Here is a 57,671-nt window from a genome sequence, read left to right as displayed (position 1 = left end):
CGTGATGAAAAAGAAAAAGAAAATTAAGCCTGGCTATAAGCACCAAATTAAGCAAGAAATTCACCGACGGAAAGACCAGGAGAAGCGGATTGCGGCACGTCAAAGCGCCCGCAACGAACGGAAGCGCCGCAAGCGCGAATCAGACCGTTACCAATAAACTTACCTTTTGCCGCCTACGGCAACCAGGGATTCCGCCGCTGTGGGGAACGCTTGCAGCCAAAGAGCGGGCTTCCAGCTCGATTTGAAACCTCGTCAAAGGCAGACGAGTTTCCAAATACGTCCCACGCTGTAAGGCCGAGGAAAAACATCCCGGCCTAACAGCGTTGTCACGGCAGGCTACATCCCTGGTTGCCTTCGGCTAAGTCAACTTTAGTGGTAGACGTTTGTTGCGTGAAACCACAGTTTGATACGAGAAAGCTTCCAATGGCGTGATCTGAAAAAATGTCAGCTAACGCCAGCTCCCGGCTAATGATCACTACGGGCTGTTGGGCTCCCTCGTGAGCACAATAAGCTCATGCTCGGATATGAATTTCTTGCGAGTGTGACGATTGAATGCTGTCTTAGCCGGAGGAGGCCAGGGATGGAGTCCGGCCGTGACAATGGCGTTAGGACGGGTGTTAGCTTTTCCCCGCTCTTACGCCATGGGATGTGGTTGGAAACTCGCCTGAACCTGGCGAGGTTTCAAGCCAAGGTGAAATACCGTTTCTTAGGATTTCACCGGTCCCCACAGCAGGCGGAATGCCTGGCAGCCGTAGGCGAACAGCTCTCGAACGTCCGCCCTCAGCGACCCGAACCATTTTCACTAACCCAGGGTAATGGTCACACAGCGTTAATAATCGTAAACCTTGATTGACAAGGCGACGGTTGCCACCTATAATTTCTAATGGACAATTAAATATCATTCGAGGACATACCGTAACTCACCGATTTTCAGAAACGTTTTGGTTGCTGTGAAAAACGATTCGGTTGGTTACTGGCGCTCCCTCAGCTACATCGCGACTCAGCGTTATGAGTTTAAGAGGTAAACGATTAAAACATCGTTGCAAGTAAAGTGGTACCGCGCTTCGGCGTCTTTACGGGCAACGGTGTTTTTTATACTTTTTTGGAGGTATTAAGAGATGAAAGACCTAACTAGTAGTCAGATTCGCCAGATGTACCTGGACTTTTTTAAGTCTAAGGGCCATACCATTGAACCCAGTGCATCATTAGTTCCCAAGGATGATCCATCGTTGCTATGGATCAACTCCGGGGTTGCCACGATGAAGAAGTATTTCTCCGGCCAAGTGGTTCCTGAAAATCCACGATTGACCAGTTCACAGAAGAGTATTCGGACCAACGATATCGAAAACGTTGGGAAGACTGCCCGGCACCACACGTTATTTGAAATGCTTGGGAACTTCTCCGTTGGGGATTACTTTAAGACGGAAGCCATCAATTGGGCGTGGGAATTGCTCACGTCTCCAGATTGGTTCGGTTGGGATCCAGACAAATTGTTTATGACAGTTTATCCAAAGGATACCGATGCCAAGGCCGCCTGGGAGGCTGCTGGGGTTGCTCCTGACCACATCATTGCCGTGGAAGATAACTTCTGGGACATTGGTGAAGGTCCTTCTGGTCCCGACTCCGAAATTTTCTATGACCGTGGCGAATCCTTTAACAATCTGGCTGATGACGATCCTGAGAACTATCCTGGTGGCGAAAATGAGCGTTACCTCGAAGTCTGGAACATCGTGTTCTCCCAGTTCAACCACGAACCGGATGGTACGTACAAGCCACTGCCTCGGAAAAACATTGATACAGGGATGGGTCTCGAACGAGTCGTTTCCATTTTCCAAAATGCCAAAACCAACTTCGAAACCGACTTGTTTCTGCCAATCATCGAAAAGACAGCAGAGCTCAGTGCTGGTAAGAAGTATGGTGCTAACCACGAAGATGATGTGTCCTTCAAGGTGATTGCTGACCATGCGCGGGCCATTACATTTGCAATTGGTGACGGCGCCTTGCCTGGAAATGAGGGTCGGGGCTACGTTATCCGTCGTCTGATTCGGCGGGCCATTGTCAACGGCCAAAAGCTGGGGATCGAAGGGGCCTTCTTGGACCAATTAGTCCCAGTGGTCGGTAAGATTATGGAATCTTACTACCCAGACGTGCTCAAGCAAAGTGACTACATCGCCAAAGTCGTGCGTTCTGAAGAAGACCGTTTCGGTGAAACCTTGGACGGTGGGTTAAACTTACTGAACAGTCTGATTGCTGACTTGAAGAAACAGGGTGGCAGCCAAATCGCTGGTGCCGATGCTTTCAAACTCTATGATACGTATGGTTTCCCTGTTGAATTGACGGAAGAATATGCTGACGATCAAAATATCACGGTCGATGAAGACGGCTTCAAGGCAGAAATGCAGAAGCAAAAAGACCGTGCTCGTAACGCTCGTGGCAAGCAAAAGGCCATGGGCTTACAACACGACCTCTTAATCAATGTCACGACACCTAGCCAATACGTGGGATACACGCAGCTTGAAACGAAGAGCAAATTGACTGAATTGGTCGTTGATGATGAATTAGCCGATGAAGTAACGTCGGGGACGGCCGAAGCCATGTTTGACACGACGCCGTTCTACGCCGAAATGGGTGGCCAAGTGGCCGACAAGGGGGATATCTATGACCTTGACGGTAACGTGGTGGCTCACGTGGCCGACGTGCAACACGCACCAAACGGGCAAAATCTGCATACGTTAACGGTAGTTGCTCCCTTGAAGAAGGGCACAACCTACGAGTTAAAGGTTGACGCTAAGTTCCACAGTAAGGTCGAAAAGAACCACACCGCGACCCACCTGCTGGATAAAGCTTTGCGTGAAGTCTTTGGTGAGCACACCCAACAAGCAGGTTCTTTGGTTGAAGGCGACTACTTACGGTTTGATTTCACCCACTTCGGACAGGTCGATCCTGCTGATTTGGCTAAGGCCGAAGCCATCGTCAACGAAAAGATCTTTGCAGAACTGCCAGTTACGACGGTGGAAACGGATATCGAATCCGCCAAGAAGATGGGTGCCATCGCACTCTTTAGTGAGAAATACGGTAAGGTTGTTCGAGTTGTCAGCGCTGGCGATTTTGTCACTGAATTCTGTGGGGGGAATCACGTCAAGAACACCAATGAAATTGGGCTGTTCAAGATTACCTCAGAATCCGGCGTTGGTGCCGGGGTACGACGGATTGAAGCCGTTACCTCAGCCGCAGCCTACAGCTACTTGCAGGGCCGCAGTGAGATTTTGGATGCCGTTGCTGGCGATTTAAAGGTCACTCAGGACGCTGAAGTGGAGCAAAAGGTTACGAGCCTGCAAGCGCAGGTGAAGAGCTTAGAGCAGAAGCAAGCAGCCTTAGAAGGCAAGTTAGCCAGTCAGGAAGCCAGTGCGGTCTTTGACCAAGTGACTGAAGCGGGTGACTACAAACTGATCAGTGGGACGGTTCAAGTCTCCAAGATGGATCAGTTGCGGGCCTTAGCGGATACGTGGCGTGAGAAGGCACTCTCCGATGTCCTGGTACTGGGTGCCGAAGTCAATGGTAAGGCTAACCTGATCGTTGCGGTTAGTGCTGACAAGCAAAAACAAGTCAAGGCTGGCGATCTGATCAAGGCTATTTCACCAAAAATCAATGGTGGTGGTGGCGGTCGGCCAAACCTAGCCCAAGCCGGCGGAAAGAACCCAGCGGGACTACCAGATGCCATGACTGCAGCCGTGGAATGGTTGGAGAAGCAATAGAGTATAGAATAGAGTGCGGAACAAGGCGGTTAGACTCTGAGCATTAACGTCAATAAGGATAAAATCCCGGGTTTGGATTTTGTCCTTATTGGGGTTAAGCGCAGGAGTCTGCCTTGTGGAGCACGTTTCGGCTATGTGAAATGAGAGACGGGCTCCAATCCAAATGAAAAATAAGGGTTTGGATTTTGTCCTTATTGGGGTTAATGCGCAGGAGTCTGCCTTGTGGAGCACGTTTCGGCTATGTGAAATGAGAGACGGGCTCCAATCCAAATGAAAAATAAGGGTTTGGATTTTGTCCTTATTGGGGTTAAGCGCAGGAGTCTGCCTTGTGGAGCACGTTTCGGCTATGTGAAATGAGAGACGGGTTTTAAGCCAGATGAAAAACAAAGATCTCGGCTTTTGCCCTAAATAGGATATGCGTGTAGAAGCCTATCTGTAAATCACGTTCCCGATTTCACTCAAATTACAGGCGAATGCAGAGCGTCATAGCGTTTCATCGAGGGAGCGGTCCGTTATGGGCGGCTCCCTTGATAACGGCAGTATTACGAATAGATTACATTGGGTGTCGGTCGTTGTAGTTTGCCGAATTATCGAGTAAAATTGAGGCTAAGTGAGGAAGTACGGGGGTGTTTTATAGTGAGTTCATTAGACAAAACGATGTATTTCGACTTTGGCGCTAACCAGCCAAAGGACGTCCATGATACACTGGTAACAGTTTATCAAGCACTAGAAGAAAAGGGTTATAACCCAATTAATCAGATTGTCGGGTACCTACTATCGGGCGATCCTGCGTACATTCCGCGTATCAATGATGCACGGAACCTGATTCGCAAGCATGAGCGCGACGAGATTATTGAAGAGCTGGTTCGTGTTTATCTTAACCAGAATGGACCGGTGAAGCCTTCATGAAGTTAATGGGGTTGGATGTTGGTTCGCGAACGGTTGGTATTGCCATTAGCGATGCCTTGGGTTGGACGGCTCAGGGTATCGAAATTATTCGAATTGACGAGGAGTCAGAGATCTTTGGACTGGATCGTGTGGCCGAATTGGTCGCCGAACACGACGTTGATGGTTTTGTCGTGGGCCTGCCCAAGAATATGAACAATTCGTTAGGCCCGCGGGCCGCGGCTTCTAAGCGGTACGGGGAGATGCTAACGGCGCGATTCCATTTGCCCGTTGACTTCGAAGACGAACGGTTGACAACCGTAGAGGCGGAGCGTATGTTAGTGGAACAGGCTGACACATCACGCCGTAAGCGAAAAAAAGTAATTGATAAATTAGCAGCCGGGTTAATTCTGCAGAACTATTTAGATCGGCAGGGTAAATTAACCCGAGAAAAGTGAGGTTTCCCATGAACGAAGACCAAGAACAAATCACATTAGTTGATGAAAACGGTGACGAAGAGTTATACGATGTCCTGTTTACCTTTGAATCTGACGATTTTGGTAAGTCATACATTTTGATTTACCCAGCCGGTAAGAGCGAAGACGAGGAAGTTGATATCCAAGCCTACGCTTTACCAGCTGACGATGATCCAGCTAACCCATCCGGTGGCGACCTGCAATTGATCGAATCCGATGATGAATGGGATATGGTTGAATCCGTATTAAACACCTTCTTAGCAGACGGGACGATTGATCCCAACGCTGGCAAACAAGGCTAGTCAAATTGATAAGATGAAAGGGCGGAGACTTCCGCTCTTTTTGTTTACCATGAATCCACCGACAGTTACTGGAAAGATTATAAAGAAGCGGGCCACAAAGCGTGCAACGGAGTGACTAGTAATGGTAAAATAAAGTATTGTGCATTGTGAGCGTTGATTCGCCATTGAATAGCCAGCTTACTAGGTGGCACCGATGGCGCATGAGTATGCAAAAATAGCAGGGGGAATGAGAAATGACGGAACAGACGCACCGCTTCAAAGCCGTCATCGCCGGAAAAACCTACACAATTGTGGGCCAGACCTCCGATGAACATATGCGAGCGGTTACTGAAGTTTTGAATCAACAATTTACGCAATTAAAGCAGTTATCACCTAATCTATCTAAGGAAGATGCCGCTATTCTGATGGCCTTCAATGCGGTCTCAGATCAGTTGAAGATGGCATCTACGGCGGACGTAGCGGCGAGTCAGGCGGCAGAGACGCCAGATGCAGCGGCTGGTTCAGCGAGCGCACCGGAAACGGAGGGCTAGTTTGGTCTTAAGTCTAATTATTTTGGTAGTTTTGATCTTCGGGTTTCGCCGTGGCTACCGTCGTGGGTTGGTCTTGCAGGTGCTCAATACGATTGGCTACATTATCGTCTGGCTAGCAGCACGGTTCTTAGCGAAGCCTTTAGCAACGGGCATTGGTCAGTTCATTGGCAATCTGTCGTTGGACAGTTCGGCGAGTGCGGTCACGGCCGCCCAGAGTAGCAGTTTCTTCTTAAATGGGATTGCCTTCTCTGCCATCCTGACGGTGGGTTTTTTCATCGTTCATCGCGTGGCGTACGGCCTCAATAAGGTCACCTGGTTACCAGTCGTTCATCAAGTAAACTCGCTGGCCGGGGGTCTGATCAATCTGGTCATTCGTTACGTGGTGATCTTTCTAATTTTAAATCTGATGATCCTGTTACCAGTTAAGGGATTTCAAAACAGTTATCAAGCGTCACCAGTTGCTCAGTGGATCGTGAAGCAAACGCCGGTCCTCTCGAAGCAAGTCTATAACTGGTGGCTGACAGAACATTAATTCTGACGACTCGTTAGAGAGGAGCGTCCTATGAATCAAAAAACATTAAAAATTATGGAGTATGACCGCATCAAGCAGGCGCTTCGCGGTTATTTAGTCTCCGCCGCTGGGCAACACGAACTCAATCAGCTCCAGCCCACGGCCGACGTGAAGCAACTCCAGATCTGGCTCGATGAGACTCGAGATGGCGCGGATATTTACCGCTTAGAGAATGGGATTCCACTGCCAAAATTAGACGACATTCGACCACATTTACACCGGTTAGCCATGGAAGCCGCCCTGAATGGTCTCGAGCTGGCTCAGATCAGCCGGGTCCTCTGGACGACCAGTTCCGTGGTAAAGTTCTTCCGTGATTTGGCAGACAAAGAAATCGATTTACGCCGGTTGAACCGAGTGGTTAAGGAACTCGTAACCTTACCCGACGTGACCCGTCGTTTACGGACCTCACTGGAAGGTGATGGCCATATTACGGACGAAGCCTCACCAGCATTACGTCAGATTCGCCAACACATCACCCAGACGGAGGCAGCCATCCGAACCACGATGGACCAATATACCCGGGGCAAGGACGCCAAGTACCTGAGTGAGACTATCGTGACCATTCGGGATGACCGCTATGTGATTCCAGTACGAGCCGAATACAAGCAACGCTTTGGCGGCATTGTTCACGACCAGAGTGCTAGTGGGCAGACCCTGTTCATTGAGCCGCAGGCGGTTGTGGGCTTAAATAACCGATTGCGGCAGAATCAAATGGATGAACGGCACGAGGAGCAACGAATTCTCGCTGAGTTGACGGCTTTGTTGGCACCTTATCAGGATGAAATTCTCCGCAACGCTGAGTTACTCGGTCACTTTGACTTTATCAATGCCAAGGCCCGCTATGCCCATCAATTGAAGGCGAGTGAACCGAAGCTTTCACTAGATAATCAGGTGAACTTGCGACAAGCACGGCACCCGTTGATCGACCAAAAGAAAGTTGTCGCCAATGATATTACAATTGGCCGTGACTACAAGGCCATTATCGTAACGGGACCTAACACCGGTGGGAAGACGATCACGCTGAAAACGCTAGCGCTGGTCCAGTTGATGGGACAGTCAGGATTATTTATTCCGGCTAATGAAAACAGTGTAATCGGCGTCTTCGATGACATCTTTGCCGATATCGGGGATGAACAATCCATTGAGCAGAGCCTGAGTACCTTCTCTGGACACATGGAAAACATCGTCGCTATTCTCCAGCAAGCCGATGAACGCAGCCTGATTGTTGTCGATGAATTGGGTGCTGGGACCGACCCTCAAGAGGGGGCTGCCTTGGCCATTGCCATTCTGGATGAGATTGGCACGCTGGGTAGCTACGTGATGGCGTCGACCCACTACCCTGAACTGAAAGCTTATGGGTACAACCGGCCAGATACCATTAACGCCAGTATGGAGTTTAACGGCGAAACTTTAAGGCCGACCTATCATTTGCTGATCGGGATTCCTGGTCGGAGTAACGCACTGGATATCGCTTCACGGTTAGGCATGCCAGCCCAAGTCATTGATGCGGCTCGCGGACTGACCGATCAAGATAGTCAAGATTTGAACGCAATGATCAGTGATTTAACTGAGCAGAAACGTCATGCGGATCGCGATGCGGCTGAATTACAGACGCAACTGGAGGAAGCTAAGACACTTCACGATCAGCTCCAGAAACAATTCGAACAGTACCAGCACCAGAAAGATCAGCTCATGTTGGATGCTAAACGCGATGCGAACCGCTTGGTTGATGAATCCCGAAAACGGGCTAATCAGATCATTGCGGACATTCGCAAGAAGCAATTGGCAGCGGGCCAGAGTGTCGTCAAAGAAGACGAATTAATTTCCGCACAAGGGGCTTTGAATGCCCTGCAACAGGATACCAAGCTCAAGAAGAATAAAGTCTTGCGGCGTGAGAAGGCCAAGCTCGACTTCCACAAGGGCGATAGCGTTCTCGTGAAGTCTTATGGTCAGATTGGAGTCTTAATGCAGCAGCTGGACGATAGTCACTGGGAAGTACAATTGGGTATTTTGAAGATGAAGATTGCCACTAACGACCTCGAAAAGGCTAAGGATTCCGCCAAGGGTAAGAAACAACCGCGGGCAACCGTTCGGCGGTCTGGTTCATCCGGTATGTCGCCAACCTTGGATCTGCGGGGTCACCGCTATGAAGAGGCCATGGCTGAAGTGGATCGTTACATCGACTCTGCGCTACTGGCAGGTTACCCATCCGTGACGATCATTCACGGGAAGGGAACCGGGGCTCTGCGTAAGGGTGTGACCGATTATCTAAAACGCAACAATCGAATCAAGAGCTTTGGCTTTTCACCCGCCAATGCTGGGGGCGATGGTTCCACGGTCGTGCGGTTTAAATAGTCCGGCAATTAAGTTGCAAGCAATTTAGTTGTGATTTTATCGGAGTCTGGTAGACTGATTATGAAGCAACGTGAACTGCTGCTGGTAGTTAAATTATGAATTTGATAGGGAGGCAATACAATGGTTACGGAAACAACGGACAAAACCTTTGAACAAGATACTGCTACAGGCGTTACTCTGACTGACTTTTGGGCAACGTGGTGTGGTCCTTGTCGGATGCAATCACCAGTAGTTGAACAATTGGCTGGGGAAATGGACAGCGTGACCTTTAACAAGATGGACGTTGATGCCAATCCCAACACGCCACAATCTTTTGGCATCATGAGTATCCCAACTTTGCTGGTCAAGAAGGATGGCGAAGTGGTCGATTCCATCGTGGGTTACCACTCTAAGGATCAATTAAAGAAGATTTTAGACCAGTACGTCGAAGCTTAAGACGTTGGTTAGAAAAGCGACTGCTATGGAGATGTCCGTAGCAGTCGTTTTGTCCAAATGGATAAGATATTGTGATATTAAAAAAGTGAAACCGCAAATGGGTTTCACTTTTGTCTATCGTTTTAGAAAATGGTAGCGTCTAGTCTTCGCTATCATTACCCTCGTCGGCTGGTTTAACCAAATCAATGGGTTGCGGCGCATCGTATTCTGGAATCACGTCATCCGGGTCCGTGTAGACATCAAAAGTGACGGCCTGATTCTTTAACTTATGACCAGTTTCTACCAGCTCCGCTTCGGTGATGATCCCCAACTGCTGTGCCATCATCTCAGCAAGAAAACCGGCTTCGAGGGTGAAGTCCGTATCGCCCACGACTTGGAGCCGAAGGCGGACGGGATCACCACTAAGCTGCCAGCGGGTCATGTGTGAGGTTTGTTTTTCTAGCGAGAGGGTCCCAAAACCAACTTGCTCGAAAAAAATGGCTGCGTCTTTAGGATTGCCGATTGGAAATTTCCGTGCGAGTGATTTGCCGGCCCAGTAACCAATGGCCCCTTTGTCCTCACCAAGCAACTCTGGAATGAGGGCGTCGCGAAGAATCATCTGAGGAAGATACTGAGCCCCCGCAGCATCATTCATGACGGTCTGGTATAAGTTTTTCAAAATAGTTGGCTCCTTTGTCCGAATTAATTTCTGAATTCATTATACCTTAAAGGTTGAGGGTTGTCGCCTGCGGTTGCCAGGGATTGCGCGTGTTGTGGGGACCGGTAAAAGTCCGTGAAGCATTCTTTCACGCTGATTTGAAATCGTAAAATTCTGCGGTTTCAAGCATATCTTGTGGTATAGAACTGGGAAAAATTAAGTGTCCGGTTTAACACCGTAGTCACGGCTAGACTACATCCTCGGGCATCTTGGGCTAGGTTAACTTTCAACCAATCAGTGGGCTGAATGACGAGAATTGACTCATCTTACTGTGATCGTCCGAGTAGTCGTAACAGAGCCAATAGCGCCTCGTTTAACACAATTAATCGTGATCATTAAGAAATGGGAAAAGTTTGGTGACTGAGAAATCAAGCGACTTTTTGAAAGGATGTTGATATTTTCACGGCAAGAAACTTGAATCCGCTTCATAAAAAGGCGATAATATAGGTTCAAGTAATTGAGAGGAGCGTTGATTCATGCAAAACAGTCCAATTGGGTTAATGGATTCTGGAGTCGGCGGCTTAACGGTATTAAAAGAAGTTCAACGGCTGTTGCCTACCGAAAAGACAGTCTTTTTAGGAGATCAGGCACGGTTGCCCTATGGTCCCCGCGATGCGGCGGAGGTCACGACCTTCACGCGTCAAATTGCCGGGTTCTTACAACGCCAGGCAGATATTAAAATGTTGATTATTGCCTGCAACACGGCGACGGCAGCAGCACTCACGACCATGCAAAAGGAATTGACCATCCCAGTCGTGGGCGTCATCGCACCGGGAGCCCGTTCAGCGGTGCAGGTCACGCAAAATCACCGAATTGGCGTGATTGCGACGACGGGAACGGTCAAGAGTGACCAGTATCGGGAAACAATTTTGGCAAAGGATCCTCACAACACGGTCTTTAGTTTAGCGGTTCAAAATTTTGTGGACTTGGTGGAGGCCAATGACTTAACGTCTGCCCACGCACAGTCGGTGGTTAGAGCCGGCTTGACACCATTGCTGGACAAGGATATTGATACCTTGGTCATGGGGTGTACCCATTTTCCCCTGTTACGGCCTTTAATTCAGGACGTCGTGGGACCAGAGGTGACCCTGGTCGATCCCGGCACTGCAACAGCTAACATGGCAACGGCCCTATTGGATTACTGGAACTTAGCCAATCCAAGCGGTGTCCAGCATCCAGCGGGCGATTATTTCACCACTGGTGACGTTGACCGATTTAACAAATTAGCCGATAATTGGTTAGAAGAGACGCCTGTCCGGGCGCACCATTTGCCTGTGGCGGCGTTGACCCAAACAACGGAGGTTGAATAACGAATGGAAAACACGATTGTCATTGCCACGAACAACGCCGGTAAGGCCCGCGAATTTCGCGCTATCTTTGAGCCTAAAGGGTTAACGGTGAAGACGCTGGCGGATTTTCCCAATCTCAAACAGGTTGTGGAGACCGGGACGACCTTTACCGAAAACGCCACGTTAAAGGCAACTGCGGTCGCGCACGAGACGCAATTGCCTGTGTTGGCCGATGATTCAGGTCTGATGGTCGATGCGTTAAATGGTGAGCCGGGCATCTATTCGGCGCGTTACGCCGGGGACCATGACGACGCTAAGAATAATGAGAAGCTATTGGCGAATTTGGAAGGCGTACCCGCCACGAACCGGGGGGCGGCCTTTCACACGGCACTGGTACTCATCAAGCCCGACGGTAAGAAGCTAGTGGCTACCGGCGAAGTCCGGGGCGAAATCCTAACAGCACCGCGCGGCCATGATGGCTTCGGGTACGACCCGTTATTCTATGTGCCAGAGGAACGGCTGACCTTCGCCGAGATGGGGCTGGCAACCAAGAATCAGCACAGTCACAGGGCCAAAGCTGTGGTGGCAATGCTACCACAGTTTGACGCCTGGTGGGAGGATTAGCGATGAGTCGATGGTTAGTGATTAGTGATAATCACGGTGATCGAGATATTCTGGTCACGCTAAAGCAACAATTACGGCCTGATGCCGTGTTTCACTGCGGCGACTCAGAAATGACGGCTAACGATCCGTGGTTTCAGGATGCCTACGTGGTTCAGGGAAACATGGATTTTGACACCAATCTGCCACTAGTCAGTACGCCTATGGTCGATGGTCGTCAAGTCTTACTGACACACGGGCATCACGATGGCGTGAACTGGGATCTGACCCAGCTGAAGCTTCGTGCGGATGCCGCCCAGGCCGAGGCAGTTTTCTACGGGCACACGCATCAGTTGGCAGCCGAAGTTGTCGGTGGTCATCTGTTCGTGAATCCTGGTAGCATCAGCCAACCACGTGGTGAACTCCGGTATTTGGGCGGCACCTGTGCGCTCATCACGGTAACGGCGATCCAGTGGATTGTCCAATACGTGACGCGGGACGGGCAGCCCGTGCCGGATTTGAAATTCACGTTTGCCCGTACGGAGACGCAGAAAGGATGAATTAAGGCATGATTGACCCAGCCGTTGAACAAATGCTTCTGAAAGATCCGAAGAGTTATGTCATCTCTGCGGATGTGGTTGCGAACGTCACGGCAACCAATACTTTAGAACACGCCTTTATGGTACTGTCGAAGGTCGGTTACAGCCGGATTCCAGTGCTGACGCCCGATGATCGGTTGCAGGGGATGATTTCACTGGCAGCTATTTCGGAATACCTCCTGCACGTGCCGGGAGCGGCGGTGGAACAGCTCAGCCGCTACACGGTGGCCGATGCCATGTTGCCGGTCAACCGATGGGTAAGTGATCCAACTAAACTCGAAACAATTTTAAACTACTTAGTGGATGAGCCATTTATTCCCCTTGTGGATGACGATAAGGTCTTCCAGGGAATTATCACGCGGCGTGAGCTGTTGAAACGAATTAATTTCATGGCGCATAACCTTCACAAATATTACGACGTGACCGCGAAAGAAAGAGTAGCAGACCAGGTTGAAAAATAACTGGGATGAAGGGGCGTTTATGGTTTGGCCGGTTTGCAACTAGCAAATTTTTCAAGTTCTAAAGGTCTGCAAAAAGTTTAGGCATAAAACAAAACGACCGATTCTTCTAACTTAAGAGAAGAATCGGTCGTTTTTACTTAATTGGATAAAAATCCGGCTGATATTGCAGAAATCTGATATAACGCGCTAATATGATGATTTACGCAAGCAAGGTAAAAGCTAGTTTAGCCGCTTACTTGCTAGTTGGCATTGACGCGTGAGTTGGCAATTGAATCCCAGCTTGGCGGATGGCCTTCAGGTAAGCTGTGAGAAAGCTGGCCTGCAGGGCAAATTGGCTGCCGCTCTTACAGGTCAGGGCAACCTGAAAGACCAGTTCATTTGGGGGTAATGTGACCACGCCAATGATAGCAGGATCACCAATCACGCTGGGATGTTGAGGCAACAGCTTTTCATTGACCGCTTTGATGATGGCCGGCAATTTTTCTACCGGCGTCGTTGGGGCAATGGGAATGTTGACTAACGCGTGCATGTTATTTCGCGATCGGTTGGAAACGATGGTAATATTGCGGTTAGGGATGAAGTTCAGCGTCCCATCGGCGCTGGTGACCTGTGTGGTGCGAAGGCCAATCGATGTGACTGTCCCCTCAATTGTTCCGATCTGAACGACATCACCGACATCGAGTTGCTGTTCCATAAGAATCGAGATCCCAGTCACGAGGTCGCTCACGAATCCTTGAGCACCTAGGCCTAATGCCAAGCTGAAGATTCCAGCACCGGCGATTAATGTACCCACGGGAACGCCCAGTGTGGAAAGTAATGCGTAGATCCAGAAGAAAAGAATCGTGTAGTGAAAGAGATTCATTGTCAGCATGCTGATAGTTTGCAGGCGATTGCTTGGGCCGGATTTAGGTACCAAGTAGCGCTTAAAGCTACGACGTAAAATGAATTTTCCAATAAAATTGATGACTAGAAAGAGCAACGTTAAAAAAAGCAGCGTCAGAAAGCGACTGGTAATGAGGTGCACGAATTTCTCCCAGTCAAAAGAAGTGATATAGTGTTGGAGCCACTTGGAAGAAGTGGTTGTGGTCGTTACGAGGTCCGTCAAGAAACGCGTCTCCTTTGAAACCCACACCCCGCTGCGAGTCGTGATTGCATGGTGTAGGGCGTTTATTTTCTAGTTTAGCAGATTTTACAGGTGGCGCCCAGAGTTGGGCGAGAAAAGGCGACCAGATTTGGGGTTTTAATTGCACCCGCCCCTTGAGAATGCTATTCTATTGGTAAGTAACTGAGTACAAGGAGGGGTTGTCATGACCGGTGGACAAGTAGCGGGCCTGATCGCAGCGATTGCGTTTTTGATTCTGGTCCTCTTCATTGGCATGTTCTTAGTCAAGATGAATAAAACGTTAGGTGAGGTAAATAAGTCGGTGAAAACGATGACGTCGGATATCGATGTCATCAGTCACCAGGCTGAAAATATCATGGCCAACGCGAATGAATTACTGGAAGACGTTAACCAGAAAGTTGCCACCATCGATCCAGTCTTCCAGGCCGCAGCAGATCTGGGTGAAAGTGTTTCTGACTTGAACACGGCGACTCGGAATCTGACCGACCGCGTGTCGGATACGGCCAAGCAGACGGCCAAGACGTCATTAGCTGCTAAAGTGGGCAAGACGGCGTTTGACCTCTACAGAAATCACAAAAATAAGGAATAATCACGGAAAGGGAGTCATTAGTATGGCAAAACACAAGTTATTAGCAGGATTATTAGTTGGTGGGGCAGCCTACGCAGCCTATCACGCCTTGGACTTAGAACAACGCGAAGCCTTAAAGGATGCCGCACGTGACCGCTACAATGCTTTCAAAGACCGCGCCGTGGATTACGCCTTTTATGCCGCAGACGCAGCAGATGATTTCAAAGAAGCCTTGAACGATAAGTTTGAAGCCAAGGACGATGCGCCAGCCTGGCAAACCGTGCCGGACGACGTTGCCGACGAACCAGCTGATGATATTGTTTTGAGTAGCGATGAAGTTGCTGATTTACCTGATGAAAAGCCAGCTGATAGCGACGACGATGCCAGCGATGTAGCTACCGACGATCAAGCAAAGAGCGATAACGCCGAATAAATGTCAAATTAAATAACGGACGTGTTGACGACTACCGATTTCGGTAGAGGCAACGCGTCCGTTTTGCTTTGTCTAGATAAAGTCGTTATCTTGCTGCATTTTAAATAAGTCGGATTGGATCTTGACCACGAGTTTCTTGGCTTCTGGCGCGTTGATCCGTTGCGGACGGCTTACGGCGATGAGGGGCAATATCGGTGGCTTTTCCATCAGATGGAGAATGCGAAGGGGGTGGCCGTGCTTGATGAAGAAGCGGGCCATGGATTCCGGAATCAATGCCCAATTGCGGTCGTTGACCAGGTATTGTGGGACTGTGAGACTGGTATCGAGCCGCACGAATGGCGGGATCTTATCCTCCCAACACAGCATGTGCCACTTACGATAGTTGTCACTATAGGGAATCATCAGCTCATCGTAACGTGAGAGCATGGTGGTGCCGACGAAGTCTGGATAATTACTGGTGGGACTGGTGACGAGAACCAGCCGTTCCTGTCCGATCTTTCGCGTCTCAATCTTATGGCGTGTGGATTCGATAAAGGAAAAACCGATGTCTACGAGATCGTTATCAATCAGGTTGTATATATTCAAGTCGTCAGTCGTTTGGATGTTGAACCGCAGGAGGAAATCATCCTGCAAAACCTGTGGTGCAATTTCGGAAAGGATGGCGGTGTTAATATCTAGCGAGGTCGCCACCGTTAAAACGTGGTAGTCACCCATTTCCTTGAGACTATCAACTTGGTCGCTAAGCTGAATCCATTGGCGGGCAATTGGTACAAGGCGTGTACCATAGGGGGTCAAAGAGATCGTATTGTTCCCCTTGACTCGGTTGATCAGCTTGACCCCCAGAAGGCTCTCCATTCGATGCAACCGGTTACTTACAGCGGCTTGCGTAATATACAGAGAATCTGCAGCCTGAGAGATCTGCCGGTATTCAACAATTTTTAAAAAGGTCTGCAAAAGCTCTGAGTTCATGAGTCTATCTCCAATTTTGTTCTAAAATACTATGATTATTAGGATTGCGGTATCTATGACGTCCAAAGTGTCAGGGTCAGTGGGCGATAGAGACAAGATTGTGCTAAAAGCAGCGCAATGAGATGTGTTGTCAGACATTGTTTGACGGCACTGCCAGCACTATTTAATAGCTGTAGTCTGATTATAGCTCACGAGTTTTATACTGTCATCGGTTTCTTTTACGATAGAGACACTCCCATTCAGTGGGAAATTCCCCAAAGTGTTGATACCATGATGATCTGCCAAGGTCCGAATGAAGGTTCCGTGGGTGATTAACAGGACAGTAGTCTTGTCTGGGCAGGCCTCGTGGAGCACATCGAAGCCGCGCTGCCAGCGGGCAATCACCTGATCGTAGGTCTCTGCTTGGTGGGCGGGATCTGTATCGTGCATGAGTTGGCGCGTCTTGGGAAAGCCAAAGTGGCTGATCAATTCTTCTTGACCAGCGTAGCCAGTGGCCTGGGAGACTTCCTGCCAGGCAGCCGGGGCATTAAGGCCTTCATAATAGCCAAAGAAAACTTCGCGGAAGGTCGCGTTAGGTGTAAGAATCTTGGGCTGGTGGGCGAGTTGTGAGAGAATCAGGTCGCGCGTGTCGATGGCACGGTTAAGATCCGACGAGCAAACATAATCAAATGGAATGTTTGCCAACTGTTTACCGGTTGTCAATGCCTGTTGACGGCCTTTAGTCGTGAGGTCAGAGTCCACCCAACCCTGCATCCGATCGAAGGAATTCAGTAAGGTTTCACCATGGCGGACAACGTAAATTGTGATTTCAGTCATGCTATTTTACCCCCATTATGGTTTGATTCCATTCTATTCGAAAAAAAGATTATATTCAAGGTTGTAATGAAACCGATTTCATTTATAATAGAGGCAGATGTTTTTACCGGACAGGTAAGAATGATTATCTCTTGTAGCCATTATATATTTTACTTTAGGGAGGCATTTATCATGCATGTGACGTTATCTATCTGGCAAGCGTTACTGATTGCACTTTGGGTCGCTTTGGTTGAATCACGAATTTTAGGTTTTTCAACTCTGACAATGCGGTTTAGTCCGCTGATGACGGGGATGATGGTTGGTTTTATCATGGGGGACATCAAACAAGCTATGATTGTAACCGCTGCTATTCAGTTAGTTTACATGGGGTTTGTTGCTCCAGGGGGAGCCTTACCTGCTGAACCATGTATCGCCACGGCCATTGCGGTGCCAGTTGCACTGCTAGGCCACATGAGTCCTCAGGGGGCTATCGCGATTGCGGTGCCAGTTGGGTTACTCGGAAGTTACCTCTATCAATTCAGATTCTTCCTCAACACCTTCGCGTTGAAGCCAATGGACAAGTACGCTAGGGAAGGGAACGCTCGGGGCTTAGGGTTTGCGATCATGGGGATTCCAACGTTGATTTCCTTCGCGCTGTTCATTCCACTGATGTTCATCGCCCTTTACTTCGGAGCACCCGTTATCTCTGGGTTAGTTGCGAACATCGAACACGGGACGTTGATTCACGTCTTGAACAGTGTCGGTGGTGGGTTGGCTGCCTTAGGGATCGCCGTTATCATGCAAGTTATCGGGAAGAAACAGCTCTTACCATTCTTCTTCCTGGCTTACTTCATGAGTGTGGCCTTTGCCAAGTTGGACATCAGCATGACGATCTACGCCATCTTCGGTGCCATCTTTGCCATCCTCTACGTGACGTTTACTTCAAAGAAATCGACGAATTAAGGAGGTAGAAATCAATGAGTGAAGAAGTAGCTGCAAACAACGCTGACGTTGCTGAAAACGAAGATGTTCAGACTGAAGAACACCGGATTCCGCAACCTGATAAAATTACGAATAAAGATTTAATGAAATCCTGGTTCGGTTGGTGGTGGGCTAACGAAGTCCCACATACCTTTGACCGGATGCTGGCACCAGCCTTCTGTTTTGGGCTGATCCCAACCTTAAAGAAGTTGTACAAAGATAAGACCGAATTGGCGAAAGCCTTTCAACGGCACCTGTTATTCTTCAACACCCAGGCGACATGGGGCGGGGGAACTTTAACCGGTGTGACGATCTCACTGGAAGAAGCACGGGCCAAGGCCTTAGCTAACGGTGAGGAACCAATCTCTGAAGACATGATCAACAACACCAAAGTTGGGTTAATGGGTCCGCTGGCTGGTATTGGGGACTCCATTGACTCCGGGACCGTACAATACATCTTTATCGCCATCTTCTTGCCTTTCGCTCAGAAGGGGAACTTCATGGGGGCTTTACTCCCATTCCTCTGTTTCGCCATCGCAACCTTCACTTATGGTTATTACTTTACTAAGATGGGTTACTCACTGGGTCGGGCTGCTGCTAAGGAAATTATGACGGGTGGCCGGATGGCCGGTATTATTGATGGATTAGGGGTTCTCGGGCTTTACATGATGGGAATCTTAGCCGGGCAATACATTAAGATCCAAAGTTACCTGAAGTTCAGTATTAGTAAAAAGGTCTTCGACGTTCAGGATATCTTGAACACGATCCTCCCAGGAATCCTGCCACTGTTCGCCGTACTGATGCTGTACTGGTACTTCCAGAAGAAGGGTCTCAAGATCACGCGTGGCCTGGTTTACTTAACCATTGCGTTAGTCGTATTGAGTATCTTCTACGTCATCTAACAGGAGGAATTAGCGATTATGAAACGTGCATTCTTAGTGATTACTCACGGTGATATGGGTGTTGAAACCGTCAAGAGTATGGAATTATTAATGGGGCCACAGGAAAATGTGACGGCATTGGGCCTGCATCCTGGCGAATCGGTTGATGATTTGCGGACAAAAGTTTATGATATTTTACAAGCCAATGAAGCCGATTATGACGAAACTGTTCTGTTAGTCGACTTATTAGGTGGGAGTCCATCTAACGTGTCTCTGTCAACTCTGGCCAAATATCACGACATGAAGATCGTGACCGGCCTGAGTTTACCGCTCCTCGTCAACATTCTAAACTTCTCAGAAGCTGAAGATGATACTGAAAAGTTGATCACGGATTCTATCGGTGTTGCCACCGAAGGGATGAAGCTGATCGATAAAAACTTCTTACACCAATCATAAAAAGTACGTTTAAAATTGGAGGATAATTATTATGGGACAAATTAATTTAGCACGGGTCGATGACCGGTTGATTCATGGTCAAGTTATGACAAAGTGGACCAAGGGATTTGGAACGAACTCTGTTTACGTGGTGGATAACGCGACGGCCGCTGACGACTTCATGAAGGACATCTACGTCAGCACCAACTCTACCGGTGGTCTGAGTATCAAGGTTTACAGTGCCACTGAAGTTGCTGAAGAATGGCAGAAGAATCAATTCGGCGATGACAAGGTTGTTGTGGTCTTCAAGTACATCAAGGAAGTTAAGGAAGCCATGGATGCTGGACTGGAGTTAAAAGAGCTCAACGTTGGTGGGGTTTCCAAGAAGCCTAACACCAAGTTCGTGATTCCAACGGTTGCCATTGGTGATGAAGAAAAGGCGCTCTTGAAGGATTTCCACGACAATGGGTTGGAAATCTACTTTCAAACTGTGCCAGACTCCAAGCGTGTAGAATACGACTCAGCTATTAAGTAACGGTTGATGGCGAGTTAGTTCACAAATGATTTGAGGAATTGATGATGAAAGAAGCGTACGAAGTTTATCCCAGCCGATTGCGAGTGTATATGACCACGATTGTCTTCATTTTGTTTGGCCTAGCCATTTGTGGTGTGGTCTTCACTTCGACCTGGCTGATCATGAAGATTTTAGCGGTAGCTTTTGGACTACTCTTCTTCTATGCGGCCTTTGAGACTGCAGTGAAGGGACACGCCAAACGGCCCGACTATATTTTCGACGATCAGGGCATTACGGATAATACGCAGGAACCAGCAGTTGTGGTGCCGTGGGCGGATATTTTAAAGATTGAAATGACTCCGAACAATGCCGTCATGCAGATCGGTATCTTGGCTCGGAAGACCGTGATCAGTCAAGACGAGAAGAACGTGGTCCTCACGCGCAACCTCGTTAGTAACGGGAACATGGCCTTTTATTCCATCATGATCGACGGGTTCAAGTTTCGGCAGAAGCAATTTCTCAACATCTTTGAGGAGCTACAACGTCAAGGAGTGAAGCACAATCCCAGCATTCTGGTCAATAAGGTGCTGGAGAAGAAGCGCTGATGACGGACTGAATTACTCGAGGAGAAATGACGTATGTCGACGAAAATTACAGGAATCGCGGCCAGCGATGGGATTGGCATCGCTAAGGCTTACACGTTAGTTGACCCAGATTTAAGTTTCGAAAAAACTACGGTTACTGATCCCCAAGCTGAAATCGATCGGTTAGCTGCAGCTCGGACGATTACCGTGACCGAGCTGGAAGAGATTAAAGCCAAAGCACTCGAAAACCTTGGTCCCAAGGAAGCAGAGGTCTTCGATGCGCACTTGGCCATGGTCAATGACCCGGACTTTATCAAGCAAGTAGAGGACGAAATCACCCAAAAGTCCTGCAACGCCGAGACGGCGCAACAGGATGTAGCTGATCAGTTCTCAGCGATGCTTGAGGCCATGACTGACAACGCTTACATGCAGGAACGGGCAGCCGATGTCCGTGATGTGACGAAGCGGATACTCAGCCACTTGTTGAATCGGCCACTACCTAACCTGGCACTGGTTGATTCACCGGTCGTGGTGGTTTCCCATGACCTGACGCCTTCCGACACGGCCCAACTGGACCGACAGTTTGTGAAGGGAATCCTGGTAGATTTGGGTGGTCGAACGAGTCACTCGGCTATCATGTCCCGGACGTTAGAAATCCCGGCAGTTGTCGGTACTGAGAACGCTACGACAAGTATTCAGGATGGGCAGACGGTCATCCTTGATGGTTTGCACGGCGTGGCCGTGGCGGGACCTGACGATGCCGAGCTGGCAGATTACCAGCAACAGGCTAGTGAGTTCGCCGAACAGAAGGCGCTGTGGGAAAAGCTGAAGGACGAACCGACTGTCTCCAAGGACGGACAATCCTTTATGCTGGCCGCCAACATTGGAACGCCGGCCGATTTGCCAGCCGTTCTGAAGTCTGGTGCCGAGGGGATTGGGCTGTTCCGGTCCGAATTCCTTTACATGGATAGCGATCAGTTACCTTCTGAAGATACCCAGTTTGCTGCTTACAAGGCAGCGATTGCGCAAATGGACGGCAAACCAGTAGTTATCCGGACAATGGATATCGGTGGGGATAAGGATCTGCCGTATATGCAATTGCCAAAGGAAATGAATCCGTTCTTGGGCTACCGGGCAATCCGGATCTCCCTGAAGCGGCAGGACATTTTCCGGACGCAACTGCGGGCGTTGATTCGGGCTTCAGCGTTTGGTGATCTGGGAATTATGTTCCCAATGATTGCCACGTTGGAAGAGCTTCGGCAGGCCAAAACCATCTTCAATGAAGAAAAGACAAAGTTGGTCGAAGCAGGTGTCAAGGTGGGTGAGAAGATCAAGCTGGGGATGATGATTGAAATTCCTAACGCTGCGATCTTTGCTGACCACTTTGCTAAGGAGGTTGACTTCTTTAGCATCGGCACTAACGACCTGATTCAGTATACCTTTGCGGCCGACCGGGGGAACGAACGTGTTTCTTACCTCTATCAGCCTTACCACCCAAGCCTCTTGGGTCTGATCAACCACGTCATCAAGGCTGCTCACCGTCACGGAACGAGCGTCGCGATGTGTGGTGAAATGGCTGGTGACCAGACAGCGGTACCTTTGCTGATGGGAATGGGCCTCGATGAGTTCTCGATGAGTGCGACATCGGTGCTGAAGACTCGGAACTTGATGAAACATCTGGATGCCTCGACTCTGAGTGATCTTGCGGAAGCGGCGATTAACGAGTGTGAAAGTAGTGAGCAGGTTAAGGCGTTGGTTGAGAAGTTGAAGACCAGTCAACGTTAATTGTTCAGATGACTTTGTTGGACTGAAATTTAAGTGATGAAAACACGCGCTAACCTGTGGTTGCAGGTTGGCGCGTGTTTTTTGATGCCTATTTTTTAGGTTTTGGGAGCGGGACTTCCGGTGTCTTCAATCCAGTCCGTAGAGCGGCGCCAATTGCGGGGATCTGTCCCAGGTCGGAAATGTGGTCAGTGGGAACCACGACCACATTGGCCGGTGAGTTGGCTAGGTCACTGAAAGCCGAGATTGATTGGTTTTCAAAGAACTCTGGCGTGGCAGTTTCCAGACTAGAGTTGACCGTGTCAATCCGGTACTTTTCGGCGTCCGCTCTGGTCTTGGTGGCCATGGCTTGTGCGGTGGCCGTTGCCATAAGGGCGTCGTTTTTTGCCTTCGTCGTCAATTCGATGGACTTGGCCTCACCTTCAGCCTTGGCGATGGCGGCAACCCGTTCTCGATCCGCCGTCAGTTGCTTGTCCATTGCGGATTGAATGGCGGTGGATGGGGTTAATTCATCGATGTTGGTGCGGTCGACGTTGATGCCATAGGTGTCGGTCAGGTCACCAATGGCGGTGGCCAATTCCTGATTGATCTTGGCCGTGGAACCCAACGCCTGGTTCAGGTCCATCCGACCGATAATGTCTCGCAAGTGGCCCCGTACCAGTTGTGCCATGGACTCCACGGAATCCGTGTTTTCATACTGGAATTTTACGGAGTTGGTGACGTGATAGTTCAGCGTCAGGCTGGCCGAGACGTCGGCATTATCCTTGGTGATGACTGAGTAGTTGGGTAGAGCGAGTGGCGTCATAGCTAGCCCAACCGTCCGAATCTTCTGAAAGCCTGGCAGGTAAAAATGCATGCCGGGTGCGACACTGCGCTTGTATTTACCCAAAGTTTCAACTAGTCCTTCATTATTCTGACGTACAATTCTAATCCCAAACATGGTAACTCCTCCTCAAATTTTCTTGAACGTCAAGATGTTCCCGTTACTTTCGATAATGGTATACGCCGCGGTGAAGTCTAGGGCCTCTCGTGGCTCTAATAGGTAACGATAGTAAATACCGGCGACTAACACTAGTCCAGTCTTAGCGTCCAGGGCAGTACCTGGTACAGTGCGGCCAATCAATTGCCGAGATTCCCAATTTCCCGGCGTGGCCGTCTTCGATAAAATATTGACGATGTAGGCGTTGATACTCCGGCCGTCAGCAGTGGCGGCCTGCGAAAGCTTTTCAAAGAGACTTTCGTCCATGCGAAGTAGGAAACGCTTTTGTTTTTCTTTTGCCATAGTGTGTGGCCTCCTCGTGCTCCTCCCCGAGATGATAGCTTAACAATATCACGATGATATCACTTTGACAACTCCCCGGCTTACCGTTCACCAAATTTAGGCAACATCGGCTAGTCATCGCCTTACCGGCCGGCAGATATGGGCTGGATCGGTGCGAACACAACTTGAAGCCTCGAAAGTACCGAGTCTCCAAGCTTGGTTTTCTACTAAGCCAGCGGGGGAATCACCCCCTGACTAAGTAGAACGACGCGCCTGAGCCCATATCTGCCGACCTCTCGGCTTTCTTGGGTGTCCTAAGGCAATATAGCCAGATGATGCCTATACAAAAACCCGCGAGCATTTGCCGGTTCTGGCAAATGCTCACGGGCTATTTAGAGGCAGCTTAAGTGATGTTAACCCACGTAAGTTAATTCTTTTGAGGTGTGGGTGAAGGGAAGACTGCCATCAGCCGTAACGTGGATACAGTCTTCGATCCGAACGCCAGCGACACCTGGGATGTAGATTCCGGGTTCGATGGAGAAGCACATGCCAGGTTCTAAGACTAAGTCGTTACCTGCCATGATGGATGGAAATTCGTGATCGCTCATCCCCATGCCATGACCGAGACGGTGAATGAAGTATTCGCCATAGCCAGCCTTAGTGATGATATCACGGGCAATCTTGTCGAGTTCGGCGGCAGTCAGGCCAGGTTTAACAGCGGCTTGGGCCGTCAGTTGGGCTTCCAGACAGACGTCGTAGATTTCCTTTTGCTTGGCAGTGGGGGTGCCTAAAGCCACCGTCCGAGAAGCGTCGGAGATATAGCCATCGTAGACGGTTCCGAGGTCAAAGAGAACCAGTTCGTTGTTGGCGAACTTGGTGGTGTTGGTCGCGCCATGTGGTTCTGCAGCGTGAGCGCCGGCTTGAACCAGGCTACCGAAGGACATTTCCATAATGCCTTCCTTCATTAAAGCGTATTGCAATTCAGCAACGGCGGATTGTTCCGTCTTGCCAGCTTTAACGGCTGCGAAACCATGCTCAAAGGCGAAATCGTCCCATTTACCGGCGATTTCCAACTTCTTGATCTCTTCTTCAGACTTGATTAGACGCATACGTTCGATGAACGTTGTGATGTCTAAATCAAAGTGGGGACTGGTGAATTGGGCAGCCAAGGCTTCCATTCGAGCAACCTGGAGTTGGCCCTTCTCTAAAGCGATGTGTTCTGGATTCACGTGGCGTTGCTTAACTTGATCGGCAATCATGGCCCATGGGTTTTCATGGTCCAAGTAGCCAACGACGGGGAACTTCCAACCAGTTTCTTTGATAACTTCCACTTCCAAGGCCGGAGCGAAGATGAATGGGTCTTGATCTGGGAAGATCACTAGAGCCAGGACCCGTTCAATTGGGTCACTGCCAAAGCCAGTCAGGTACTGAATGGTCTTGGGATTACTTAAATAGGTCATGCTGGCATGGTGTTCCGCTGTCCATTGCTGAATCTGTTCGAGTTTCGTCATGAAATCACCCCTTCAATTAATGTCATTAGTATACCATCAAAAGGGGGTTAATTTAAGAATATGAAGCGTTCTGCCTTGAAAATTCTGTGAAAATAAGGTATTCTTTGATGTGAAAGCGTTTTCACTCTTGCACCCATGAAAACAATTATGTATACTGGTCAAGTTGCTTGAAAACGAATGAAAACAAATCAAAACAAGAAAGAAAGGGCTCTCGCTATGGAAAAACAAACAGTTACGATTTATGATGTGGCGCGCGAGGCGGCGGTCTCAATGGCCACCGTTTCACGGGTCGTTAACGGCAATCCCAATGTTAAACCAGCTACGCGAAAAAAAGTTTTGGAGGTTATTGACCGACTCGACTACCGGCCAAATGCCGTTGCACGAGGCTTAGCAAGTAAGAAGACGACGACCATCGGGGTTATTATTCCCGACGTGACCAACGCCTACTTCTCCTCATTAGCACGGGGGATCGATGACATTGCCATGATGTACAAGTACAATATCATCCTGACCAACTCCGATGAAAACGGCGGCAAAGAAGTTCAGGTATTGAATACTTTGATGGCCAAGCAAGTTGATGGCATTATTTTCATGGGGAACCAAGTGACCGATGAACTCCGTGAAGAATTCCGCCGTTCTAAAGCGCCAATCGTCTTAGCCGGTTCAGTTGACGCTGAAAAGACGCAACCTAGTGTTAACATTGACTACGTGGCGGCCGTTGCGGAAGCTGTGAAGAATCTGATCGACCACGGCAACCAAAAGATTGCCTTCGTTTCAGGTTCCATGGATCAAGCGATCAACCATGATTACCGGTTGAAAGGTTACAAGAAAGCCTTGAAAGACGCTGGCATCGCTTACGATGACAAGTTAGTCTTTGAAACGGATTACACGTACAAGGCTGGCCAATCCTTGGAGCCAGCTCTGAGCGCTGCCGGTGCGACCGCTGCCTTTGTTGGTGACGACGAATTGGCTGCTGGTGTGATGAATGGCCTAACGGATGCCGGTGTCGATGTTCCGGGTGAATTCGAAGTCATTACCAGTAATGACACGAAGCTAACGGAACTGGTTCGGCCTAAGATGAGCTCCATCACGCAACCACTCTACGATATTGGTGCCGTAGCGATGCGGTTGTTAACTAAGTTAATGAACAACGAGAGTGTTGATGAAAACACGGTCATCTTGCCCTATGGTTTGATGAAACGTAGTTCAACGAAGTAGTTGATTGCGACAAAGGGTGCGAAAGGAGACTTTCGTGCCCTTTTATTTTGGGGGAAAGTGATTTTCTAAGCGTTACAGCCGGCGTGGCTGGCGCGCAGTTTTAGCAGAGCTTTGGGACGTGGATGGCCTTGTTACGGTGACTGTTACCAGCTAGTGGATGGCAAGGAATCGCATAAAATTAAGCCCAGCTTAACGTTTATCCCATATGGATGTGCTACAATAATAAACAACTATGCACGACGTCAATCGGTGTTCTATCAGCGATAGCTTTCACCAAGGCAACAGGTGAGGTGAGTCAAACTGTGTGTGACCGTCGTGTAAGATTGGACGAATTGGAGGTGGTGGTTGGTGAGTGAAAATAGTCGGATGGCACGTTATCATTCAGATGAGCCAGAAAATTCGCAGCAACAACCACAAGAACCACAACAAACGTATCAGCGCCGACCCGCTTTGGCGCGGTGGGTGGCTATCTTGGTCATGCTCTTTACCTTGTCGATTGGTCTGAAGGTCACCGTCTTTAACGCAAATTACACGGCTGGTGTAGTCTCCAGGTCCACTGTTGGGCAAAAGGTGATCAATCAGCTAAATAATGAGTTAGAGGGCCTCGGGGTCAGTGGAAGCCCCGTCACATCCGGGATTGTTCAGCCCTATTTGGCACAGGGAATCTCGCAACTTTACGGAGAGACGGCTACGACGACTATCGACAACTCGGAGCTGACGACGGCCATTAGCACGCAGGCACAGACGATGGGTGTCACGGCGACTGCCGGGATGACCACAGCGCTGGTGAAGGAAGCAAAGAAGGTTGTGAAGGCAGCGTTTAGTACCACGGCGATGACCCAAGCATCTCTTAAGATTCAGAAGGCCAGGACACTAGACTTCTGGTTAATGATTGCCACGGTATTACTAGCAATTGTGACCGTGATGTATGCGTTCAGCGTGCATCACGTCATGGCTAGTCTGGGGCCAGGCCTGGCGCTTGGTGGCTTGTTAACTGGGATCCTGGGTGACGTCGGGTATTATCTACTACCATCGCTGATTCCCACGTCGACGGCAACGGTCACGAGTATGATCACGACGGTGGGGCGCAGTGGCATCGGTGTGATCATCTTTGCTGGCGTGGCTGAGATTGTCCTAGGTTTGTTAGTTATGTTGGGGCATCGAACGTTTCGTAAAGACTCATGATAGTCACGAATAGACAAGCTCGAGATGAATAGTCTCGGGCTTTTTTAACGTCATTTATTAACTTATAAAATTCAACACCCCCTGTTGAATTAGTTGTGGGGTAATATCATTGAAATAATTAACCTTTTTTCAAGAAAATTGATTGACCGCAACCGGTATTCCGTTATAAAATAAAAGAAATTATTTTAAACTATAAATCAAAGACTGGATTTGACGATTGGCTATTTAATAAGGTTGAGGGACTAACTTGGTTGCACAAACAAGAATTAGTTGCACAAATTAAACCAGCCATTAGACTGTTGAGTTGAGAGTAAGGGTTCGTTGCCTGAAGTTGCGAGGCGACGGCCGGGTTGGCTAGCCTGGTCTTTTTGAGAGGAGCAATTACCATGACGGTAAAAGAACATTACAAGATGTACAAGGATGGGAAGCACTGGGTTTTCGCTGCGATTACAGTCGCTGCAATCGGTTTGGGGACGGCAGTTGGCCAGGATACATTGGCGCATGCGGATAACACCACGACGGGGGTTGAGACGGCACAGGCAAGCGGGGATAGCGCCGAGCCAAGCAGTGTCACAACACTCCAGAAGTCAACCACGGATACGACGACTTCTGATGAAAAGACCGATACGGGTGACACAACGTCTAATGTGACCGAAAATGTGAACACTGAGAGTGAAAATTCTGAGGCGACTAGTAGCTCAGATGTGACCCCAGACAAGTCAATTAGTGACAATCAGAGCACCCAGAATGCCAGCGATAGTAATGACAATACTTCAAATACGGCTAGCGGGGCAACCAGTGGAGCAGCAGGGACGCCTGCGAAGTCTGGTAGCCATACAGGAAGCAGTGAAGTCACAGGCGACGATGCCGGGACCACGGCAGTTGGAAGCAAGGACTCGGGTGAAGCTGTTGAAAATGGCAGCGGTACCACAGAAGCTTCGGACAACTCAGAAAATTCTGCGACCGATGATACACCAGTTGTGCCTGATACTAAGGCCGATGTCAACGCTGACAGCACATCTAACACGACGGATGTTAACGTGGACAAACTTGGAGATGGCATGGTAGCAACATTAGACGCATCCAAGTTTGCGGCAAATAACGCGCTGTTCAGTGCAGAGGCCTTCAGTCTCGATATGCCTGCTAGTGCCAACAGTCTCGTTCAAGGGCTGAGTGCGACAGATGCACCAGTTGCAGATCCCAGTAATCTGACGTACACCCAAAATACTGACGGGACTATTACCATTACCGGCGCGTATCATGATGTGGGAGACACTTTGGTTATCCCATCAACGATCACCGACTCTGCTGGGAATGTCCTAAACGTCACGGGTATCGGTCAGGGCTTCAGTTCCAATTATGGAAACACTAAAAATTTAAAAACCTTAATTATTGAAAATGGTATCACGTCCATTGCAGATAACGCCTTTTCATATCTCAAGACGTTATCAACGATTGACCTGAGTCAGAACCAGACGCTACAGACCATTGGTACCCAAGCTTTTGTTAGTGATGGATTGACCACGTTGATCTTGCCAGATAGTGTGACGACGATTGGCAGTCAAGCCTTTGAAAGTAACCCTTTGACAGACGTGACTTTTTCAAAAAAACTGCAAACAATTGGCAGTGAGGCCTTTGAATACGATCCACTGACGACGGTTGACCTGAGTAACACGGCATTAACCACTATTGGGGACAATGCCTTCTTTAGCACGCGAATTGCATCGCTTTCTTTGCCCAACAGTCTGCAAACGATTGGGACAAAGGCATTTGCCTCTATCTCTGAATTAACGAGCGTCGTGATTCCTACAGGCGTTATCACCATCGGAGACAGTGCTTTTATTCAGGACAATAACTTAGCTAACTTGACCTTCGCAACCGGCAGTCAACTTCAGACCATCGGTGAGAATGCGTTCACCTACGATGGGGTGACCAGCTTGGATCTACCAGAGAGCCTGATCACCATTAAGGAGGGGGCTTTTTCCGCCAATACGCAGCTGATGACGCTGAACTTTGCGGCTAACGGAAATTTGGCGACGATTGGGGCACATGCGTTTGAAAATGACAATGGGTTAACGACGGTGACGCTACCAGCCAGTCTGACCACACTGGGCGATTTTGCTTTCAGTACGAACCATAACTTAAGCGCGGTGACCTTTACCGATGGGGCACAACCAGTGACCATCGGGAATAGCGCCTTCATCTACGATACAAAATTAACCAGTGTCACATTACCAGCTAACCTGACATCGATTGGTGAGCAGGCGTTCTTATCTGCCACGAGTCTGTCAAACATCAACTTTCCAGCGGGTTTGGTCAGCATCGGTGACAATGCGTTCACCTATGATCAGGCGCTCCAGACCATCGACATGACGGGGGCTCTGAGCCTGACAACCATCGGTAACGGTGCCTTTGAATACGCGGGCTTAACCGGGGAAGTGACCTTGCCAACGCACTTGATGACGATTGGAAATTTAGCGTTTGCCGCTAATAATCTGACCGGCGTGGTTTTGAATAGCAATCTGCAAACTGTCGGGGATAGTGCCTTTATCTACAACAACCTGATGGGCTCTGTCCTTTTCCCAGCCACTTTGACATCGATCGGTCAGATGGCCTTCTTCGGCAATCAATTGACGGGCGTCAGCCTACCAGCAACTGTTAATCAAGTGGGCGCGAACGCTTTTAGTTACAATCAGATTTCCAATTTGAGTGCCGGTTCGGGGACTTCCAGTCTGGCGTTGAATCAGAGTGCTTATTATTTTGTTGATAAGCAACCAACAGTTTCACTGTCTGATCTCTTTACCGTAGGCCTCGGTGACCAGACCATCACGGGTGCCAACATTAGCAAGCTGACGGCGGGCGTTACCCTCAATAGTGATGGGACGTTCGATGTACCGGCGGGCGTAGAGCAATTTACGTTTAACTGGTCCATGACTGACAACGGGGCTACCTATACCGGGCAGTACCAAGTCGTGATGGACAATCCGGACATCAAGGTGCATAACGCCACCGTTTTCTATGGGGATAACTGGACGCCGGGTGATAACTTAGTGAGCGCCATTACACCGAATGGCGATAAGCTGACTATTGATGACCTGACCGTTAAGATCAATCAGTTAGATGCGAACGGCGAGGTTGTCGTCGGTGCTGATGGCAATCCGGTGGTCGTTGCGGCTGGTGATGTAACGAACAATGTCGGTACCTACCAAGTCACCTACAGCTACGGGAGTAATTCGGCCGTAGCGTTGGTGACCGTGGAGAAACGGACGGCGACCTACACAATTAGTGGCAATCAGACGACGACCTATAACGGAGAGACACCAACGTTGGATATAGCTAATTTTAGTGCGCAACTTAGTAATGATCTGCCTTATACGCTTAAAGATGGGGATCTCGTGCTGGCCTACACGGATGCCAACGGCAAGCAAGTCCTTCAGACGGCCGATAACGCAGCAGACTTTGTAAACGCCGGAACGTATGATGTGGTTGTCAACCCGGCGGCCTGGGATCGTTTGGTTGCTGAAACACCAGCCATCTCCAACTATGATTGGACCGGGTCCAAGTCGATTGCGACGCTGACAATTGCGCCAGCCGCATTGACGGTTACCGTGGGCAATCAGTCGAAGGTCTATGGTGAGACGGACCCGACGGTTACCCCGACGATTAAGGACGCAGCTAATAATGACATCACTGATTCTGGTGTGACAGTGACGCGGGCAGCTGGTGAAAATGCGGGGATCTACACCTACAAACTGGACACCTCGAAAATGAGTCAAAACTATACGATTGCCAATGATTCAAGTTTAGGCGTATTGACGATTGAGAAGGCACCGTTGACGGTGACAGTTGCCGACCAAACCATGGCTGCCGGGACGAAGGAACCCGCCGCTAACGTAACCATTGTCGACAGCAAGGGCAATCCAGTTACCGACTCTGGGCTGACGGTGACGCGGACTCCCGGGACGATTGCTGGCATTTATGCTTATCTCTTGAATACGGATACGCTCAATACTAACTATCAAGTGGTTAGTGCAACGCTAGGAACATTGACGATTGCGGCAGTTCTTGCTAACGTGACTGGAAGTAACTACACCATGACCGTGGGGGATGCAGCACCGACTGTCAGTGATTTCAAGGCGTCGGCTACGGATACCAACGGCCAAGCGGTCGACAGTAGTGAGATCACCTTGGATCTGGGAACGGCTGATTTGACCACACCGGGAACCTATAAGGTCACTTTACGTTATGGCGATGACGCAACGGCAACAGTTCTGCTGACGGTCGTGGCTAAGTCGACCGGCGGTGATGGTGATGGCGGTAATCCTGGTGGTGGCACAGATCCAGTCGATCCGACCGACCCGGTTGACCCAACCGATCCAGTTGACCCGACTGATCCGACTACGCCGAAGGATCCTGATGGGATCAAACACGAGGTTATTAGTGACAGTGGGGTTGGTGACAGTGTTAAACCGGGTATTGCAGTCAACATCAAGAACCCCATGTATGTGACGAGCGGTGCTGGTGCGCAGATCACGGACGCACAGTCAGAATCGCAACAATCGCATCGGGGGGCGTTGGATCAGTCTGATGCGGTGAACGTACAGGCAACTGCTGCCAAGCGGACGGACGCTGCACAGACGACGCTACCACAGACCAATGAGGCGACAACGTCCTGGTGGACCGCTCTGGGCCTCCTGGTGGGTAGCCTGAGTCTATTCGGGTATCGGAAGAAGCGTCATAACTAAGCACGATGAGAGGAAGCCTCAGCCGGTATATTTACGGTTGGGGCTTTTCGAATGGCGAATCTGCTAAGCCTTAAGGGAAACGGAAGGCGGTTAGCAGGCTTTTTAAAATAACGAAGCAGAAAAGGATTGACAATAACTAATTGATCATTTAATATAAGAACGTACAGAAATTTGATGAAGGTAAAAACGCGAATCGCGTAATTTTTTTTAAAATGACGTGAGATGAAGGCAGTTAAGTTGATTACACCATTCGTTAGGGTAATGCAACGGTGATTTGCGCACGAATAGTCAATCTTATTACATGAACGTCTAATCGTTGAGTAACGATTTCTGCGTGAGACTTTTTAAGAGTCGTTAAGTCGGCTTTTAATTTTTGTATTTTAATTAAATAAACGTTTAGCCAATTCAAAAGGAGAAGATTATGATGGATCAAAAAGTTATTTTAATTACAGGTGCCTCAAGCGGTATGGGTTATGCAGCTGCACAACTATTTGCGAAAAACGGTTGGCAAGTCTTCGCTGGGGCACGACGGGTGTCAAAGATTCCTCGTGCGGCGAATATTCATGCCTTATCATTAGATGTGACGGATAGCACCTCTAACCAGGCGTTTGTTGCCACGGCGGTTCGTGAAGCGGGACGGGTCGATGTGTTGCTGAACAACGCCGGTTATGGCGAATATGGTCCTCTGGAAGAAGTTAGCATGGCCAATGCGCGTAAGCAGCTGGAGACTAATCTGTTGGGGGCTGCTGAACTGGCCCAGCTTGTTTTACCGACGATGCGTGAACAAGGAACGGGTCGAATCGTGAATGTTTCTTCCGTTGGAGGCGACTTGTATTGGCCATTGGGTGGCTGGTACCACGTGGCTAAGCACAGTTTGAATGTCTGGTCGGACGTTTTAGATACTGAGATTCGTCAGTTTGGTCTACATTCCGTTGTGATTGAACCCGGTGGCACGGAATCGTCTTGGAGTGAAATTGCCATGAAAAATGTGACGAAAAATTTAAAGGAAAACTCACCGTATCAGCCGCTGGTTAACGGGACGATGAAGTTCATGCAACGACTATCGGGAACTGCCTCTGCCGCAACGGCTGCTGAGCTTGCTAAAGTCTTCTACCGTGCCGCCACTGATGCACGGCCAAAGCGGCGCTACTACTATTCGGTGACTGATCGGCTGATGGCCAGGAGTGCGCGGGTACATGCTGGAACTTTTCATCGGTTGGTCACGTTAGTAGTGAAGCGATCGCTGTAAGTTCAGGTTAAACGAAAATCAATCGTGATTGTGTCAGAATTAGGTATGAGAAAGCGTTGTGCTGTCCCACAGTGGGAACACAGTGCTTTTTTTTTGAAGGGACAGGTCTGATGATCGTAAATACTTTATTAAGATCGTCCAAAACATGCGACAGAATTCTCCGAAATGACATTAGTAAAGAGTAGGGGGACTAAAAGAGAGTGAGGGCAAAAGGTTATCAATTTTAAGCGGAGTCAGCTGTCTTCTGTCTCACGTTTCAGCAATATAGTTTTGAAGAACCAAAAAGAGTCTGGGGATTGTCCCAGACTCTTAGGTGGATAAACATGTTGAATTTTGAGGTGACCGAATTACATCAGAATTTTGGAGAGGAAGTCTTGTGCCCGTTCAGTCTGTGGGTTGCTGAAGAATTCTTCTGGCGTGTTATTTTCCTGAATGTAGCCGTCGGCCATGAACCAGACGCGGTCGGCCACGGACTTGGCGAAGCCCATTTCGTGGGTTACCACAACCATCGTCATCCCTTGGTGGGCAAGGTCCTGCATAACATTCAGAACTTCACCGACCATTTCGGGGTCTAAAGCAGACGTTGGTTCATCGAATAACATGACCTTGGGATCCATAGCAAGGGCCCGGGCAATGGCGACCCGTTGGGCTTGACCACCAGATAAGCTGGTGGGGAAGGCATCGGCGTGGTCATCTAAGTTGACTTGTTGAAGCAATTCGTGGGCGCGCTTTGTGGCATCTGCGTCACTCATATGCTTAACCTTCATGGGAGCCAATTTGATGTTTTCTAAGACGGTCATATTTGGGAAGAGATTGAAGTTTTGGAACACCATCCCCATTTGTTCCCGGAGGGTGTTGACCTTCTTAGTATCCAAGGTTGTCAGATTCTGACCATCGAAGTCGACTTCACCGCTCGTTGGGGTCTCCAACAAGTTAAGGCATCGCAGAAAGGTACTTTTCCCACCACCGGAAGGACCGATGACGACGATCACTTGACCAGGATTAACTTGTTCTGAAATGTTCTTTAAGACTTGGTTGTCACCGAAGTTTTTGGCGAGGTCCTTGACCTCAATAATTGGTTTAGTCATGTTGCATCTTCCTTTCGAAGTGGTTTAAGATCCGTGAGGCAGTAAAGGTCATGATGAAGTAGAGAACCATGATGACGGCGATTGGTGCTACCCCTCTGTAGGTGTCGGACCGTACGATGTTGCTTTGGAAGATCAGTTCGGAGACCCCGATGATGGATACGATGGAGCTATCCTTGATCAAGGTAATAAATTCGTTCCCTAATGAAGGCCAGATGTTCTTTAAGGCTTGTGGTAGGACAACGTACCGCAGGGTGTACCCCTTGGTCATCCCCAGGCTCCGAGCAGCTTCAGTTTGGCCCTTATCCACGGAGTTAATCCCCCCACGGATGTATTCGGCGATGTAAGCCCCAGAGTTCAGTGAAATGGCGATAATCCCGGAAGTTAATGCGGACAGGTTGACGATGAGCCCTAGACCAAAGTAGACGAACATGACTTGGACCATCATAGGCGTTCCCCGAATGAATTCGACGTAAGCCGTAGCTAACCACCGTAAGGCAGTCGCGAAGACGCCACCTTGAGCCATCCGTGCGAGAGATAAGAGTACCCCAAGAATGAACCCGAAGAAGACGGAACAAACCGTGATGATCAACGTGTATTCGATCCCTTTAAGGAAGGCCTTCCAGTAGTGGAGCATGCTGGTGTTGACGGTGTTGGTCTTTAAGTATTTCCCGGCAGCGGGGAGGTAATCCTTGTTGACGAGGTTCTGCTTTCTGATTTGATCAACAGACTTGTTGGCTGCGGCAACCAGGGAAGTGGAGCCCTTGGCAAACGCAACGGAAGCACTGGTATCAGAAGCACTTAAATTAAACTTACTTGGAATCATTGCTAATTCTTTGTTATTGGCCACGTAAGCTTTGGCAGATGGTTTTTCCATCGCAACCCCTTGTAACTTATGACTCTGTAATCCTAAGATCAAGTCGGAAACGGACGTCATCCCTTTAACGGTCGTCCCGCTGGTCTGCTTCTTGGATTCGGTGTACATGGTAGAACCGGTTTGGGCCCCAATGGTCTTGCCCACGAAGGAATCCTTATCTTTATAGATACCTTTGTCACTCTTGTTGATCACGATGCTGTACCCACCCTGGTAGTAGGTGTGGGTGAAATCAACATTCTTCCGCCGGGCAGGCGTTGGGTTCATCCCGGAGATAACCATGTCGACCTTACCTGTTTGTAAGGCAACCAGCAGGGAATCAAAGGACATCGACTTAACGACAAGCTTGACGCCTAAGTCTTTGGCGATCTTCTTCCCAACGGCGACGTCCATTCCGACAACTTGACTCTTGCCGTGAACGGTAGCTTGGAATTCATAAGGTGGATAGTCAGGCGAAGTCCCCATGACTAACTGTCCTTTTTTCTGAACCTGGGCCAGCGAATCATCGGTGGCGGCTTGTGCCGTTGTCGTGGTGGCGGTCCATCCGGCAACGAGCGCCATCACCAATGCGATGGCCATAATTAATTTATTTTTCATAATGGCTTACTCCTCTATATGTGATGATGTATTTGAGTATAGCGGGTTTCGTTTATTTATACAAGTTTTATTTTAATAAATTTAGTTTTATACACGGATTATCCATTTAAAATTCGCTTACATCCCCGATTTAAAGAGAAACGTCAATATTTTTATACATTTTCGGTGAATACACGCTTTTTATAAGCTTAGTAATTGAATGAATAGGAAGTAAGTGCTAACATGTATAGTGTCTGTTTTATACGGATATCTATAAAATTTTAGAAAAGAGGAGTTACGATGTCAGGACATTCTAAATGGCATAACATCCAGGGCCGGAAAAATGCTCAGGATGCAAAGCGTGGAAAAATCTTCCAAAAAATCTCACGTGATTTGTACCAAGCTGCAAAAGCAGGTGGTCCTGATCCCGACGGTAACCCTCAACTTCGTTTGGAAATGGACAAGGCGCGGGCAGCTAACATGCCTAAAGACAACATCAAGCGGGCTTTAGATAAAGCTTCTGGTCTTGGTGGCGCCAAGTTCGAAGAAATTACCTACGAAGGCTACGGTCCAGCTGGGACGGCGATCATGGTTGCTGCTTTGACGGACAATAAGAACCGGACGGCTGCGGCTGTTCGTTCTGCCTTCACGCACCATGGTGGCGCTCTTGGTGCAGCGGGTTCCGTTTCATACATGTTCGATCGGAAAGGTTACATTGTAATCTTGCGTGATGGTCTGGACACGGATGAAGATACGATGTTGATGGATGCACTTGATGCCGGGGCGGACGACATGGAAACCACGGATGAAGAATTCAAGATTTACACGGATTCTTCAAGTGAAATTGCAGCACGTAATGCTTTACAAGAAAAGGGCTACAAGTTGGACACCGCTGAAGTTCGGATGTTCCCTCAAAACACGACTGAAGTTCCAGAAGCCAAGGCTTCTCAATACCAAGGTTTGATTGAAGAACTGGAAGACAACGACGATGTCTCCGACATTTACGAAGCCGCAGTTTTACCTGAAAGCGTTGAATAAGCGTTTTTAACCAAATAATTTGAGTCGATGAACCCACTACCAGGCCTTGCTTGGTAGCGGGTTTTTGTGTGCGCTGATTTAAAATTGGTGAACGCGAGAAACGGTATCGTCGATGGCTACTAGATATAATAGAAAGCTTAACTGAAATCTACATCGTCTGTACGGAGACATATATTTTTTTTAAATAAAAAATATATACCATCTTTTTTTACGTAGTTAGTTAGAAAGGGCAGGAGATGGGTGATGTGATTCAAAAAATGATTACGGAATTATTGGGAGCAGCACGGACGCAGCATGTCAGTGATATTTACGTCTTACCACAGCAGACGGGGTATCAGATCAGGCTGCGGCAGTGGGGTGCGGTGACGACCTGGCGGCAGGTGACTACTCAGTTGGGCCGTCAGTTGATTGCTTACTTTAAATTTCAGGCAAACATGGCAGTCAGTGAAAATCGCCGGCCACAGGTGGGGGCCATGACCTGGCCGGGGCCGCCTGAGCCTTTAGAATTGCGATTTTCGACGGTCGGCGACTATGTGGGGCGCGAATCACTGGTCATTCGGGTGATTTATCCCTACCATACCGGGGAGATGGCCTATTTGGATGGGACTCAGCCGGGCCAGCTTCAGCAGTTGGCCCAGCGTCGGGGGCTATTGCTCTTCGCGGGACCAACCGGTTCTGGGAAGACCACGACGATGTATACGATTGCTCGGGAGCTCGCGGCCACGGTTCTCACGATTGAAGATCCTGTTGAAATTAAAGAAGCAGCGTTTATTCAGCTGCAGGTCAACGAGGCCGCGGGGATGGACTACGAGGCCTTGGTCAAGGTGGGGCTGCGTCATCGGCCAGACGTTTTTATTATTGGTGAGATCAGAGACGCGGTGACGGCTCAAGCGGCCGTACGGGCAGCGTTGAGCGGCCATTTAGTTCTGACCACCGTTCACGCGCAGAGTGCGGGTGGGGCCATCCCCCGATTGACGGAGCTGGGAGTGCCACTGGTGCAATTACGGCAGGTGCTGGCGGGGAGCTGTTATCAGCGCTTGATTCCCCGCCTTCAGGATGGACCGGCCGTATTACTCGATATTTTGACCGGTGACGCCCTTTGGCAGACAACAAAGACAACCACGGAAAGGTGGCGGCATACGCTTGAAACGGCAACTGTGGAACAAACAATTTCAATGGCAACGGCGCGGAAATTTCGGGAAGGGTAGGTGGTCCTTGACACAACAGCAGCAATTTTGTCAGCTCTTGGCGGATCAGTTAGCGAGTGGTTTCTCCCTCCGACAAGCGGTGAACTTTAGTCAGACGGCCAATAGTGGGTTACCGCGTGATGTATCGAAGATTGAGGCCCATTTGTTGGCGGGGGAAGACTTTGTGACGTGTTTAGCCCCATATCTGCAGACCAATGTGTATTTTCAATTGCAGTTGACGGCAACCTATGGGGAGCTCGCCACGGCGCTTCAACGAGTGGCGACGTTACTACGTCTGATGGCGACGCAACGTAAACGACTACACCAACTGCTACTCTATCCGGTGGGCCTGCTTGTGGGGATGGCGGGGCTCTTCGTCACTTTGAAGGTAGGAATCTTACCGCAACTACAGCAGGAGATTGCTGCTCAACCGGCACCGGTCCTTTCTTGGCGGCATTATGCGGAAGTAGGTGGTGGACTGATCATCATCGTGGGTGGCCTGGTGATGTGGCGCTGGTGGCGCCAGCAAACCTCACTGCATCTGGCCACGTGGTACTTGCGATTGCCAGTGGTTGGCCGTATTTTCCGGGCCTACTATGCCTACTACCTCACAGCCAATCTCAGTCAGCTTGTGGCAAGCGGATTGAGCGTTAAGCAAATGATGGTAGTCTTGCGACAATTACCACAAGCATCTTTACTGGCACAAATGGCCGTTATACTTGAACAGCAGCTCGATGCTGGTCGTTCACCAGTGGGCTGGTTGCGTCAGCAGACCTACATTCCACCGCAACTGGTTGTCTTATTACGGAAGGGTAGCACGCAACCACAACTGGCCCGCGAGTTGGAAGCATACAGTCACTTGCGGTATCAGGAGCTGGCTCGCCTGACAGAACGGGGACTAGCCATGGTTCAGCCGATGTTGTTGACCGTCGTGGCACTGCTGATTGTTGGCGCTTATTTGAGTTTGCTTCTACCCATGTATGCCAATCTGCAGGGGGTAACGCCATGACGAAACGTCACGGATTTACTTTGGTTGAAATGACGATTGTTCTCTTTATTATTTCACTACTGGTCCTGATCATTCTGCCAAATCTAAGCGGACAGCGGCATCATGCCCAGGGAATTCATCAACGTGCAATGGAAACCGTGGTTCAGGGACAGGTAACCGCGTACCTGGATGATCATCAGACGGCTACACACGTGACTTATGCCGCGTTGGAAGCGGGTCGATACCTTACAGCTCAACAGGTCAAGCAGGCCCAACGTGAGGGAATCAAGATTCATGATGAGCGGTCAGAAAATGAGACGTGATCGGCACGGGTTCACCCTCTATGAGACACTAGTGGTCTTACTGATTGCGATGGGTCTAACGGTGTTGGTGGGCTTTCAGGCGGTTGCCCAACGTCGAGCTGCTGCGGAGCAAGCCTTTTGGCCAGCCTGGCAACAACTATGGACGGTGGGTCGGCAGGTGGCGATTGCGCGGAATGAGACAATTGGCATCTTTATTGATCGCCAGACGGGAGAAGTGACCCTGACTCAGGGTCAGTCCCATCATGTTTTTCGTCGATTGAAGCCGCCACCAGGACTCCATTGGGTCGACGGTCGGACGGGCTGGGGAATCACGCCGCAGGGACATGCGGATGCTTTTACTATGGAGTGGTATAGTACGACACATCGCGTATGGTGGTATCAAACATTTCAGTTGGGAGGGGCATTGATCTATGTTGAAGCGACCAAGACGCGGCGACCACAGCGGGTGGTTACTTCCTGATGCTTTGTTGGCATTGGGCATTGTTGCCTTAACGATTGGTCTGGCACAACAGACGCTGACGGTGACTCAGTACGGCGAGCGTGTGCGAACGGCACAACTCCGACAGGCCCGTGAACGACACGACCAGGCCTTGCTCACTTGGGCGGCCGACCAGTGAAGCAGAGGGAAGGCTTTACCTTGATAGAAACGCTACTGGCCTTAGTGATTGCGGCGGGGATATTTACATTGGCCAGTGGGGTGGACCGCGTCCTCCTACGGCCGCTCCGCCAGGACCCGGTGGCGTGGTATCAGATGGTTCGGGTCCTCGAACAGCCCGGACGGTATCGAGTCACTGGCGTCGATGGGCAACAGTTGAATCTACAGGATCAGCAGAAGCAGGTGGCCCGGGCGGTCTGGGTCGATGGTAAACACGTCTTACGATTGACGAATACAAATCATCAAGGTTACTATCCTCTATTACGGCGAGTGGAGGCCGTGCACTGGCACCTTACAAAATATCCGGGTTTAGTGCGCCTGAATCTAAAGCAGGAGCGATTACCTTGGCAGACAACGATTCTCGATTTACGCGGCGAGGTTTCCTGACGCTGTGGGCACTGTTTTTCTTGGCAAGTGTGAGTCTGGTCTTGATTCTAGTCATGGCTGGCCAATCTGCACGCGAACAGTCGACTCATCAACTCATTCAAGACTATAATCGTTCGACTTCACAACTGAATCGGGCGCGTGAATCCTCACAACAACCGTCAAAATCGTATCTCCGAACAGTAAAACCCGCAGATTAGCCACAAAGATTGCTTGAATAACATCTGAAAAATCGGTAGTATAGGTAACGGATATATTGTGTCATGTAAATTTCACAAGGAGGCGAAGCGACCTGTCACAAGAACAGACTGAAGCGCTTTTCAAGGTCATGGATGAATCAACCACGATCCTGCAAGAAGCGCTAAGCACATCTTATTTGGATGCGTTCGTTGAGACTGGGGATAACCTACTCAATGGCCAAGTTCAGGTAGAAGACGGTCAGCCAGATACGGAGGCTGCGGCGAAGTTAACCAAGTTGTATGCTCAGGTCGACTGGCAAAGTGACGATGCTGAAACGGTTCGCCGGGCGATTCAATTAGCTATGCTTAAAGCGATTCGAGTAGATGAGATTCAAGCTAACCATCAACTAACGCCGGACACGATTGCTTATATTATGGGCTATCTTGTAACGCGGTTGGAGAAGGATAAATCAGAACTGATTGTGACCGATCTGGCAGTTGGGACGGCTAACTTGTTAACGGCGGTGCTTTCACAGCTCAAAGCCGTCGTTAAGGGTAATATCAAGGCGTATGGGGTGGACAATGACGATACGATGTTGGCTATTGCTCAGACGTCGAGTGATCTACAACGGTTACCTATCGAGCTGATTCATCAGGATGCGCTCGAACAGTTACTGGTGCCTGCAAGCGATCTGATCGTTACGGACTTGCCAATTGGGTATTACCCAATTGATGATAATGCAGCGACTTACCAGACCCGTGCGGCTACTGGCCATTCGTTCGTACATCATCTGCTATTGGAGCAAGCTCTGAATCAATTGAAGCCGGGTGGCGTTGGCGTATTCCTGGTACCTTCACAACTTTTCCAAACGGAAGAGGCGAAGGGCCTGTTAAAGTGGTTAGCGGGTAACGCCTATCTGCAAGGCTTATTGAACCTACCAAGTGAGCTATTTATGAATGTTAACGCTCAGAAGGCTATTCTGATTTTACAGAAGCCGGGCGCTGGCGCGAAACAGGTTGAACAAGTGATGTTGGGTGAGTTCCCATCATTTAAAGAACAATCAGCATTTCAAAAGTTTGTTGCGGAAATCGTCCAATGGGAAGAACAAAACCTGCTGACGGACCGCTCATAAAAGGAGAAAATTACCAAATGGGAAAATCATTAGCAATTAACGCCGGAAGTTCTACGTTAAAGTTCAAATTATTCCAAATGCCAGAAGAATCAGTGATCGCCGAAGGGGCCATTGACCGGATCGGTCTGGGCAAGTCTTTAGTTGAAATCAAGTATGGCGATGGGGAAAAGTACAAGACAACCCAAGATGTTAACGATCACAAAGAAGCTATCCGATTAATGCTGGATCAACTGACTAAGTTGGAAATCATCACCGACTTCAACGAAATCACGGGTATCGGTCACCGGGTCGTTGCTGGTGGTGAAGAGTTCAAGGACTCCGCCGTTATTGATGACGATGTTTTACAAAAGATCAAGAACTTGGCTGAATATGCGCCTTTGCATAATCCAGCCGCTGCCATGGGTATCGAAGCGTTCAAGAAGATTTTACCTAACGTGTTGAGCGTGGCCGTCTTCGATACGTCCTTCCACACATCCATGCCAGAAGTGAACTACATGTATGCCATCCCTTACGAATACTATGAAAAATATGGTGCACGTAAGTATGGTGCCCATGGGACGAGTCACCGTTATGTGGCCAGCCGTGCCGCAGCTATGTTGGGCAAGCCGCTCGAAGATCTGAAGTTGATCACGATGCACATTGGTGCTGGTGGGTCCATCACGGCTATCAAGGATGGCAAGTCATTCGACACTTCCATGGGCTTCACGCCATTGGCTGGTATCGAAATGGCAACCCGTTCTGGGGATATTGATGCTTCCTTAGTGGCTTACCTGATGGAAAAGCTGAATATCGACAAGCCTAGCGATATGATCAACATCTTAAACAAGAAGTCTGGTCTGGTTGGGGTTTCTGGTGTTTCCGCTGACATGCGTGAACTGGAAGCCGTTCAAGACAAGAACCACCGGGCAAAGTTAGCTCGGGACATGTTTATCAACCGTATCGTGCGGTACGTGGGGGCTTACCTCGCTGAATTGGGTGGCGCTGACGCCATCGTCTTCACTGCCGGTGTGGGTGAAAATGACATCACGATTCGTCAAGAAGTCGCTGACAAGTTGGGCTACTTCGGCATCGGTGTTGATCCAGAAAAGAACGACATCCGTGGGGTTGAACGTGACCTGAGTGCTGCTGGTTCTAAGATCAAGACGCTTTTGATTCCTACCGATGAAGAATTAATGATCGTTCGTGACATTGAACGGTTACGCAAATAGATTGACTAGACATCCTCTCGGCATTCCGGGGGGATGTTTTTTTTCACTTAAAGTTGAATAACTATCATGTAAACAAATTTAAGTTGAATGAGATTCGTTTATACCGGCCGTTAGCGCTGTTTAGTTAGTCGAACTAACCAGCATTGGAACTGGCATTGGCCGGTCAGATGTGTATAATATATTTCAACAAAGGGGAGATTAAGATGAAAAAAAATCAATCGAATACCAACCAGGAATTTTCCCGAGGACTTCAGAGTCGACACGTTCAATTGATTGCTCTTGGGGGAACAATCGGAACGGGGCTGTTCTTAGGTGCTGGTCAGTCCATTCATTTGGCTGGGCCATCAATTATTCTGGCCTATCTCGTTACGGGAATCATGTGTTTTTTACTGATGCGAGCGCTGGGGGAATTACTCCTCTCCGACTTGGAAGTTCACTCCTACATCGATTTTATCAAACGCTATCTCGGTGACAACATGAGCTTCGTTGCCGGGTGGACCTACTGGGTCTGTTGGATCACGATCGCCATGGCCGAGGTTACTGCTGCAGGTCAATACATGCAGTTTTGGTTCCCACACCTGCCTTCGTGGGTGACGGCGTTGACGTTGTTAGCTATTCTATTAGCCTTGAACTCCGTCACGGTCAGTGCGTTTGGTGAAACGGAATTCTGGTTTGCCATTATTAAGATTGTCGCCATCGTTGCGTTGATCCTAGCCGGGGCCTACATGGTTGCCGTCCACTTCCCAACGCCCGTTGGCCATGCCAGCGTGGCGAACTTGGCCAGTGGCGGGTTCTTTGCCAACGGCGCCAAGGGGTTCTTCCTGTCCTTCCAAATGGTTCTGTTTAGTTTCGTCGGGATCGAAATGGTGGGGATGACTGCTTCTGAAACGGCCAATCCTAAGAAGGTTTTGCCAAAAGCCATCAATGAGATTCCACTACGGATTATCCTCTTCTATCTTGGATCACTGCTAGCACTGATGGCCATCTACCCATGGCAATCCATCTCGCCAACTAGCAGTCCCTTCGTTCAGGTATTCAAGAACGTCGGGATTCAGTCGGCCGCTGCCGTTATTAACTTTGTTGTCTTGACGGCTGCCGCCTCGGCCTGCAACAGCTCACTGTTTACGACCGGACGGATGCTCTTCTCCTTGACGTACGGTGGGGAAGGCCACTTCTCCAAGCGAATGGGGACACTGTCCCGGGCACAGGTACCAACACACGCGTTACGTTTCTCTACGTTGGTCATTGCCGTTTCCGTCTTTCTGAACTTTATTATTCCGGGTCACGTCTTTGCCTTCGTTTCCAGTATCGCCACAACCTGTTTTCTCTTTATCTGGGGAGCCATCGTGGTTGCGCACATCAAGTACAAGAAGCAACAGACACCATTGGAACGCAGCAATAGTAGCTTCAAGATGCCATTCTTTCCAATGAGTGACTACTTCATCTTGGCCTTTCTGGGGATGGTCGCCGTGGTCTTGCTGTTCCGGGTCGACACATTAATCGCCCTGATTGGGTCCATCCTCTGGCTGGTAGGCCTGAGCTTAGGCAAGCGATTTCGCGACCAACGCGTAGCCGCCAGTGCCGTAGATTCTGATAAATAAATCGAGTGGAAGCACTGCCAGGACACTGGTGGGTGCTTCCTTTTTTCGTGGGGGACGAGGCCAGCGAAAATGATGGGGAAGTGCTAGGATGAAAGTGGTGTTTAGATGTCAAAACGTGGATAATGAAGATGTGCATGAGACAACTGGTAGTCGGGGCGCTAAGCAACTACCAGCCGCTAGATAACGGAATCTAAATGAGGTGTGAACATGAAAACTGTAAAAATTGCAGGGCAAACGGTGCCCGCCATTGGAATCGGAACCTGGCATATGGGGGATGACGCGACACAACGGGCAACGGAGATTGCGGCCATTCAAGCCGGTATTGCCACTGGCGCGCGGGTAATTGACACCGCTGAAATGTATGGTTCCGGTCGGGCTGAGAGTCTGGTTGGAGAGGCATTGCAGTCGCTGGATCGTAATCAGATTTTTCTGATTTCTAAGGTCTTACCGGAGAATGCATCGAAGCACCGGATGGAGGCAAGCTTGGATGCGAGTCTGCAACGGCTGCGGACAGATCATGTTGACCTGTATCTCTATCACTGGCGGGGGAGTGTGCCACTGGCTGAAACGGTGGCCGAATTACAGCGCCTCCAGCGGACCGGTAAGATTCGGGCGTGGGGTGTTTCTAATTTTGATGTTGCTGACTTGCAAGAACTTTGGGCGCTTCCCGGTGGCGATCAGGCTGCGGCCAACGAGGACCTGTACCATTTAGGTAGCCGTGGATTAGATTACGCGGTGCTGCCCTGGCAAGCCGATCATGACCTGCCACTGATTGCCTATTCACCGATCGCGCAGGGGGATTCGTGGGGCCAGAATTTGGCGACTAACGAGACGGTCATACAGATTGCAACGGCTCATCACGTGACGGTCTACCAGGTGCTCTTAGCCTGGGCCATTCGGAATCCCCAAATTCTGGCGATTCCGCAGACCAGCTCTGTGGCCCACATGACTCAAAACATTGCGGCAGGTAAGCTGACCCTGACCCCGGCTGAATTGGCGGCGCTAGACCAGCAGTTCCCACGGCCAACGAAGAAAGAAGCACTCGATACTATTTAAGACGAGGAGTTATGATATGCAATACTTTACTTCAGATACGCATTTTTTTCATAAAGATTTATTAGGCATGAATGACTTTGCACCACGGCCATTTGCTAACGTGGAGGACATGAATCAGACCATCATTGATAACTGGAATGCCCGCGTGGCGCCCACCGATACGGTCTATCATCTGGGCGACATTGCGTTGTATTTCACCCGACCAGCCAGCAAGTCTGATGAAGCCGTGGCAGATGTCCTGTCTCAATTGAACGGGCATCTGGAATTGATCAAGGGAAATCACGACAGTCGGGTGTTGTTTAAGTACTTGGCGGCACACAATCCCATCGATCACGGGCAGGAGAAGTACACCTTCCATGATGTGGGCGCGCTCATCAAGTATGACCACCGGCAATACTATATGACGCATTACCCTATGATGCTGGGTATTGTGAAGCAGATTGTCAATCTTCACGGCCATATTCACCACTACGCGGTCCCAGTCAAGGAAAACATTAATGTCGGCGTAGACACGCCGGAGACCCGCTACCTCAAGGAACAGGTTCCCTTCGGTACGCCATTCTCCACGAGTGAGATAGAAGAAATGGTGACGGGAAAGGCTAAGGAGTTTCAGGATAAGCAGTAGGCTAGCAAATATTGTGTAAGGAATATGAAAGAGGTTTTGGTTGTCTTCTCCTATGGGTGTGGTAAGTCTAGAGAAAATTAAGGTAGATGTCTGAGGCTGCATTCTGACAATTGTGATAATGTGGCTTGTAGCTGACGTTGGCTGTTTAAAACTAGCCTAGCCGAAGGAGGTCAGGGATGACGCCGGCTGTGACGGCGGTGTTAGACCGGGTGGTTGGTTTTTCCCGGCCTTACACCGCGGGACGCGTTTGGAGCCTCGACTGAATTTGGCGAGGCTTCAAACCGAGCCGGAAGCCCGTCCTTTGGCTGCAGGCGGTCCCCATAGCGGCAGAATTCCTGGCATCCGCAGGCGACAAGTTTTAATCAGCCCAAGGTAGCATTGCGCTTGACCGGGGCCCCTTGATGCCGTAGGATTAAACACAGTGTTAAGAGGAGCTAAGAGAGCATGGAACAGATTACCATCCTGCATACGAATGACTTGCATTCTCACTTTGAAAATTGGCCACGAATTCGGCGGTATTTGGCAGCGGCTAAGGCCAGTGCCCAGGCAGCCGGCCATACCGTGTATACCTTTGATCTCGGGGACAACTTGGACCGCGTCCATCCCGTGACCGAAGCAACCAATGGTCAGAAGAATGTGGAAATGATGAATCAGATTGGCTACGATGCCGTGACCATTGGGAACAATGAGGGCTTAAGCTACATGCGTCCACAATTGGACCACCTCTACGACTATGCTAATTTTCCAGTGGTGCTGGGTAATCTGTTGACGAAGGATACCCACGAACAACCAAAGTGGGCGGTCGATCATCGGGTACTGACCACACCCGCTGGCACACGAGTTTTAGTGTTAGGTTTGACGGCTCCGTACCAGTTGACCTATCCACTGGCCGGCTGGTTACCCATCGAGGTCGACGATGCCCTGACCCGTCTGCTGACGATCTATGCTGATGATTTCGATGTCTGTGTGTTGCTATCCCATCTTGGCGTTGATGTTGATCGACAGATTGCTAAGCGTTATCCACGGGTCAATGTGATTATTGGCAGTCACACCCACCATTTATTTGTGAATGGGGAGCAGGATCACCACAGTTTACTGGCTGCGGCCGGCAAATTTGGCCGGTACGTGGGTAAAATTGAGCTGACGGTGGATGGAAAACACGAGGTTAAGGCTGCAACGGCAAGCGTGGTGGAAACGGCTACTTTACCGGAAGACCCGGCCGACGCTGCGGAAATCCAGGGCTTGCATGACCTGGGGACGGATATTTTATCCGAGCAGCGGGTCGCAGATCTTCCCGTCACGATGGAGGCTGATCTGACCGGTCAACCGCGGCTCGTCCGCGAGGGACTACACGCCATTGCGGAGTATGCCGGGACACAGACAGCTATCTTAAATGCTGGCCTATTCTTGGAAGACTTACCCCGGGGCGTGGTCAATCAGAATCAGTTGCACCAGATTCTGCCGCATAACATGCACGTCATGACGGTGACACTGAGCGGGTATGACCTGTGGCGCTTGATTCAAGAATTCGAGATGGCCCGGCTATTCCTGCGGCACTTCCACCAGAAGGGCATGGGCTTTCGAGGTAAAATTTTCGGCGAAATCAACTACCTGGGAATTGCCTATGATCAGCAGACCCATCAGGTGACGTGGCGCGGAGAACCGCTGTCGCCAAATCGACAGTATAAAATTGCCGTACTGGATCACTATTTATTTATTCCATTCTTCCCGACTATTTCGATCGTGGGGAAGAATCACATACTATATCAAGACTTGTTACGGGAAGTGTTTGCCAAGTACTTGAGCACGCACTATCCCTTAGATAAAGACGAGAGAGGATGACGACGGTGGATCGCAAAGATTTAGAGGCATTAGTTGCCGAGCAACGAGAAAGCCGGGAACCAGCGGCGGAGGTCGTACACGAAGATGATACGCACCTGACGATCAATGGTCACCCCTATGAAGTCGTGGCGAATGTCAGAGACGGTTTTGATTTCGCCGAATTTGCCCGTCGTTTTAGTACGATTTTAAGCAAATTTGACTATATCGTCGGCGACTGGGGTTTCGAACAGCTGCGGTTGAAGGGATTTTATGCCGAAGACCGCGCTGGTGCGAAGCAGAATCAGATCGATGCTGTGCAGGATTATCTCTATGAATCCTGCAACTTTGGCTGTGCTTACTTTATTCTGCATAACCTAGATGTTAAGGCGGCACCAAAGCCACGGCGGAGTCGTTCGCGACGCCGGAGCGGGAGTAAACCTGCCCAGCAGAATCAGGAACAAAGTCGGCCACAGAACAAACAGAATCAACCACAGCACCAGTCCGGCGATAAGCCCACGGCTAAGGCGACTAGCAGTAATCGTGGTGGTAATGGGCATAATCGTAATGCGGCCAATACGGCTAACAATAAGGCGACAACTAACAACAATAGTAATGGCAATAACACGGGCAATAGTACGACGCCTAACGGGAGTCATCGGCGGCGTTCACGGCATTCACGCCACCGTAACAATGCTAATCACCCGTACACTGAGGAACGGCGCACGACGACACAGCCTAAGCCTGATGCCGGCAAGACGGTAACGGTTGCAACAGGCGGTCAAGGACGCCGACACTTCACCATTCGGCAGAAAAAAGAGAATTAGGGAGAATTTGCAATGAAAAATTATCAAGCCTATCTAATCGACTTGGATGGCACCGTTTATGCGGGCAGTAAACGTTATCCTAAGGCCAAGGCCTTTGTGGAAAGGTTACAGGCGGCCAAAGTGCCCTTTAAGTTTGTCACAAATAACACGACAAAATTACCCATAGACGTTGTGGCAAACCTGGCGGATAACCACGATATTCACGTCAACACGGATAACGTCTATACGGCGGGCCTCGCGACCGCAGACTTTTTGGACGAACGGGCTGGCGAGACCGGCAAGCGAACCGTTTACGTGGTTGGTGAGATCGGGTTGAACCAGGCGCTCGCAGCCAAGGGGTTTACGGTGGACGAAGAGCATCCTGAGTACGTGGTCGTGGGGCTTGATAGTGATGTGACCTATGAAAAGTTTGCCAAGGCTATTCTGGCGATTCGTAGTGGGTCAACGTTTATCGGGACCAACTCGGATTCCAATATTCCAAAGGCGCGGGGACTAATGCCCGGCGCTGGTGCGTTAGTTGATCTCGTGCGTTACGCGACTCAGACGACACCTATTTTTGTTGGGAAGCCGGAACCGATTATCCTACAGAACTCACTAGAATTAATGTGTGTCGCCCCTGAGGATGCCTTGATGGTGGGAGACAACTACCAGACGGATATTCTCGCGGGCATTCACGCTGGGGTGGATACGCTCCTAGTCTACACGGGGGTCTCCACGCCGGATCAGGTGGCTCAGCAGGCGATTCAACCGACTTATACCATCCCGAACCTGGATCATTGGGACATCGAGGTGGGGCCAATTGACTAGGTGGCAACGCGGCGTTGGGTTAACGGCGCTGATTCTGCTATTGCTGACGTTGAGTATCTTTTTGACGATCAATGCGGTCTGGCTTTACCGGTTGGACATTCATTGGCTTAATATCTCCAAAACGGTTCAAATGACACCGCAAAAGATTATGCATAACTATTATCAGATGTTGGGCTATCTGGAATTACCGTGGATAACCGACCTCAATATGAGTGATTTTCCCACGTCGTTTACGGGGATGGTTCACTTTCATGACGTGAAACAGCTATTCTTAGTGAATAACGTTGTGTTACTGGTGAGTATTTATCCAGCCGGCTGGTATTTCCGTCGGCTGAAACGCTATGGGGAACGGTGGCGGCTGATTCGGCCCATGCAGGTGGCAACAGTGATTCCAGTCGTGCTGGCAGCAGTGATGGCTGTGGACTTCAACGACTTCTTTATTGATTTTCATAAGATTCTCTTTCGCAATAATGACTGGCTGTTCGATCCGAACCTGGACCCGATTATCACGGCGCTACCAGATACATTCTTTCTTCACTGCTTTATCATGGCGTTCGCCTTGTTTGAGGCGGGACTGATCTGGCTATATTGGCTGGGGCGGCAGTCGTTTAAGCATGCGGGGGAATAGAAAATTCAAGTTAAGATAAAAAGTGCAACTGACAGTTTTTGCCGGTTGCACTTTTTGCTATATTTGATGGTTGCGTCGGAAGTCACTAGGGCTGGTGTGCATGCATGCTGAAAATTTTCGGCTAAGATAATAACCATCGGAATAACCGGCCTTGATGGCGACGGTGTCTATCGGTAGGTCGGTGGTGATTAGAAGTTGCTGAACCGCTCGCATCTTAAGTCTTTCAAGATGTTGGACGGGTGTAATCCCCGCTTCTGATTTAAATCGACGTGAGAAGTATGCCGAACTCCAGCCAATTTCTCTAGCAACCTCATTAATTGTAATTTGATCTTGATAATGAGCGGCCATGAAGGCGACAGCTTCTCGGATGGCTACGGAATGAATGGTAGGGTGATGCTTTTCAAATAGTTTGCGATACAATTCGGCATTGAAAATATCGGCAATGAAATGATTTTGTAAAGCTGTCATTTCAGCAGAGGGACAGTACTCGAGTTGCCGTAAGTAAGCGCAATCTTCTAGAATGCGGGCATTGACCTGAGTGAAGTGGCCGCTTAAATCTTGATCCTTGAAGAAATGCGAAGTGAAGGTGAATCGGACAAAATGAAAGGTCAGGGGATGGACAACCTGCCGCTTGAATTCAACTTGTGGCGGGCACAAAAGAACTGAGCCACGATGAGCTTTTCCGGATTGACTGCCGATTTGATAGTTGCAATCACCATCTTCAATCACGTACATGACCCAGAAGTTTTCAGTGTCAGAGTGTAGGAGAAAATGGGGCTTTTCTTGCCAAAAAGTGTATTGATTTGTTTCAATTGTGAGCATTTGAACACCACCTTTCCGGAAATCAACCAATGTCAAAAAAAGATAAATAAGTGTCAAAAAAGGAAATTGTAAGCGTTCTCACATATATTCATAATAATAGACGTAAGCTAAATAAACAAGGGGATGTGAAATTTATGGAAAGTCGCTCACAAACTTTTGACATTGTTGTTGTTGGCGGTGGCCTAGCTGGGGTGTGTGCCGCAATCAGTAGTGCTCGGGTGGGGTGCCACGTAGCGCTCGTTCAAAATCGTAGTGTATTAGGAGGAAACTCCAGTAGTGAAATTCGAGTGTGGGTTGGAGGGGCCTCGAAACATGGGATTAACCGTTATGGTCGAGAGACAGGGATCATGGGGGAACTGTTTGTTGAAAACCAGTATCGAAACCCAGATGGCAATCCGTACCTCTGGGACTTATTGCTCCTGGAAAAGGTCCGTGCGGAAGCAAATGTTGCGTTATTCCTAAATACTGAGATCTTACAGGTCAGCATGCGCGATGAGCACACGATAGCGGCAGTTACGGGTTTTGTTCAGGGATCCGAAACGCAGCTAACTTTTAGGAGTGATTACTTCATCGACTGTACCGGTGATGGCTTAGTGGCCTTCAATGCTGGGGCCGAGTTTCATCTTGGCAGGGAAGCACGAAGCACGTTTGGTGAATCTCTAGCACCAGAAGTAGCTGATCAGAAATTATTGGGAAGTTCGATGTTCTTCTACACGAAGGATGTGGGGCACACGGTGAAATTTACCAAGCCCTTCTTCGCCAGAGATATTACGAAGACGGAGATTGTTAAAAGTCGGGTTATTAAAAAAGACGATAACGGATGCGCCTATTGGTGGATTGAGTGGGGAGGTGACCATGATACAGTTCATGATAACGAAAGTATTCGTGATGAATTGCAGGCCGCAGTCTATGGCATCTGGGACTACATTAAAAATTCTGGAAAGTATGATTCAGATAATCTGACACTAGAGTGGGTTGGCTCCGTTGTGGGCAAGCGGGAATATCGTCGCTTCCTTGGTGATTATATGCTGTGCCAGCAAGATATTGAAGAACAGACAGACTTTAAAGATAAAGTTGCCTTCGGTGGGTGGTCAATTGATATTCATCCTTCTTCTGGAATGTATACCAAAGAAGCAGGCACGGAAGATTCTGTACCAGATGGTCTTTACCATATTCCCTTACGATCACTATATTCTCGTAATATTCATAATTTATTCTTAGCAGGAAGAGATATTAGTGTGAGTCACGTTGCCTTTGGGTCGACAAGAGTTATGGCAACCTGTGCAATTGGTGGGCAAGCGGCTGGACTAGCTGCCGCGTTTGCCTTTAGTCAGAAAATTCAGGCTGGAGATATCTATCGAGAACATTTAGCGACGTTTCAAAGCCTAATGCTACGCGAGGACAGTTCTATCCTTGGATTAAGCGTGCCAGACCCTGATGACTTAGCGCAACAGGCTGTGGTGGCGGCTAGTCATACGCTGACTCAAATAAACACCTATAGCGAGGATAGTGTGCCGTATTCATTAGAGAAACGGGTGGCATTTACGTTTCCGGTGAATCCTAGCATACATGGCTTGGATTTGATGGTGAATACTGAGCTTGGCGGCAACCTGACAGTTAGTTTTTATCAGACCGGTAAAAGCCAGAATTATATTCCGGAGACGTTGCTGAAGACAGTTACGATACCGGTTATCGCTGATACCCATGGTTGGGTAACAATTCCCTTTGATTGGGAACCGGATCATCCGCAGAATGTTTTTGTGATTGTCACCGGGGATACGGGGCTATCACTGATGGTTAGCGCGCGAGAATATCAAGGCGTGCTGAGCTTTATCAATGAGCCGGTTGGAGAACTGAAACAACCGAAGCTTCACCACTTTGTGCGAACGAGTCCCATTCTCGAATGGACTAACCAAAAATTCAATCGACATAACGTTGTCTTTAGGGTAGCTAAGACAGGCGCCTTTGCAGGAGAGAATTTAACGAATGGCTACTTGCGACCGTTTGGTGGCCCGAATATGTGGGTAGCACCATTTCAAGGAAAGCCGGAAGATATTATCTTAACTTGGACGACATTGCAGCGAATCCAGGAAATTCGGCTAACACTCAATGACGACGTGAATGAAGATCTCATCAATCTTCATCATCATCGAACAGACTTCCCAATTATTCCAGAACTGTTGAAGGATTTTACGGTGGATTATCTAACAGACACTGGTTGGCAGACACTTGAGACTATTCAGGACAATCGACAACGCCATTTTGTCTTTCGGTTACCCGAGGCGATTACAACGCAGAAGCTTCGTGTGCGGGCACTAACGACTAATGGTAGTGAACAATTTTCCCTGATAGAGATTAGGGCCTATGCAACGATTCAGAATTTGACTAAAGGAGTTGAGGGTCATGAAGGAGACTAAGGAAGCAACGGCGGGGAAAACTAAGCCAAAGCTCTCGACACATATTCGATACGTGGTGTTGGCGTTGATCTTTGTTAACATTATTATTAACTATATGGATCGAACTAACGTTTCAATTGCGATGCCCGAGATGGCCAAGGATATTGGTCTGTCGACGGTGCAACAGGGGCTAATTTTCTCAGCGTTCGGTTGGATTTACGCGGCAATGCAGATTCCCGGGGGCATCTTACTTGATAAACTAGGGTCGCGAATTACATATACGATCAGTTTGTTCTTTTGGTCAGTGATCACGGTCTTCCAGTCGATGGTTGGAAACTTTGGTCAGTTGTTGGGGTTGCGGCTAGGAATAGGGTTCTTCGAAGCACCTGTTATGCCGGCGAATAATCGGGCAGTCTCTTATTGGTTCCCAGACGATGAACGTGGAACAGCCATCGGCATATATTCTTCGGCACAATTCTTAGGGCTCGCCTTTTCTACACCAATCCTGTTTGCTATTCACAAGAGTATTGGTTGGCAGGGACTTTTTATTGTTACCGGGATTATCGGGATTATTTGGTCCATCGTGTGGTTTGTTATTTACCATGATCCTCAAAAGAGTCGATGGATTGGTGCAGATGAGCTTGAATACATTCAAGCGGGTGGTGCCATTACGGAAGAAGAATTTATTAAGGAAAAGAATCAACAGCCTAAAGCTAAGTTAACTTGGGGTAACGTTAAGCAGCTCTTTAATCGTCGCCTGATGGGGATCTACATTGGTCAATTCGCCATTTCAGGAACGTTCTGGTTCTTCTTGACATGGTTCCCAACCTACTTGACGGAGGCGAAGCATATCAATTTTCTCCAATCGGGGATGCTTTCGAGCATTCCCTATCTATCAGCGTTTGCTGGGGTGATTTTGGCCGGATATGTCTCTGACCGATTGTTAAAAGGCAAGCATTCAGAGAGTTTTGCCCGTAAACTGCCCGTGATTACTGGGTTACTCTTAACTTTACTGATCATGGGGGCCAATTTTACGACTAATCCCGTACTTATTATTATGTTCATGTCGATTGCTTTCTTTGGAAATGGGCTTGCAACGATTACCTGGGTATTTGTGACTGCCCTTGCTCCCAAAGAATTGATTGGGTTAGCTGGGGGGATGTTTAACTTCTGTGGGGCATTATCTTCCATTGTCGTGCCCATCGTTATTGGTTTCTTAGTTGCCAATGGGAACTTCTCCTCTGCACTCGTCTTTATTGCGTTCATTGCACTATTGGGTGCCCTGTCTTACATCTTCATTGTCGGTAAGATTGATTTACCAAAGACGAACGAACACTAACGATAAAAAAGGTTGGTACCAACATCACTGTCAGTGCCAACCTTTTTAAATGTCATCATTTCAGTTTAATCGTCTTCTGGAATCCGTTGCGGATTGGGACGAGAGGTATGACGGCCCTTGAGCCAACCCACGATGGCTGGAATCAAGGAAATCACGATGATACCAAGTACAACTGCTGAGAAGTGTTCTTTGACAAACGGAATGTTTCCAAAGAAGTATCCCCCACCACAGCAGATGAATACCCAGGTCAGGGCAGCACTCACGTTGTATTTCAGGAAACGACGGTAGGGGAACTGTGAGCCAGCAGCGGTGAATGGCACGAACGTCCGGATAATCGGCATAAACCGACCTAGAAAGATAGCCAATGGTCCGTGCTTTCTAAAGAATTGTTCAGATTGCGCTAGTTTATCCTTGTTAATCAGTCGACCGAACCACGAATGGTTGGACAATGCCGCACCGGCACGGCCACCGAGATAGAAGTTCAGTGAGTCCCCAGCAATTGCAGCCACCAGGAAGATGGCGACGAACAACCAGATGTTTAAGCCGTATGCTGGATTAGCGGCCAGGGCCGCCGCTGCGAAGAGAAGTGAATCCCCTGGTAAGAAGGGCAGAATCACAGCACCAGTTTCCACAAAGACGATGGCAAACAAGATGAGGTAAGTCGAGCCACCAAAGGTATTGACGATGTTGACCAGATGGTCGTCAATGTGGAGAACGAAATCAATTAAATAGGCCATTAAGTGCTCCTTAGTTGTTATTTGATAATACCCATATTGTAGGGGTTTTTAATCTCGATGTCAGCAGGTCCGGCGAAGCTTAACCAAATTGTGATAATTATTTGAACGGCGTATCTTGTTCACCAGCATCGTCGTGAGCCAAACGGGCCGCCCCCGCCGCAGCAATCGCACCAACCAGGTCATCCAAGAAGGTGTGGATGATGCCGGGTTCATGAGCATTGAGTTTAGCGAGAATTCCTGGCTTGGTTCGGTCAATGTAGCCGTAATTAGTGAAACCAATGGAACCGTACAGGTCGACGATGGAGAGCGCCATGGTCTCGTCGACGCCGTAGAGCCCTTCGTCACGTTCCACGATAGTCTGCAAAGGTTCCATGAGGCTGTGATGCTCGGCGGCAAGGTCGAGTTGAATCCCGGTGATCACGGCATTTTGAACCTCACGCTTGTTTAAGACGGTCTGGACGCTATGCAGGGCCATCTCAGGGGAGAGATCCTTAATGTAATCTTTTTGCAGATAAATCACGAGGTCAGCAATATCTTTCAGATCGACGCCCCGTTCGTGAAGGAGGTCAATTGTACGTTGGCCGTAAGCGGTGGTTGGTTTAATCATCATGTAACTCCCTTTCTTCTTACTATAGAGATATATCTAGTATTATAGCACCAGTGACATCAGTTGCATTTTTCCTGTTAGGCGGTGATAATAGATGACTAGGTAATGTTTGAAAAGATATGGAGGATAATTATGACAAAGTTTCCACAAATTGATTTGGCTAACGCCAGGGGTCCACAAGTAACGATTGAAACGTCCATGGGGACCATTCAGCTGCAACTCTTCCCCGAACAAGCACCAAAGACGGTTGAAAACTTTGTAACACACGCCAAGGCTGGTTACTACGATGGCATGACTTTCCACCGTGTGATTCCTAACTTTATGATTCAAGGTGGGGATCCAACCGGTACTGGTATGGGTGGCGAAAGTATCTGGGGTCAACCATTCGAAGATGAATTCTCACCAGAGTTGTATAACTTACGTGGGGCATTATCCATGGCAAATGCGGGCCCGAATACGAATGGCAGTCAGTTCTTTATCGTTCAGGACAAGGATATGACTGATCAAATTCAAAGTCAGATGACGGATGCCGGTTTCCCTGAAGAAATCGTTAAAGCTTACGAAAAGGGTGGAACACCATGGCTAGATTTTCGGCACACGGTGTTTGGTCAAGTGATTACGGGGATGGACGTGGTTGACGCGATTGCTGCTGTCAAGACGGATGCCAGCGACCAACCCGCAACACCGGTCACGATGGACAAGGTCACGGTCAGTGAGGATTAACTGACTGGATATAGAGACAGGAGGCGTGACGATGACGTTTAAAATTGGCCAGAGAGTAACGGGACGGATTACAGGAATCCAACCGTATGGGGCCTTTGTTAGTCTCGGCGGTCACCGTCAGGGCTTGATTCACATTTCAGAGTGTCATTGCGGCTACGTCAAAGACATTCACGACTATTTAAAAGTTAATCAAGAAGTAAATGCGGTTGTTCTTGATATTGATGAATTCACTGGAAAAATCAGCCTATCGTTGCGGTGCCTTGAGCACGTTGACTTTGGACCGGAACCGGATGAACATCAGCATCGTCACTATTGGACAAATCACCGGATTAATATTGGCTTTAAGCCAATTGACGACCGCTTATCGGGCTGGAAGGCCGAAGCGTTGCGTCATTTGAATCAGGAGAAAGCATCCTCATAAGGAGGGTGCTTTTATTTTTTAAAAAAGGGCTTGACCAATCGGTGGATGATTGATAAGATATTACCTGTTGCTGTTTGAGACGGCTAATGCATAAATAACAAATTGTTGAATAGTCATACAAATTTGAAATTAGTACTTGACGAGTTAAACAGCAACTGATAGAATGATTTATGTTGTCAAAACGTGTTTTATCCGATATTCATTGCGTCCTCAATGTTGAATAAATATTCAGGATGTTGAAAAAAGATGTTGACACGAAATTCACAACATGATATACTTTAAAAGTTGTCACGGAGCAATTACTTCTCTGATAACTTGGTAGACCTTTGAAAACTGAACATTGTTTCGACAAATCAAATATGTGTAGGGCGGTTTGATACTTGGTATCAAACCCAAACAATATTTGCGAAGTCAATTCGCTTTTATAACAAAAAGTAACAACAAT

58 protein-coding genes (1 of these 58 running past the window's edge) are annotated in these 57,671 nt (G+C 49.0%); 46 read left to right on the top strand and 12 right to left on the bottom strand.

Annotated elements, in window-relative coordinates:
- The 9 genes from ACKTSF_RS05410 to trxA form a co-directional block, all read left to right on the top strand.
- Nucleotides 1-157, top strand: the end of a protein-coding gene (locus ACKTSF_RS05410; protein ID WP_407887346.1) for a DEAD/DEAH box helicase. It extends 1,202 nt beyond the left edge of the window; 157 of the gene's 1,359 nt are visible here — the last part of the coding sequence; its start codon lies off the left edge, out of view; its stop codon occupies nt 155-157.
- Between the two features lie 961 nt (nt 158-1,118).
- Nucleotides 1,119-3,755, top strand: a complete 2,637-nt coding sequence (alaS, locus tag ACKTSF_RS05405) for an alanine--tRNA ligase (RefSeq protein ID WP_407887344.1) — start codon at nt 1,119-1,121, stop codon at nt 3,753-3,755.
- A 636-nt stretch (nt 3,756-4,391) separates the two neighbouring features.
- Entirely contained in the window at nt 4,392-4,664 is a 273-nt protein-coding gene (locus ACKTSF_RS05400; protein ID WP_020088343.1) for an IreB family regulatory phosphoprotein, read from the top strand.
- Entirely contained in the window at nt 4,661-5,098 is a 438-nt protein-coding gene (gene ruvX / locus ACKTSF_RS05395) for a Holliday junction resolvase RuvX (protein WP_407887341.1), read from the top strand. Before ACKTSF_RS05400 ends, ruvX begins: the two co-directional genes overlap by 4 nt.
- Before the next feature lie 8 nt (nt 5,099-5,106).
- The gene (locus tag ACKTSF_RS05390; RefSeq protein ID WP_020088341.1) at nt 5,107-5,418 is read left to right on the top strand and encodes a DUF1292 domain-containing protein; all 312 of its coding nucleotides are present in this window, start codon (nt 5,107-5,109) and stop codon (nt 5,416-5,418) included.
- 233 nt (nt 5,419-5,651) lie between these two features.
- Entirely contained in the window at nt 5,652-5,948 is a 297-nt protein-coding gene (locus ACKTSF_RS05385) for a cell division protein ZapA (RefSeq protein WP_407887339.1), read from the top strand.
- A gap of 1 nt (nt 5,949) precedes the next feature.
- On the top strand, nt 5,950-6,480 hold the full coding sequence (locus tag ACKTSF_RS05380) for a CvpA family protein (protein ID WP_407887337.1): 531 nt from the start codon (nt 5,950-5,952) through the stop codon (nt 6,478-6,480).
- Between the two features lie 30 nt (nt 6,481-6,510).
- Nucleotides 6,511-8,874, top strand: a complete 2,364-nt coding sequence (locus ACKTSF_RS05375) for an endonuclease MutS2 (RefSeq protein WP_407887335.1) — start codon at nt 6,511-6,513, stop codon at nt 8,872-8,874.
- 120 nt (nt 8,875-8,994) lie between these two features.
- The gene (gene trxA / locus ACKTSF_RS05370; protein ID WP_407887333.1) at nt 8,995-9,309 is read left to right on the top strand and encodes a thioredoxin; all 315 of its coding nucleotides are present in this window, start codon (nt 8,995-8,997) and stop codon (nt 9,307-9,309) included.
- A 139-nt stretch (nt 9,310-9,448) separates the two neighbouring features.
- On the opposite strand, the gene ACKTSF_RS05365 is transcribed toward trxA, so the two are convergent.
- Nucleotides 9,449-9,967, bottom strand: coding sequence for a YslB family protein (locus tag ACKTSF_RS05365; RefSeq protein WP_407887331.1), 519 nt, complete (start codon nt 9,965-9,967; stop codon nt 9,449-9,451).
- Nucleotides 9,968-10,482: 515 nt separating this feature from the next.
- On the opposite strand from ACKTSF_RS05365, the gene murI reads away from it, so the two are divergent.
- Genes murI through cbpB form a run of 4 tightly spaced genes read left to right on the top strand, consistent with a single transcriptional unit; the run spans nt 10,483 to nt 12,955 of the window.
- Nucleotides 10,483-11,316, top strand: coding sequence for a glutamate racemase (gene murI / locus ACKTSF_RS05360; RefSeq protein ID WP_407887329.1), 834 nt, complete (start codon nt 10,483-10,485; stop codon nt 11,314-11,316).
- Between the two features lie 3 nt (nt 11,317-11,319).
- On the top strand, nt 11,320-11,919 hold the full coding sequence (locus ACKTSF_RS05355) for an XTP/dITP diphosphatase (RefSeq protein WP_407887327.1): 600 nt from the start codon (nt 11,320-11,322) through the stop codon (nt 11,917-11,919).
- A 2-nt stretch (nt 11,920-11,921) separates the two neighbouring features.
- Nucleotides 11,922-12,455, top strand: a complete 534-nt coding sequence (locus ACKTSF_RS05350) for a YfcE family phosphodiesterase (RefSeq protein WP_407887325.1) — start codon at nt 11,922-11,924, stop codon at nt 12,453-12,455.
- An 8-nt stretch (nt 12,456-12,463) separates the two neighbouring features.
- A complete protein-coding gene (cbpB, locus tag ACKTSF_RS05345) occupies nt 12,464-12,955 on the top strand; it encodes a cyclic-di-AMP-binding protein CbpB (RefSeq protein WP_407887323.1) in 492 nt (163 codons plus the stop codon).
- A gap of 232 nt (nt 12,956-13,187) precedes the next feature.
- Here the strand turns inward: cbpB and ACKTSF_RS05340 are convergent, their stop codons facing one another.
- Nucleotides 13,188-14,060, bottom strand: coding sequence for a mechanosensitive ion channel family protein (locus ACKTSF_RS05340; RefSeq protein ID WP_407887321.1), 873 nt, complete (start codon nt 14,058-14,060; stop codon nt 13,188-13,190).
- A 202-nt stretch (nt 14,061-14,262) separates the two neighbouring features.
- Here ACKTSF_RS05340 and ACKTSF_RS05335 point away from each other — a divergent pair, with 202 nt between their 5' ends.
- Nucleotides 14,263-14,667, top strand: coding sequence for a DUF948 domain-containing protein (locus tag ACKTSF_RS05335; RefSeq protein WP_020088330.1), 405 nt, complete (start codon nt 14,263-14,265; stop codon nt 14,665-14,667).
- A 22-nt stretch (nt 14,668-14,689) separates the two neighbouring features.
- Entirely contained in the window at nt 14,690-15,079 is a 390-nt protein-coding gene (locus tag ACKTSF_RS05330) for a hypothetical protein (RefSeq protein WP_407887319.1), read from the top strand.
- A gap of 72 nt (nt 15,080-15,151) precedes the next feature.
- Here the strand turns inward: ACKTSF_RS05330 and ACKTSF_RS05325 are convergent, their stop codons facing one another.
- Nucleotides 15,152-16,048, bottom strand: a complete 897-nt coding sequence (locus ACKTSF_RS05325; protein ID WP_407887317.1) for a LysR family transcriptional regulator — start codon at nt 16,046-16,048, stop codon at nt 15,152-15,154.
- A gap of 159 nt (nt 16,049-16,207) precedes the next feature.
- Entirely contained in the window at nt 16,208-16,864 is a 657-nt protein-coding gene (locus ACKTSF_RS05320; protein WP_407887315.1) for a histidine phosphatase family protein, read from the bottom strand.
- Nucleotides 16,865-17,035: 171 nt separating this feature from the next.
- Here ACKTSF_RS05320 and ACKTSF_RS05315 point away from each other — a divergent pair, with 171 nt between their 5' ends.
- The 6 genes from ACKTSF_RS05315 to ptsP are packed head-to-tail and all read left to right on the top strand — an operon-like array spanning nt 17,036 to nt 22,023.
- Entirely contained in the window at nt 17,036-17,806 is a 771-nt protein-coding gene (locus ACKTSF_RS05315; RefSeq protein ID WP_168849811.1) for a PTS mannose/fructose/sorbose/N-acetylgalactosamine transporter subunit IIC, read from the top strand.
- A 14-nt stretch (nt 17,807-17,820) separates the two neighbouring features.
- A complete protein-coding gene (locus ACKTSF_RS05310; RefSeq protein ID WP_407887313.1) occupies nt 17,821-18,726 on the top strand; it encodes a PTS system mannose/fructose/sorbose family transporter subunit IID in 906 nt (301 codons plus the stop codon).
- Between the two features lie 18 nt (nt 18,727-18,744).
- Nucleotides 18,745-19,161 carry a PTS sugar transporter subunit IIA gene (locus ACKTSF_RS05305; protein ID WP_407887311.1) on the top strand — a complete coding sequence of 139 codons (417 nt, stop codon included), beginning with the start codon at nt 18,745-18,747 and terminating at the stop codon, nt 19,159-19,161.
- A gap of 31 nt (nt 19,162-19,192) precedes the next feature.
- Nucleotides 19,193-19,675 (top strand): PTS sugar transporter subunit IIB, encoded by a 483-nt coding sequence (locus tag ACKTSF_RS05300; RefSeq protein WP_407887309.1) that lies wholly within the window; start codon nt 19,193-19,195, stop codon nt 19,673-19,675.
- Between the two features lie 44 nt (nt 19,676-19,719).
- On the top strand, nt 19,720-20,259 hold the full coding sequence (locus tag ACKTSF_RS05295; protein ID WP_407887307.1) for a hypothetical protein: 540 nt from the start codon (nt 19,720-19,722) through the stop codon (nt 20,257-20,259).
- Nucleotides 20,260-20,292: 33 nt separating this feature from the next.
- Nucleotides 20,293-22,023 (top strand): phosphoenolpyruvate--protein phosphotransferase, encoded by a 1,731-nt coding sequence (gene ptsP, locus ACKTSF_RS05290; RefSeq protein WP_407887306.1) that lies wholly within the window; start codon nt 20,293-20,295, stop codon nt 22,021-22,023.
- A gap of 88 nt (nt 22,024-22,111) precedes the next feature.
- Here the strand turns inward: ptsP and ACKTSF_RS05285 are convergent, their stop codons facing one another.
- The 3 genes from ACKTSF_RS05285 to ACKTSF_RS05275 form a co-directional block, all read right to left on the bottom strand.
- The gene (locus ACKTSF_RS05285; protein WP_407887304.1) at nt 22,112-22,960 is read right to left on the bottom strand and encodes an SPFH domain-containing protein; all 849 of its coding nucleotides are present in this window, start codon (nt 22,958-22,960) and stop codon (nt 22,112-22,114) included.
- Nucleotides 22,961-22,972: 12 nt separating this feature from the next.
- The gene (locus ACKTSF_RS05280) at nt 22,973-23,302 is read right to left on the bottom strand and encodes a toxin-antitoxin system HicB family antitoxin (RefSeq protein WP_407887302.1); all 330 of its coding nucleotides are present in this window, start codon (nt 23,300-23,302) and stop codon (nt 22,973-22,975) included.
- 392 nt (nt 23,303-23,694) lie between these two features.
- Complete coding sequence (locus ACKTSF_RS05275) at nt 23,695-24,792, bottom strand: M24 family metallopeptidase (RefSeq protein ID WP_407887300.1); 1,098 nt, start codon at nt 24,790-24,792, stop codon at nt 23,695-23,697.
- A gap of 216 nt (nt 24,793-25,008) precedes the next feature.
- On the opposite strand from ACKTSF_RS05275, the gene ccpA reads away from it, so the two are divergent.
- The 4 genes from ccpA (at nt 25,009) to ACKTSF_RS05255 (ending at nt 33,189) form a co-directional block, all read left to right on the top strand.
- Nucleotides 25,009-26,010 carry a catabolite control protein A gene (gene ccpA, locus ACKTSF_RS05270; RefSeq protein WP_407887543.1) on the top strand — a complete coding sequence of 334 codons (1,002 nt, stop codon included), beginning with the start codon at nt 25,009-25,011 and terminating at the stop codon, nt 26,008-26,010.
- 348 nt (nt 26,011-26,358) lie between these two features.
- The gene (locus ACKTSF_RS05265) at nt 26,359-27,195 is read left to right on the top strand and encodes a hypothetical protein (protein ID WP_407887298.1); all 837 of its coding nucleotides are present in this window, start codon (nt 26,359-26,361) and stop codon (nt 27,193-27,195) included.
- A gap of 386 nt (nt 27,196-27,581) precedes the next feature.
- Nucleotides 27,582-31,940 (top strand): leucine-rich repeat protein, encoded by a 4,359-nt coding sequence (locus ACKTSF_RS05260; RefSeq protein ID WP_407887296.1) that lies wholly within the window; start codon nt 27,582-27,584, stop codon nt 31,938-31,940.
- A 424-nt stretch (nt 31,941-32,364) separates the two neighbouring features.
- Nucleotides 32,365-33,189 (top strand): SDR family NAD(P)-dependent oxidoreductase, encoded by an 825-nt coding sequence (locus tag ACKTSF_RS05255; protein ID WP_407887294.1) that lies wholly within the window; start codon nt 32,365-32,367, stop codon nt 33,187-33,189.
- A gap of 347 nt (nt 33,190-33,536) precedes the next feature.
- On the opposite strand, the gene ACKTSF_RS05250 is transcribed toward ACKTSF_RS05255, so the two are convergent.
- Together ACKTSF_RS05250 and ACKTSF_RS05245 are read right to left on the bottom strand one after the other, a co-directional pair.
- On the bottom strand, nt 33,537-34,277 hold the full coding sequence (locus ACKTSF_RS05250) for an amino acid ABC transporter ATP-binding protein (RefSeq protein ID WP_407887292.1): 741 nt from the start codon (nt 34,275-34,277) through the stop codon (nt 33,537-33,539).
- Entirely contained in the window at nt 34,270-35,727 is a 1,458-nt protein-coding gene (locus ACKTSF_RS05245) for an ABC transporter substrate-binding protein/permease (protein ID WP_407887542.1), read from the bottom strand. The genes ACKTSF_RS05250 and ACKTSF_RS05245 overlap by 8 nt, the downstream gene beginning before the upstream one ends.
- 297 nt (nt 35,728-36,024) lie before the next feature.
- Here ACKTSF_RS05245 and ACKTSF_RS05240 point away from each other — a divergent pair, with 297 nt between their 5' ends.
- The 17 genes from ACKTSF_RS05240 (at nt 36,025) to ACKTSF_RS05160 (ending at nt 50,181) form a co-directional block, all read left to right on the top strand.
- Nucleotides 36,025-36,762 carry a YebC/PmpR family DNA-binding transcriptional regulator gene (locus ACKTSF_RS05240; RefSeq protein WP_407887290.1) on the top strand — a complete coding sequence of 246 codons (738 nt, stop codon included), beginning with the start codon at nt 36,025-36,027 and terminating at the stop codon, nt 36,760-36,762.
- Nucleotides 36,763-37,007: 245 nt separating this feature from the next.
- The gene (gene comGA / locus ACKTSF_RS05235) at nt 37,008-37,970 is read left to right on the top strand and encodes a competence type IV pilus ATPase ComGA (RefSeq protein WP_491062247.1); all 963 of its coding nucleotides are present in this window, start codon (nt 37,008-37,010) and stop codon (nt 37,968-37,970) included.
- 7 nt (nt 37,971-37,977) lie between these two features.
- Nucleotides 37,978-38,958, top strand: coding sequence for a type II secretion system F family protein (locus tag ACKTSF_RS05230; RefSeq protein WP_407887288.1), 981 nt, complete (start codon nt 37,978-37,980; stop codon nt 38,956-38,958).
- Nucleotides 38,955-39,260 carry a prepilin-type N-terminal cleavage/methylation domain-containing protein gene (locus tag ACKTSF_RS05225; RefSeq protein ID WP_407887286.1) on the top strand — a complete coding sequence of 102 codons (306 nt, stop codon included), beginning with the start codon at nt 38,955-38,957 and terminating at the stop codon, nt 39,258-39,260. The genes ACKTSF_RS05230 and ACKTSF_RS05225 overlap by 4 nt, the downstream gene beginning before the upstream one ends.
- On the top strand, nt 39,250-39,720 hold the full coding sequence (locus ACKTSF_RS05220) for a pilus assembly FimT family protein (protein WP_407887285.1): 471 nt from the start codon (nt 39,250-39,252) through the stop codon (nt 39,718-39,720). The genes ACKTSF_RS05225 and ACKTSF_RS05220 overlap by 11 nt, the downstream gene beginning before the upstream one ends.
- Nucleotides 39,671-39,877: a hypothetical protein gene (locus tag ACKTSF_RS05215; protein ID WP_407887283.1), complete on the top strand. Its 207-nt coding sequence runs from the start codon at nt 39,671-39,673 to the stop codon at nt 39,875-39,877. Before ACKTSF_RS05220 ends, ACKTSF_RS05215 begins: the two co-directional genes overlap by 50 nt.
- Nucleotides 39,874-40,302, top strand: coding sequence for a prepilin-type N-terminal cleavage/methylation domain-containing protein (locus tag ACKTSF_RS05210; RefSeq protein WP_407887281.1), 429 nt, complete (start codon nt 39,874-39,876; stop codon nt 40,300-40,302). Before ACKTSF_RS05215 ends, ACKTSF_RS05210 begins: the two co-directional genes overlap by 4 nt.
- Nucleotides 40,260-40,499, top strand: a complete 240-nt coding sequence (locus ACKTSF_RS05205; protein ID WP_407887279.1) for a hypothetical protein — start codon at nt 40,260-40,262, stop codon at nt 40,497-40,499. The genes ACKTSF_RS05210 and ACKTSF_RS05205 overlap by 43 nt, the downstream gene beginning before the upstream one ends.
- A 92-nt stretch (nt 40,500-40,591) precedes the next feature.
- Entirely contained in the window at nt 40,592-41,611 is a 1,020-nt protein-coding gene (locus ACKTSF_RS05200) for a class I SAM-dependent methyltransferase (protein WP_407887538.1), read from the top strand.
- A 17-nt stretch (nt 41,612-41,628) separates the two neighbouring features.
- A complete protein-coding gene (locus tag ACKTSF_RS05195; RefSeq protein WP_407887277.1) occupies nt 41,629-42,819 on the top strand; it encodes an acetate/propionate family kinase in 1,191 nt (396 codons plus the stop codon).
- A gap of 203 nt (nt 42,820-43,022) precedes the next feature.
- Complete coding sequence (locus ACKTSF_RS05190; protein ID WP_407887275.1) at nt 43,023-44,420, top strand: amino acid permease; 1,398 nt, start codon at nt 43,023-43,025, stop codon at nt 44,418-44,420.
- A 207-nt stretch (nt 44,421-44,627) separates the two neighbouring features.
- Nucleotides 44,628-45,476, top strand: a complete 849-nt coding sequence (locus ACKTSF_RS05185) for an aldo/keto reductase (RefSeq protein ID WP_407887274.1) — start codon at nt 44,628-44,630, stop codon at nt 45,474-45,476.
- Nucleotides 45,477-45,492: 16 nt separating this feature from the next.
- Nucleotides 45,493-46,101, top strand: coding sequence for a metallophosphatase (locus ACKTSF_RS05180; protein ID WP_407887272.1), 609 nt, complete (start codon nt 45,493-45,495; stop codon nt 46,099-46,101).
- Nucleotides 46,102-46,545: 444 nt separating this feature from the next.
- Nucleotides 46,546-47,943 carry a bifunctional metallophosphatase/5'-nucleotidase gene (locus ACKTSF_RS05175; protein ID WP_407887270.1) on the top strand — a complete coding sequence of 466 codons (1,398 nt, stop codon included), beginning with the start codon at nt 46,546-46,548 and terminating at the stop codon, nt 47,941-47,943.
- The gene (locus ACKTSF_RS05170) at nt 47,940-48,746 is read left to right on the top strand and encodes a YutD family protein (RefSeq protein ID WP_407887268.1); all 807 of its coding nucleotides are present in this window, start codon (nt 47,940-47,942) and stop codon (nt 48,744-48,746) included. The genes ACKTSF_RS05175 and ACKTSF_RS05170 overlap by 4 nt, the downstream gene beginning before the upstream one ends.
- A gap of 12 nt (nt 48,747-48,758) precedes the next feature.
- A complete protein-coding gene (locus ACKTSF_RS05165) occupies nt 48,759-49,553 on the top strand; it encodes a TIGR01457 family HAD-type hydrolase (RefSeq protein ID WP_407887266.1) in 795 nt (264 codons plus the stop codon).
- The gene (locus tag ACKTSF_RS05160; protein WP_407887264.1) at nt 49,546-50,181 is read left to right on the top strand and encodes a TIGR01906 family membrane protein; all 636 of its coding nucleotides are present in this window, start codon (nt 49,546-49,548) and stop codon (nt 50,179-50,181) included. The genes ACKTSF_RS05165 and ACKTSF_RS05160 overlap by 8 nt, the downstream gene beginning before the upstream one ends.
- Before the next feature lie 57 nt (nt 50,182-50,238).
- Here the strand turns inward: ACKTSF_RS05160 and ACKTSF_RS05155 are convergent, their stop codons facing one another.
- Entirely contained in the window at nt 50,239-51,003 is a 765-nt protein-coding gene (locus ACKTSF_RS05155) for an AraC family transcriptional regulator (protein WP_407887262.1), read from the bottom strand.
- Between the two features lie 134 nt (nt 51,004-51,137).
- On the opposite strand from ACKTSF_RS05155, the gene ACKTSF_RS05150 reads away from it, so the two are divergent.
- Both ACKTSF_RS05150 and ACKTSF_RS05145 read left to right on the top strand, forming a co-directional pair.
- The gene (locus tag ACKTSF_RS05150) at nt 51,138-53,420 is read left to right on the top strand and encodes an FAD-dependent oxidoreductase (RefSeq protein WP_407887261.1); all 2,283 of its coding nucleotides are present in this window, start codon (nt 51,138-51,140) and stop codon (nt 53,418-53,420) included.
- Nucleotides 53,407-54,738, top strand: a complete 1,332-nt coding sequence (locus tag ACKTSF_RS05145; protein ID WP_407887259.1) for an MFS transporter — start codon at nt 53,407-53,409, stop codon at nt 54,736-54,738. Before ACKTSF_RS05150 ends, ACKTSF_RS05145 begins: the two co-directional genes overlap by 14 nt.
- A gap of 65 nt (nt 54,739-54,803) precedes the next feature.
- On the opposite strand, the gene ACKTSF_RS05140 is transcribed toward ACKTSF_RS05145, so the two are convergent.
- Nucleotides 54,804-55,475: a VTT domain-containing protein gene (locus tag ACKTSF_RS05140; protein WP_407887257.1), complete on the bottom strand. Its 672-nt coding sequence runs from the start codon at nt 55,473-55,475 to the stop codon at nt 54,804-54,806.
- A 97-nt stretch (nt 55,476-55,572) separates the two neighbouring features.
- Entirely contained in the window at nt 55,573-56,082 is a 510-nt protein-coding gene (locus ACKTSF_RS05135) for a phosphatidylglycerophosphatase A family protein (RefSeq protein WP_407887255.1), read from the bottom strand.
- Between the two features lie 132 nt (nt 56,083-56,214).
- Between ACKTSF_RS05135 and ACKTSF_RS05130 the strand changes: the two genes are divergently transcribed.
- Complete coding sequence (locus tag ACKTSF_RS05130) at nt 56,215-56,805, top strand: peptidylprolyl isomerase (protein WP_407887253.1); 591 nt, start codon at nt 56,215-56,217, stop codon at nt 56,803-56,805.
- A 31-nt stretch (nt 56,806-56,836) separates the two neighbouring features.
- Nucleotides 56,837-57,226 (top strand): CvfD/Ygs/GSP13 family RNA-binding post-transcriptional regulator, encoded by a 390-nt coding sequence (locus tag ACKTSF_RS05125; protein WP_407887251.1) that lies wholly within the window; start codon nt 56,837-56,839, stop codon nt 57,224-57,226.
- The last annotated feature ends 445 nt before the right edge of the window (nt 57,227-57,671 follow it).

The sequence above is a fragment of the Levilactobacillus muriae genome, assembly GCF_045862015.1.
GTDB classification, from domain to species: Bacteria; Bacillota; Bacilli; order Lactobacillales; family Lactobacillaceae; genus Levilactobacillus; species Levilactobacillus muriae.
This window is presented reverse-complemented; position numbering and strand designations above follow the sequence as displayed.

What these genes read in the sequence shown, in the direction of transcription:
- alaS (WP_407887344.1), top strand. Translation starts at nt 1,119, where the DNA reads ATGAAAGACCTAACTAGTAGTCAGATTCGCCAGATGTACCTGGACTTT.
- ruvX (WP_407887341.1), top strand. Translation starts at nt 4,661, where the DNA reads ATGAAGTTAATGGGGTTGGATGTTGGTTCGCGAACGGTTGGTATTGCC.
- ACKTSF_RS05390 (WP_020088341.1), top strand. Translation starts at nt 5,107, where the DNA reads ATGAACGAAGACCAAGAACAAATCACATTAGTTGATGAAAACGGTGAC.
- ACKTSF_RS05385 (WP_407887339.1), top strand. Translation starts at nt 5,652, where the DNA reads ATGACGGAACAGACGCACCGCTTCAAAGCCGTCATCGCCGGAAAAACC.
- ACKTSF_RS05375 (WP_407887335.1), top strand. Translation starts at nt 6,511, where the DNA reads ATGAATCAAAAAACATTAAAAATTATGGAGTATGACCGCATCAAGCAG.
- trxA (WP_407887333.1), top strand. Translation starts at nt 8,995, where the DNA reads ATGGTTACGGAAACAACGGACAAAACCTTTGAACAAGATACTGCTACA.
- murI (WP_407887329.1), top strand. Translation starts at nt 10,483, where the DNA reads ATGCAAAACAGTCCAATTGGGTTAATGGATTCTGGAGTCGGCGGCTTA.
- ACKTSF_RS05355 (WP_407887327.1), top strand. Translation starts at nt 11,320, where the DNA reads ATGGAAAACACGATTGTCATTGCCACGAACAACGCCGGTAAGGCCCGC.
- ACKTSF_RS05350 (WP_407887325.1), top strand. Translation starts at nt 11,922, where the DNA reads ATGAGTCGATGGTTAGTGATTAGTGATAATCACGGTGATCGAGATATT.
- cbpB (WP_407887323.1), top strand. Translation starts at nt 12,464, where the DNA reads ATGATTGACCCAGCCGTTGAACAAATGCTTCTGAAAGATCCGAAGAGT.
- ACKTSF_RS05335 (WP_020088330.1), top strand. Translation starts at nt 14,263, where the DNA reads ATGACCGGTGGACAAGTAGCGGGCCTGATCGCAGCGATTGCGTTTTTG.
- ACKTSF_RS05330 (WP_407887319.1), top strand. Translation starts at nt 14,690, where the DNA reads ATGGCAAAACACAAGTTATTAGCAGGATTATTAGTTGGTGGGGCAGCC.
- ACKTSF_RS05325 (WP_407887317.1), bottom strand. Translation starts at nt 16,048, where the DNA reads ATGAACTCAGAGCTTTTGCAGACCTTTTTAAAAATTGTTGAATACCGG.
- ACKTSF_RS05320 (WP_407887315.1), bottom strand. Translation starts at nt 16,864, where the DNA reads ATGACTGAAATCACAATTTACGTTGTCCGCCATGGTGAAACCTTACTG.
- ACKTSF_RS05315 (WP_168849811.1), top strand. Translation starts at nt 17,036, where the DNA reads ATGCATGTGACGTTATCTATCTGGCAAGCGTTACTGATTGCACTTTGG.
- ACKTSF_RS05310 (WP_407887313.1), top strand. Translation starts at nt 17,821, where the DNA reads ATGAGTGAAGAAGTAGCTGCAAACAACGCTGACGTTGCTGAAAACGAA.
- ACKTSF_RS05305 (WP_407887311.1), top strand. Translation starts at nt 18,745, where the DNA reads ATGAAACGTGCATTCTTAGTGATTACTCACGGTGATATGGGTGTTGAA.
- ACKTSF_RS05300 (WP_407887309.1), top strand. Translation starts at nt 19,193, where the DNA reads ATGGGACAAATTAATTTAGCACGGGTCGATGACCGGTTGATTCATGGT.
- ACKTSF_RS05295 (WP_407887307.1), top strand. Translation starts at nt 19,720, where the DNA reads ATGAAAGAAGCGTACGAAGTTTATCCCAGCCGATTGCGAGTGTATATG.
- ptsP (WP_407887306.1), top strand. Translation starts at nt 20,293, where the DNA reads ATGTCGACGAAAATTACAGGAATCGCGGCCAGCGATGGGATTGGCATC.
- ACKTSF_RS05285 (WP_407887304.1), bottom strand. Translation starts at nt 22,960, where the DNA reads ATGTTTGGGATTAGAATTGTACGTCAGAATAATGAAGGACTAGTTGAA.
- ACKTSF_RS05280 (WP_407887302.1), bottom strand. Translation starts at nt 23,302, where the DNA reads ATGGCAAAAGAAAAACAAAAGCGTTTCCTACTTCGCATGGACGAAAGT.
- ACKTSF_RS05275 (WP_407887300.1), bottom strand. Translation starts at nt 24,792, where the DNA reads ATGACGAAACTCGAACAGATTCAGCAATGGACAGCGGAACACCATGCC.
- ccpA (WP_407887543.1), top strand. Translation starts at nt 25,009, where the DNA reads ATGGAAAAACAAACAGTTACGATTTATGATGTGGCGCGCGAGGCGGCG.
- ACKTSF_RS05260 (WP_407887296.1), top strand. Translation starts at nt 27,582, where the DNA reads ATGACGGTAAAAGAACATTACAAGATGTACAAGGATGGGAAGCACTGG.
- ACKTSF_RS05255 (WP_407887294.1), top strand. Translation starts at nt 32,365, where the DNA reads ATGGATCAAAAAGTTATTTTAATTACAGGTGCCTCAAGCGGTATGGGT.
- ACKTSF_RS05250 (WP_407887292.1), bottom strand. Translation starts at nt 34,277, where the DNA reads ATGACTAAACCAATTATTGAGGTCAAGGACCTCGCCAAAAACTTCGGT.
- ACKTSF_RS05245 (WP_407887542.1), bottom strand. Translation starts at nt 35,727, where the DNA reads ATGGCCATCGCATTGGTGATGGCGCTCGTTGCCGGATGGACCGCCACC.
- ACKTSF_RS05240 (WP_407887290.1), top strand. Translation starts at nt 36,025, where the DNA reads ATGTCAGGACATTCTAAATGGCATAACATCCAGGGCCGGAAAAATGCT.
- ACKTSF_RS05225 (WP_407887286.1), top strand. Translation starts at nt 38,955, where the DNA reads ATGACGAAACGTCACGGATTTACTTTGGTTGAAATGACGATTGTTCTC.
- ACKTSF_RS05220 (WP_407887285.1), top strand. Translation starts at nt 39,250, where the DNA reads ATGAGACGTGATCGGCACGGGTTCACCCTCTATGAGACACTAGTGGTC.
- ACKTSF_RS05215 (WP_407887283.1), top strand. Translation starts at nt 39,671, where the DNA reads ATGTTGAAGCGACCAAGACGCGGCGACCACAGCGGGTGGTTACTTCCT.
- ACKTSF_RS05195 (WP_407887277.1), top strand. Translation starts at nt 41,629, where the DNA reads ATGGGAAAATCATTAGCAATTAACGCCGGAAGTTCTACGTTAAAGTTC.
- ACKTSF_RS05190 (WP_407887275.1), top strand. Translation starts at nt 43,023, where the DNA reads ATGAAAAAAAATCAATCGAATACCAACCAGGAATTTTCCCGAGGACTT.
- ACKTSF_RS05185 (WP_407887274.1), top strand. Translation starts at nt 44,628, where the DNA reads ATGAAAACTGTAAAAATTGCAGGGCAAACGGTGCCCGCCATTGGAATC.
- ACKTSF_RS05180 (WP_407887272.1), top strand. Translation starts at nt 45,493, where the DNA reads ATGCAATACTTTACTTCAGATACGCATTTTTTTCATAAAGATTTATTA.
- ACKTSF_RS05175 (WP_407887270.1), top strand. Translation starts at nt 46,546, where the DNA reads ATGGAACAGATTACCATCCTGCATACGAATGACTTGCATTCTCACTTT.
- ACKTSF_RS05170 (WP_407887268.1), top strand. Translation starts at nt 47,940, where the DNA reads ATGACGACGGTGGATCGCAAAGATTTAGAGGCATTAGTTGCCGAGCAA.
- ACKTSF_RS05165 (WP_407887266.1), top strand. Translation starts at nt 48,759, where the DNA reads ATGAAAAATTATCAAGCCTATCTAATCGACTTGGATGGCACCGTTTAT.
- ACKTSF_RS05155 (WP_407887262.1), bottom strand. Translation starts at nt 51,003, where the DNA reads ATGCTCACAATTGAAACAAATCAATACACTTTTTGGCAAGAAAAGCCC.
- ACKTSF_RS05150 (WP_407887261.1), top strand. Translation starts at nt 51,138, where the DNA reads ATGGAAAGTCGCTCACAAACTTTTGACATTGTTGTTGTTGGCGGTGGC.
- ACKTSF_RS05145 (WP_407887259.1), top strand. Translation starts at nt 53,407, where the DNA reads ATGAAGGAGACTAAGGAAGCAACGGCGGGGAAAACTAAGCCAAAGCTC.
- ACKTSF_RS05140 (WP_407887257.1), bottom strand. Translation starts at nt 55,475, where the DNA reads ATGGCCTATTTAATTGATTTCGTTCTCCACATTGACGACCATCTGGTC.
- ACKTSF_RS05135 (WP_407887255.1), bottom strand. Translation starts at nt 56,082, where the DNA reads ATGATTAAACCAACCACCGCTTACGGCCAACGTACAATTGACCTCCTT.
- ACKTSF_RS05130 (WP_407887253.1), top strand. Translation starts at nt 56,215, where the DNA reads ATGACAAAGTTTCCACAAATTGATTTGGCTAACGCCAGGGGTCCACAA.
- ACKTSF_RS05125 (WP_407887251.1), top strand. Translation starts at nt 56,837, where the DNA reads ATGACGTTTAAAATTGGCCAGAGAGTAACGGGACGGATTACAGGAATC.